The 57,671-nt window shown below is 52.6% G+C and carries 49 protein-coding genes, 4 pseudogenes and 1 riboswitch; of the genes and pseudogenes, 28 read left to right on the forward strand and 25 right to left on the reverse strand.

Going from position 1 to position 57,671, the window contains the following annotated elements; all coding sequences use genetic code 11:
• Positions 1 to 503: 503 nt before the first annotated feature.
• Positions 504 to 1,667 carry an EAL domain-containing protein gene (locus IBT54_RS01325; protein ID WP_110332176.1) on the forward strand — a complete coding sequence of 388 codons (1,164 nt, stop codon included), beginning with the start codon at positions 504 to 506 and terminating at the stop codon, positions 1,665 to 1,667.
• Positions 1,668 to 1,744: 77 nt separating this feature from the next.
• Here the strand turns inward: IBT54_RS01325 and IBT54_RS01330 are convergent, their stop codons facing one another.
• A complete protein-coding gene (locus IBT54_RS01330) occupies positions 1,745 to 2,425 on the reverse strand; it encodes an SOS response-associated peptidase family protein (RefSeq protein WP_201251377.1) in 681 nt (226 codons plus the stop codon).
• Positions 2,426 to 2,768: 343 nt separating this feature from the next.
• Between IBT54_RS01330 and IBT54_RS01335 the strand changes: the two genes are divergently transcribed.
• Both IBT54_RS01335 and IBT54_RS01340 read left to right on the forward strand, forming a co-directional pair.
• Complete coding sequence (locus IBT54_RS01335; protein ID WP_201251378.1) at positions 2,769 to 3,014, forward strand: hypothetical protein; 246 nt, start codon at positions 2,769 to 2,771, stop codon at positions 3,012 to 3,014.
• A gap of 229 nt (positions 3,015 to 3,243) precedes the next feature.
• The gene (locus IBT54_RS01340; protein ID WP_013196385.1) at positions 3,244 to 3,807 is read left to right on the forward strand and encodes a TetR/AcrR family transcriptional regulator; all 564 of its coding nucleotides are present in this window, start codon (positions 3,244 to 3,246) and stop codon (positions 3,805 to 3,807) included.
• A 1-nt stretch (position 3,808) separates the two neighbouring features.
• On the opposite strand, the gene IBT54_RS01345 is transcribed toward IBT54_RS01340, so the two are convergent.
• From IBT54_RS01345 to IBT54_RS01360, 4 genes are all read right to left on the reverse strand, one after another.
• Positions 3,809 to 4,390, reverse strand: a complete 582-nt coding sequence (locus tag IBT54_RS01345; RefSeq protein ID WP_107320284.1) for a TetR/AcrR family transcriptional regulator — start codon at positions 4,388 to 4,390, stop codon at positions 3,809 to 3,811.
• 195 nt (positions 4,391 to 4,585) lie between these two features.
• A complete protein-coding gene (locus IBT54_RS01350; RefSeq protein ID WP_201251379.1) occupies positions 4,586 to 6,016 on the reverse strand; it encodes an efflux transporter outer membrane subunit in 1,431 nt (476 codons plus the stop codon).
• Positions 6,016 to 9,177 carry an efflux RND transporter permease subunit gene (locus IBT54_RS01355; protein ID WP_201251380.1) on the reverse strand — a complete coding sequence of 1,054 codons (3,162 nt, stop codon included), beginning with the start codon at positions 9,175 to 9,177 and terminating at the stop codon, positions 6,016 to 6,018. Before IBT54_RS01355 ends, IBT54_RS01350 begins: the two co-directional genes overlap by 1 nt.
• A 1-nt stretch (position 9,178) precedes the next feature.
• Complete coding sequence (locus IBT54_RS01360; RefSeq protein WP_201251381.1) at positions 9,179 to 10,327, reverse strand: efflux RND transporter periplasmic adaptor subunit; 1,149 nt, start codon at positions 10,325 to 10,327, stop codon at positions 9,179 to 9,181.
• A 465-nt stretch (positions 10,328 to 10,792) separates the two neighbouring features.
• On the opposite strand from IBT54_RS01360, the gene IBT54_RS01365 reads away from it, so the two are divergent.
• Together IBT54_RS01365 and map are read left to right on the forward strand one after the other, a co-directional pair.
• A complete protein-coding gene (locus tag IBT54_RS01365) occupies positions 10,793 to 11,038 on the forward strand; it encodes a ParD-like family protein (protein WP_013196391.1) in 246 nt (81 codons plus the stop codon).
• A complete protein-coding gene (gene map, locus IBT54_RS01370) occupies positions 11,035 to 11,820 on the forward strand; it encodes a type I methionyl aminopeptidase (RefSeq protein ID WP_013196392.1) in 786 nt (261 codons plus the stop codon). The genes IBT54_RS01365 and map overlap by 4 nt, the downstream gene beginning before the upstream one ends.
• A 36-nt stretch (positions 11,821 to 11,856) precedes the next feature.
• Here the strand turns inward: map and IBT54_RS01375 are convergent.
• Positions 11,857 to 12,951 (reverse strand): annotated as a pseudogene (locus IBT54_RS01375) (diguanylate cyclase).
• A gap of 177 nt (positions 12,952 to 13,128) precedes the next feature.
• Positions 13,129 to 13,437 (reverse strand): hypothetical protein, encoded by a 309-nt coding sequence (locus IBT54_RS01380; protein ID WP_201251382.1) that lies wholly within the window; start codon positions 13,435 to 13,437, stop codon positions 13,129 to 13,131.
• Between the two features lie 231 nt (positions 13,438 to 13,668).
• Between IBT54_RS01380 and IBT54_RS01385 the strand changes: the two genes are divergently transcribed.
• The 3 genes from IBT54_RS01385 (at position 13,669) to IBT54_RS01395 (ending at position 14,917) form a co-directional block, all read left to right on the forward strand.
• Positions 13,669 to 13,893: a hypothetical protein gene (locus IBT54_RS01385; protein WP_013196395.1), complete on the forward strand. Its 225-nt coding sequence runs from the start codon at positions 13,669 to 13,671 to the stop codon at positions 13,891 to 13,893.
• A 2-nt stretch (positions 13,894 to 13,895) separates the two neighbouring features.
• Positions 13,896 to 14,138: a hypothetical protein gene (locus tag IBT54_RS01390; RefSeq protein ID WP_201251383.1), complete on the forward strand. Its 243-nt coding sequence runs from the start codon at positions 13,896 to 13,898 to the stop codon at positions 14,136 to 14,138.
• Positions 14,139 to 14,230: 92 nt separating this feature from the next.
• Positions 14,231 to 14,917: a hypothetical protein gene (locus IBT54_RS01395; protein WP_201251384.1), complete on the forward strand. Its 687-nt coding sequence runs from the start codon at positions 14,231 to 14,233 to the stop codon at positions 14,915 to 14,917.
• 219 nt (positions 14,918 to 15,136) lie between these two features.
• Here IBT54_RS01395 and IBT54_RS01400 read toward each other — a convergent pair whose 3' ends face one another.
• The gene (locus IBT54_RS01400) at positions 15,137 to 16,186 is read right to left on the reverse strand and encodes an NAD(P)-dependent alcohol dehydrogenase (protein ID WP_201251385.1); all 1,050 of its coding nucleotides are present in this window, start codon (positions 16,184 to 16,186) and stop codon (positions 15,137 to 15,139) included.
• Positions 16,187 to 16,296: 110 nt separating this feature from the next.
• Between IBT54_RS01400 and IBT54_RS01405 the strand changes: the two genes are divergently transcribed.
• Positions 16,297 to 16,689, forward strand: coding sequence for a helix-turn-helix domain-containing protein (locus IBT54_RS01405; protein WP_201251386.1), 393 nt, complete (start codon positions 16,297 to 16,299; stop codon positions 16,687 to 16,689).
• A 30-nt stretch (positions 16,690 to 16,719) separates the two neighbouring features.
• Here the strand turns inward: IBT54_RS01405 and IBT54_RS01410 are convergent, their stop codons facing one another.
• Entirely contained in the window at positions 16,720 to 17,541 is an 822-nt protein-coding gene (locus IBT54_RS01410; RefSeq protein WP_135910691.1) for a Cof-type HAD-IIB family hydrolase, read from the reverse strand.
• Between the two features lie 254 nt (positions 17,542 to 17,795).
• Between IBT54_RS01410 and IBT54_RS01415 the strand changes: the two genes are divergently transcribed.
• Together IBT54_RS01415 and IBT54_RS01420 are read left to right on the forward strand one after the other, a co-directional pair.
• On the forward strand, positions 17,796 to 19,058 hold the full coding sequence (locus IBT54_RS01415; RefSeq protein WP_201251387.1) for a DUF1479 domain-containing protein: 1,263 nt from the start codon (positions 17,796 to 17,798) through the stop codon (positions 19,056 to 19,058).
• 76 nt (positions 19,059 to 19,134) lie between these two features.
• Positions 19,135 to 19,884 (forward strand): DNA-binding transcriptional regulator YciT, encoded by a 750-nt coding sequence (locus IBT54_RS01420; RefSeq protein WP_201251388.1) that lies wholly within the window; start codon positions 19,135 to 19,137, stop codon positions 19,882 to 19,884.
• On the opposite strand, the gene IBT54_RS01425 is transcribed toward IBT54_RS01420, so the two are convergent.
• Positions 19,881 to 20,897 carry a LacI family DNA-binding transcriptional regulator gene (locus IBT54_RS01425; protein ID WP_201251389.1) on the reverse strand — a complete coding sequence of 339 codons (1,017 nt, stop codon included), beginning with the start codon at positions 20,895 to 20,897 and terminating at the stop codon, positions 19,881 to 19,883. The two genes, IBT54_RS01420 and IBT54_RS01425, sit on opposite strands and share 4 nt — an antisense overlap.
• A 257-nt stretch (positions 20,898 to 21,154) precedes the next feature.
• Here IBT54_RS01425 and ascF point away from each other — a divergent pair, with 257 nt between their 5' ends.
• The 6 genes from ascF (at position 21,155) to IBT54_RS01455 (ending at position 27,514) form a co-directional block, all read left to right on the forward strand.
• Entirely contained in the window at positions 21,155 to 22,621 is a 1,467-nt protein-coding gene (gene ascF, locus IBT54_RS01430) for a PTS cellobiose/arbutin/salicin transporter subunit IIBC (RefSeq protein WP_201251390.1), read from the forward strand.
• A 36-nt stretch (positions 22,622 to 22,657) separates the two neighbouring features.
• On the forward strand, positions 22,658 to 24,088 hold the full coding sequence (locus IBT54_RS01435; RefSeq protein ID WP_201251391.1) for a 6-phospho-beta-glucosidase: 1,431 nt from the start codon (positions 22,658 to 22,660) through the stop codon (positions 24,086 to 24,088).
• A gap of 105 nt (positions 24,089 to 24,193) precedes the next feature.
• Positions 24,194 to 24,296: riboswitch (TPP riboswitch) on the forward strand.
• 68 nt (positions 24,297 to 24,364) lie between these two features.
• Positions 24,365 to 25,066 carry a thiaminase II gene (gene tenA, locus IBT54_RS01440; protein ID WP_095707878.1) on the forward strand — a complete coding sequence of 234 codons (702 nt, stop codon included), beginning with the start codon at positions 24,365 to 24,367 and terminating at the stop codon, positions 25,064 to 25,066.
• Positions 25,063 to 25,803, forward strand: a complete 741-nt coding sequence (locus IBT54_RS01445; protein ID WP_095707879.1) for an ABC transporter ATP-binding protein — start codon at positions 25,063 to 25,065, stop codon at positions 25,801 to 25,803. The genes tenA and IBT54_RS01445 overlap by 4 nt, the downstream gene beginning before the upstream one ends.
• The gene (locus IBT54_RS01450; RefSeq protein WP_147788784.1) at positions 25,800 to 26,555 is read left to right on the forward strand and encodes an ABC transporter permease; all 756 of its coding nucleotides are present in this window, start codon (positions 25,800 to 25,802) and stop codon (positions 26,553 to 26,555) included. The genes IBT54_RS01445 and IBT54_RS01450 overlap by 4 nt, the downstream gene beginning before the upstream one ends.
• Positions 26,556 to 26,578: 23 nt before the next feature.
• Positions 26,579 to 27,514 (forward strand): ABC transporter substrate-binding protein, encoded by a 936-nt coding sequence (locus IBT54_RS01455; protein WP_201251392.1) that lies wholly within the window; start codon positions 26,579 to 26,581, stop codon positions 27,512 to 27,514.
• Positions 27,515 to 27,550: 36 nt separating this feature from the next.
• Here the strand turns inward: IBT54_RS01455 and IBT54_RS01460 are convergent, their stop codons facing one another.
• Positions 27,551 to 29,323, reverse strand: coding sequence for a bifunctional diguanylate cyclase/phosphodiesterase (locus tag IBT54_RS01460; protein WP_095707882.1), 1,773 nt, complete (start codon positions 29,321 to 29,323; stop codon positions 27,551 to 27,553).
• 152 nt (positions 29,324 to 29,475) lie between these two features.
• Entirely contained in the window at positions 29,476 to 30,702 is a 1,227-nt protein-coding gene (locus IBT54_RS01465) for an FAD-dependent oxidoreductase (RefSeq protein ID WP_147788781.1), read from the reverse strand.
• Positions 30,703 to 30,866: 164 nt separating this feature from the next.
• Between IBT54_RS01465 and IBT54_RS01470 the strand changes: the two genes are divergently transcribed.
• Positions 30,867 to 31,175, forward strand: coding sequence for a YicS family protein (locus IBT54_RS01470; protein WP_147788780.1), 309 nt, complete (start codon positions 30,867 to 30,869; stop codon positions 31,173 to 31,175).
• 94 nt (positions 31,176 to 31,269) lie between these two features.
• Positions 31,270 to 32,658, forward strand: a complete 1,389-nt coding sequence (gene clcA, locus IBT54_RS01475) for a H(+)/Cl(-) exchange transporter ClcA (protein ID WP_147788779.1) — start codon at positions 31,270 to 31,272, stop codon at positions 32,656 to 32,658.
• Positions 32,659 to 32,677: 19 nt separating this feature from the next.
• On the opposite strand, the gene IBT54_RS01480 is transcribed toward clcA, so the two are convergent.
• The 3 genes from IBT54_RS01480 to IBT54_RS01490 form a co-directional block, all read right to left on the reverse strand.
• Complete coding sequence (locus IBT54_RS01480; RefSeq protein WP_013196415.1) at positions 32,678 to 33,202, reverse strand: phenolic acid decarboxylase; 525 nt, start codon at positions 33,200 to 33,202, stop codon at positions 32,678 to 32,680.
• A 144-nt stretch (positions 33,203 to 33,346) separates the two neighbouring features.
• Positions 33,347 to 33,835, reverse strand: coding sequence for a VasL domain-containing protein (locus tag IBT54_RS01485; protein WP_370585052.1), 489 nt, complete (start codon positions 33,833 to 33,835; stop codon positions 33,347 to 33,349).
• A gap of 981 nt (positions 33,836 to 34,816) precedes the next feature.
• Entirely contained in the window at positions 34,817 to 35,497 is a 681-nt protein-coding gene (locus IBT54_RS01490; protein WP_201251394.1) for a type 1 glutamine amidotransferase domain-containing protein, read from the reverse strand.
• Between the two features lie 161 nt (positions 35,498 to 35,658).
• Here IBT54_RS01490 and IBT54_RS01495 point away from each other — a divergent pair, with 161 nt between their 5' ends.
• Positions 35,659 to 36,576 (forward strand): LysR substrate-binding domain-containing protein, encoded by a 918-nt coding sequence (locus IBT54_RS01495; RefSeq protein WP_201251395.1) that lies wholly within the window; start codon positions 35,659 to 35,661, stop codon positions 36,574 to 36,576.
• Between the two features lie 110 nt (positions 36,577 to 36,686).
• Here the strand turns inward: IBT54_RS01495 and IBT54_RS01500 are convergent.
• The 5 genes and pseudogenes from IBT54_RS01500 to IBT54_RS01520 form a co-directional block, all read right to left on the reverse strand.
• Positions 36,687 to 37,235: pseudogene (locus IBT54_RS01500) on the reverse strand (DNA polymerase V subunit UmuC); the annotation flags it as partial.
• Complete coding sequence (locus tag IBT54_RS01505) at positions 37,235 to 37,474, reverse strand: DNA polymerase V (RefSeq protein ID WP_201251396.1); 240 nt, start codon at positions 37,472 to 37,474, stop codon at positions 37,235 to 37,237. The pseudogene IBT54_RS01500 and the gene IBT54_RS01505, both read right to left, overlap by 1 nt.
• Positions 37,475 to 38,405: 931 nt before the next feature.
• Positions 38,406 to 38,897 carry a flavin reductase gene (locus IBT54_RS01510; RefSeq protein ID WP_201251397.1) on the reverse strand — a complete coding sequence of 164 codons (492 nt, stop codon included), beginning with the start codon at positions 38,895 to 38,897 and terminating at the stop codon, positions 38,406 to 38,408.
• A 103-nt stretch (positions 38,898 to 39,000) separates the two neighbouring features.
• Positions 39,001 to 40,188, reverse strand: coding sequence for an acyl-CoA dehydrogenase family protein (locus tag IBT54_RS01515; protein ID WP_236262772.1), 1,188 nt, complete (start codon positions 40,186 to 40,188; stop codon positions 39,001 to 39,003).
• 533 nt (positions 40,189 to 40,721) lie between these two features.
• Positions 40,722 to 41,627: a LysR family transcriptional regulator gene (locus IBT54_RS01520; protein WP_147788775.1), complete on the reverse strand. Its 906-nt coding sequence runs from the start codon at positions 41,625 to 41,627 to the stop codon at positions 40,722 to 40,724.
• Positions 41,628 to 41,753: 126 nt separating this feature from the next.
• Between IBT54_RS01520 and IBT54_RS01525 the strand changes: the two genes are divergently transcribed.
• The 5 genes from IBT54_RS01525 (at position 41,754) to IBT54_RS01545 (ending at position 48,089) form a co-directional block, all read left to right on the forward strand.
• Entirely contained in the window at positions 41,754 to 43,133 is a 1,380-nt protein-coding gene (locus IBT54_RS01525) for an MFS transporter (protein ID WP_147788774.1), read from the forward strand.
• Positions 43,130 to 43,528 carry a DUF4440 domain-containing protein gene (locus IBT54_RS01530; protein ID WP_147788773.1) on the forward strand — a complete coding sequence of 133 codons (399 nt, stop codon included), beginning with the start codon at positions 43,130 to 43,132 and terminating at the stop codon, positions 43,526 to 43,528. The genes IBT54_RS01525 and IBT54_RS01530 overlap by 4 nt, the downstream gene beginning before the upstream one ends.
• Positions 43,529 to 43,778: 250 nt before the next feature.
• Positions 43,779 to 45,473, forward strand: coding sequence for an NAD(P)/FAD-dependent oxidoreductase (locus tag IBT54_RS01535; protein ID WP_201251398.1), 1,695 nt, complete (start codon positions 43,779 to 43,781; stop codon positions 45,471 to 45,473).
• A gap of 12 nt (positions 45,474 to 45,485) precedes the next feature.
• A complete protein-coding gene (locus IBT54_RS01540) occupies positions 45,486 to 46,823 on the forward strand; it encodes an amidase family protein (RefSeq protein ID WP_201251399.1) in 1,338 nt (445 codons plus the stop codon).
• A gap of 21 nt (positions 46,824 to 46,844) precedes the next feature.
• Positions 46,845 to 48,089, forward strand: a complete 1,245-nt coding sequence (locus tag IBT54_RS01545) for an aromatic amino acid transporter (protein ID WP_201251400.1) — start codon at positions 46,845 to 46,847, stop codon at positions 48,087 to 48,089.
• 652 nt (positions 48,090 to 48,741) lie between these two features.
• Here the strand turns inward: IBT54_RS01545 and IBT54_RS25065 are convergent.
• Positions 48,742 to 48,891: pseudogene (locus IBT54_RS25065) on the reverse strand (Arm DNA-binding domain-containing protein); the annotation flags it as partial.
• A 264-nt stretch (positions 48,892 to 49,155) separates the two neighbouring features.
• Here IBT54_RS25065 and IBT54_RS01555 point away from each other — a divergent pair.
• A pseudogene (locus tag IBT54_RS01555) lies at positions 49,156 to 49,371 on the forward strand (YdgH/BhsA/McbA-like domain containing protein).
• A gap of 63 nt (positions 49,372 to 49,434) precedes the next feature.
• On the opposite strand, the gene IBT54_RS01560 reads toward IBT54_RS01555, so the two are convergent.
• The 4 genes from IBT54_RS01560 to IBT54_RS01575 form a co-directional block, all read right to left on the reverse strand.
• Positions 49,435 to 50,637, reverse strand: coding sequence for an MFS transporter (locus tag IBT54_RS01560; RefSeq protein WP_147788768.1), 1,203 nt, complete (start codon positions 50,635 to 50,637; stop codon positions 49,435 to 49,437).
• A gap of 165 nt (positions 50,638 to 50,802) precedes the next feature.
• Positions 50,803 to 51,543: a nitroreductase family protein gene (locus IBT54_RS01565; RefSeq protein ID WP_013196422.1), complete on the reverse strand. Its 741-nt coding sequence runs from the start codon at positions 51,541 to 51,543 to the stop codon at positions 50,803 to 50,805.
• Positions 51,544 to 51,624: 81 nt separating this feature from the next.
• Positions 51,625 to 53,001 carry a glycoside hydrolase family 10 protein gene (locus IBT54_RS01570; protein WP_201251401.1) on the reverse strand — a complete coding sequence of 459 codons (1,377 nt, stop codon included), beginning with the start codon at positions 52,999 to 53,001 and terminating at the stop codon, positions 51,625 to 51,627.
• A 90-nt stretch (positions 53,002 to 53,091) separates the two neighbouring features.
• Positions 53,092 to 54,582 (reverse strand): PLP-dependent aminotransferase family protein, encoded by a 1,491-nt coding sequence (locus tag IBT54_RS01575; protein ID WP_201251402.1) that lies wholly within the window; start codon positions 54,580 to 54,582, stop codon positions 53,092 to 53,094.
• A 110-nt stretch (positions 54,583 to 54,692) separates the two neighbouring features.
• On the opposite strand from IBT54_RS01575, the gene gabT reads away from it, so the two are divergent.
• Positions 54,693 to 55,979, forward strand: coding sequence for a 4-aminobutyrate--2-oxoglutarate transaminase (gene gabT / locus IBT54_RS01580; RefSeq protein ID WP_013196425.1), 1,287 nt, complete (start codon positions 54,693 to 54,695; stop codon positions 55,977 to 55,979).
• An 82-nt stretch (positions 55,980 to 56,061) separates the two neighbouring features.
• Positions 56,062 to 57,474, forward strand: coding sequence for a GABA permease (gabP, locus tag IBT54_RS01585; protein WP_193372119.1), 1,413 nt, complete (start codon positions 56,062 to 56,064; stop codon positions 57,472 to 57,474).
• Positions 57,475 to 57,671 lie beyond the last annotated feature (197 nt).

The following is a 57,671-nucleotide window of genomic DNA, read 5'->3' on the forward strand; positions in this document are numbered from 1 at the left end:
CACACATTGAAACTTCAATGATTAAAACCTTTATCTTTTTTACGATTTTGGAACTCATTACCTTTTCTAATATTCACTGTCAGCCTGCATCGTTATTTACCCTGTTTATGATCAAAACGATTACAGGTAACTTTTTCCCACTAAATCTTATTCATCTGCTATAAGCTAAGCGACCATTTTGAATGTGGGTCAATACCCGCGTCGGTGTCATGCTATTACGATGTAATGAAAAGTAATTCAAGGCCGATAACGATAGTGAGTAAGTAGTCTTACTCGCCAGCATAAGATATGAACACACAGCGAATGTAATAAAATATTGCCGAATTAAACAGTAAGCCAGCATTGAGATAAGCCGTCATATGAAACTGGTTATCATAATGATTATGCTGAAAAAAAGATTAAACCAGTATGCGACTGTCGACAGAATTCGCTGAGTTTATAAAGCCTGATTTGCAGAGACATTATCGTTAACAGGCTGAAAATCATGTATTTACGGGAATGAAATGAAACCTGGTGTCAAGAATGATGAAACGCGCGAACTTCTGCAGCAGCGTATTAAGCTGGGCGAGTTTCACCCGTTTTTTCAACCTATAGTTTCTCTGGAAGATTTGCGCGTGATGGGGTTTGAGATGCTCGCGCGGCACATATCCCCGGAGGGTATTGTTACGCCTCCAGCAGACTTCATTCCGGCCATGGAGCGAAGTGGTCTGCTCGACGAGCTGATGCTCAGCCTTATGGCACAGGGTTTCAAAGTTGCTGCCACATGGCCAGAACAGCAGTTTTTATCAATGAACGTTTCTCCTTCACAGCTTGATGGCAGGTATCTTACTGAAATTATAAGGAATACAGCCCGTGAATTTCAGTTCGATCTCGCAAGGCTGAAGATTGAGATTACTGAAACAGCCCTGTTAAATGACATCAATACCGCCCGGACGGAGATTGAAGCGTTGTCGGGTATGGGCTGTACGATAGCAATGGATGATTTTGGAACAGGCTATTCCAGCCTCGCCTGGCTGATTCAGTTACCGGTTAACACGCTTAAAATTGACAGCAGTTTTATTCGCTCCATGCTACACAAAAAAGACAGCCGCAAAATCATTTCCAGCGTCGCCGGTCTGGGCCGGAGCCTTGATATGGATGTGATCGCGGAGGGCGTGGAAACCGAAGAACAGGCTGAAATGCTAAGGGGGATAGGTTGCCTCTATGCGCAGGGCTATTTGTTCGGGAAGCCGGTCTCAGGAGCGGAAAGCTGCCGAATGCTTAATGCAGTACCGGATAAAGGATCTCTCCGGCGGGTTGCGCGTCTTTCCCTCGATCAGCGAGCACATCAGATTTCATCCATGTATGCGATTCCCGGCACGTCCATTTGCTTTCTTAATCCGGAATTAGTGATTGTTGATGCCAGCGACACGTTTGCCGAACGGGTCGGCTGGGCTCCGCAGGATCTTATCCATAAATATATTTATGAAGTTATTCCGTCACAGGCGGAAAAACTACTCTGGCTGCAGGAATTCCGATTGAAAGGACTCCCTTATCCGCCTTATGAGGTTGTGCTGCCCGACGGCTCGTCCGATCTGGTCATGGTGACCCGGGTGGAAGATGAAGCCAAGGATTTACTGGGCTTTTGTGTATTTGGTGTGAAGATGAGCGATCGCAAACGTCATTAAGCTGAACGTTTTTCTGGGTGATGACAATCATTAACGCTCAATATCGCAGATTGCGTTGTGTATCTCTCACCTGCGCTTCATGTGCCTTCAGGATTTATCTCTTCAATAAGCGTCTCGCCCTGATTATGGATGTTCCCGACTTTGGCTGAAACAGGGTGCCAGGTGAAATCCTTCTCGGGTAATGCGGCTTCATGGGCAATGTCCTGCGCCCGCTGTGATGAGGTTTCAACACTGAGCCACTCCCGAACCGCGTCCGCCCGTAAAACCAGTGGCCGGCGGTCATGAATATCGACCATGCCTTTGTTGCTCGCCGCAGTGACGATAACAAATCCCTCCTGTCCATGGTCCTTACCGTAAGGCGCCCGGCCAATAGCGGCAAAAAACAGCGGTTCCTTTTCTTTGTGATGAATAAAGTATGGCTGTTTCCTGTCACCCTCACGCTTCCACTCATACCAGCCATCGGCAGGAACAATGGCGCGTCCCTGCTCCCACAGCGGCTTAAACATGCGGCCGGTTGGGGCTGTTTCACTTCGGGCGTTGATTAGCGGCTGCTTATTCCACCACTCAGGACCGTAGCCCCAGTAAACCGGGTCCAGGTGAAATTCATCGTCCCGCTCATTGAGCAGCAGCACGTTGGTACCTGGCGCAACGTTGAAACGCCCTATCGGCTCCGGATCATAAATGATTTCATTGGGCTTCAGTCCCAAAGAGTCGAAGTAATCGTCCCGGCTACTGTACTGCGCAAACCGTCCACACATAGGCACCTCCTGGCATAAGGATAGTCCGGTGTTGATTAAGTCATGATCAAAATATTCACTTTCTGGCTGAAGATATCGCGCCAGCTGTCGAGAATGTAGTAAAGGAAATGAAGAGAACCGAATAACCCGGGCTGCGAGGTGTTCAGCTTTGCTGATGGCCAGCCAGATTACCCAAATTTGCCTCTCTGCCCTGGAAGTAATTATTGCTTGCTGAGCCTGTCGACCGAAGAACGACGTTGGATCGGTGTTACTGAGCAACTGCAATGTACAGCCCGTCATTAAGGAGCTATGTGATTTCGGTTATTAGTAACAGCGTGATATTTAACCATCAGGAAAATAAATAATGAGCCTCGTTTATATACCTGCCCTCATTCCACTCTTGCTGAACAAAGAGAATGAGAAAGGAAGCCCGCTTACAGAGGCGGAAGTCAGCAGCATCAAAGATAGTGCCACCTGTATTGAAGTAGCGCGTGATGTTGCTTTTACAATGGCGGAATGCCGCGGATACTTTGATATCAATCCTGAAAAATGCTGGGAAGAATGGAGAGCGTACCGGAGTGAGCGACTGCACCAGAGTGGTCACCGCTAAATCACATTCATCTCCGGCATTCGCTTTTGCGGGATAAATACCTGAAACAGACCTGACTCAATCCGTGTTGATCGCATCGCCACAATGGCCGATTCCTGCTGATTATCAGGCTCTGCGCGTAACGTGCACATACGGATAGCGGCAGGCCATGCGGGAGCCGGGAACGTCGACGTATAGCCATGCTAAGTGAAAGGAGGTAGAGTAATATTTTTATAATGTGAGTGTTATTATGAATCGTAGCGAGGAAATTCTTGAGGCAGCAGAATACTGCATGCGACAGAAAGGCTTTTATCAGACATCGGTTCAGAATATAGCCCGACAGGCAAATGTCAGCGTCGGTCTGATTTATAAATATTATAAAAATAAAGAAGCGATTATCGAAGCACTGATTAAAAACGTGGTGCAACGGATGATTGATTCACTCAAAGAGGCTCTCGACAATCTTGCTCATGCAGGTAACGTCGCCCATTCTGCGCACGGCGTTGTGTCAGTCGACGTTGAAAAAAGCATTGTACTGCTCATTGATATATCTGCAGAAGCCACACGTAATGAGCGGATCCGTCAGATTATTTACGATGCCTGGCAGACTCTGAAAGAGAACTTTATTACTCAGGAGCAGGTGCTTAATCCGTCGCTGGATGCTGAGATTATCCAGACACGCCTGTATATTATGTCACTGATCATAGACGGTATGATTATTCGCCGCTATATGAAACAGCGTGAAATCGATGGCCGCGTGATGTCATTCCTGGATGTCATCAGTCATGACATTAATCAGAACGGTGTCGCCTGACTCACGAGAAAAGATGGCCGGCGAGAAGGGTGTTAATCCGCGCTAACTCCTGCTGATTAAGGTGTTTGTCGCCAAACGTACGACAGGCCACACCATCCACCAGCATCAGCAAAAACTGAATACGGTCACTACGCTCTTCAGGGGTCGCTGCTGGCATCTGCCGCTTAAAAACCTCTTCCAGCTCTGTAAAAAGCAATTGTTCTTCATGTGCAAGCAACGCGCGAACTGATTTATTACGTGATGCCTCTGAATACATTTCCAGCAGTAAACAACGATCCCTGAAAGACCAGTCCCGCCAGAAGTCGGATTCCGTATTGATAATATTTGAGACGCTGGTTTGTAGCTGAAGATTTTTAAGTAAAAACATTCGCCAGTTTTCTGCGATACTTTTTATCGTCTCACTGACAATTGATTCTTTGCTACTGTAATAGCGATAAATCTGCCCGGCACCCAGACCTGACTCAAGGCTTATGTCAGCCATGCTGGCACCATGAAAGCCAGAGCGACTGAAACAGTTTTTCGCTGCCGAAATGATCTGCTGCTGTCGCTGCTGCAGGAAATCCTTACTGTCTGACCTGCTCAAATAACCTCCTGTTAACTGACGTCACACTAGCCCTGATATTAATTCTCCAATGATAACCGAGGCAGGGGTGCGAGAACATATCAGCCGGAAATTCAGACATCAGATATGATGATTTCACCTTCTCATCTCCTGAAATTTACGCTGAGATTACGCTTTAACCTGGGTGCGCATTCCCTCCTGAATGCGCACCCTTTTTTACATTTTCAGTTGCGACTCCTGCAACGCCGTGCCGCCGCCCATCACCTTGTAAAACGTGTTCAGATTTTGATAGTACGCCTGCTCAGCGCTGACCAGACTGGTTCTGGCGGTATAGAGCGTACGCTGAGCGGTTAACGCATTCAGATACGTGTCCACCCCATTCTGATAACGCAGATCGGCCAGATGATAATATGTCTGTGAAGCAGCAACATTGTTGCGCTGGCTGTTCAGCTGATCTGTGATGGTGCCCTTACGAGCCAGAGCATCTGCGACTTCCTGAAAAGCGGTTTGCACCGCCTTTTCATACACTGCCACATAATACTCTTTTTGCGCTTTGGTGTAGTTCAGGTAAGAAACGTTGTAGCCACCTTTAAAGATCGGCAGCGAGATGGTGGGCGCAAAAGACCAGATGCCTGCCCCGTTTTTAAACAGTGAAGAGAGATCGGAACTGCCGACGCCACCGCTCGCCGTCAGTGAGATGCTCGGGAAGAAATTTGCACGCGCCGCACCGATATTGGCATTTGCTGCCTTCAGGTTATGCTCAGCCTGTAAGACATCAGGACGATTAATCAGGGCTTCAGATGAAACACCCGCCGGCACGTCACGCAATGCCTGACCAACAGATTCGATGTTTTGCGGCAGCAGATTATCAGGCACGCGTTTACCCACAACCAGGTCCAGGGCATTCTTATCCTGCGCCACGCTGGTGGTATAGCTGGCTACATCTGACAGTGCAGACTGCCAGGTGGTTTCTGCTGAAGCGACATCCACCATTGAAGCCACGCCATTTTGCAGACGTTTGCGTGTCACCTCCAGTGACTGGCGCGTACTCTCTGCTGTCTCTTTCGCAATCTCAAGATTGCTGCGGTCGGCCGCCAGCTGTAACCAGTAATCCACCGTGTTATAGAGTAAGGTCAGGCGCGTACTTCGCGCCCCTTCCAGCGTGCCGAGATAGGTTTCATACTGCTGGCGTGACAGGCTTTGATTTTTGCCAAACAGATCCAGTTCAAATGAACTTACGCTCCCTTCTGCCGAGTAACTGTTGCCCAATGCAGTCTGATTACCCTCTCCTGTCAGCGCGCGAGAGCGGGTTCCACTCACATCGGCGCTGAGCGTGGGGAAGAGATTAGCCCGCTGCTCACCATATTGTGCATGTGCAGACTTCACACTTGCCACGGCTTCCCGCAGGTCGCGGCTATTGTCCAGAGCCATTGCGACAACCTGACGAAGCCGGGGATCCTGCACATAATCCTGCCAGCCCACATCGCGATAATTAATCGCGTTCTGTTGCAGATTGCGGTAAGCCTCACCGCCCGGGGTTGCGGCAACTACGGCATTATCTGGGCGTGCATAATGCGGATCGAGCGAAACACATCCCGCAAGGAAGCAGGGCAAAAACACCGCTAAACATTTTGCAGATATTGTCATTATTCTCTTACCCTTACTGCGGATTCTGAAGACTGTGTTTCCTCATGCAGTCTGGCCGGAAACAGACGGCGGACCAGCACAAAGAACAGCGGAACAAAGAAGATGGCCAGCAGTGTCGCGGTTAAGGTCCCGCCAATAATGCCGGTACCAATGGCGATACGACTGTTCGCGCCCGCGCCTGTCGAGATAGCCAGCGGCAGCACCCCTGCGGTAAAGGCCAGCGATGTCATGATGATTGGACGCAAACGCATCGTTGCTGCATGCGTCGCGGCCCTGACCAGACTCTCTCCTTTGCGATATTGCTCTTCAGCAAATTCCACGATCAGAATGGCGTTCTTCGCCGAGAGTCCGATGATAGTGAGCAACGCGACCTGGAAATAAACGTCGTTTTCAAGTCCGCGCAGCGTCGTCGCCAGAAGGGCACCGATCACGCCTAATGGCACCACCATCATGACCGAAAAGGGTATTGACCAGCTCTCATACAAAGCAGCAAGGCACAGGAACACCACAATCAGTGATATGCCATAGAGCGACATTGCCTGATTGCCAGAGAGTTTTTCCTGATACGAGAGGCCACTCCATGCAAAGGTGTTTCCTGCGGGTAACTTCGCCACCAGCTTTTCCATCGCGGTGATAGCATCCCCCGAACTTTTGCCGGAGGCCGGCGAACCCTGAATTTCGTAAGACGCCAGGCCGTTATAACGTGACAGGACATCCGGACCATACGCCCATTTCATCGAGGCAAAGGATGAGAACGGCACCATCGTAGTGTTACTGCTGCTGTCCGTTCCGCGCACATACCACTGATCAATATCTTCCGGCTTGCTGCGGAACTGCTGTTCCCCCTGTATGTAGACTTTTTTCACACGACCACGGTCGGTGAAGTCATTGACGTAGCTCCCTCCAATCGCCGCACTTAAGGTGCTGTTAATATCGCTGATCGTCAGACCCAGCGACTGGGCTTTAGCGTCATCAATATCGACGTCCAGCTGTGGCAGGCTCGGCAGTGAGTTGGCGCGAACGGCACTGAGGTCGGGATCCTTATTGGCCTCGGCAATCAGCTGATCGCGCAACTTAAGCAGTTCGTCGCGACTGGTCGCCCCGCGCGCCTGCAGTTCAAAGGTGAAGCCATTCGACTGACCCAGCCCGGAAACCGGCGGGGGCGTGAGTACAAAAATTTGCGCATCGCGGATGCCCGACAGCGCCTTCATCGCGCGGCCTGCAATGGCATCAGCACTGTTTTCGCTGCCTTCCCGTTCACTCCAGTTCTTCAGCGCGATGAAGCCAATACCGGCGTTCTGACCATTACCCGCAAAACTGAAGCCGTTGACCAGCATGCTGACGTTGACGTTATCCTTCTCCTGGGTGGCAAAGTAGTGCTGAACCTGACGACGCACGTCACTTGTCCGGTTTTCCGTGGCGCCGGGAGCAAGCTGATACTGCACCATGATATAACCCTGGTCTTCAGTAGGCAGGAAGCCCGTGGGCAGGCGCATATAAAGCACTGCACAGCCGATCAACAGCACGCCATACAGAAGCAGATAACGAACTGAACTGTTCACAACATGACCAACACCATTCTGATAGCGTGCCTGGACTCTTTCATAGCTGCGATTAAACCAGCCGAAGAAGCCCGTGCTGCCGCTTTCGTGATTATGCGGTTTAAGCAGGGTGGCACAGAGTGCGGGCGTCAGCGTCAGCGCCACAATTACCGACAGCACCATCGATGAAACAATGGTGATTGAAAACTGACGATAGATCACACCCGTTGAGCCGCTGAAAAAGGTCATAGGCAGGAACACGGCTGAGAGCACCATCGCGATACCAATCAACGCACCGGTAATCTCCTTCATCGATTTTTCCGTCGCCTGACGCGGGGGTAAGACCTCCTCACGCATCACACGTTCGACGTTTTCAACTACGACGATCGCGTCATCAACCAGTAAGCCGATGGCAAGCACCATCCCGAACATAGTGAGGGTATTAATCGAGTAGCCAAAGAGGGACAGCACGCCAAAGGTGCCCAGCAGCACGACCGGAACAGCAATCGCCGGGATGAGCGTAGTACGGATGTTTTGCAGGAAAACAAACATCACGATGACCACTAAAATCACCGCTTCGATGAGCGTTTTCACCACTTCTTCAATGGAGATTTTAACGAAATCGGTGCTGTCGAGCGGATAAGCGATCTCATAGCCCGCAGGCATAGTGCTGCGAAACTCATTAATTTTCGCTTTAACCTGCTCGGCGGTTGAGAGCGCATTGGCACCTGACGACAGCTGCACAGCAATACCGGATGCAGGATGACCGTTGGCCAGAACGTTAGAACTGTAATCTTCATTACCCATCTCAACGCGTGCGACATCACTCAGTCGTACTACTGACCCATCCGCCTGGCTTTTCAGCACGATATTGCGGAACTGCTCGGGGGTTTGCAGTCGGGATCGTGAACGGACCGTCGCCACCAGCTGTTGTTCTTTGCTGGCGGGTTGTGCCCCTAACTGCCCCGAGGAGACCTGAGTGTTCTGACTCTCAAGTGCCGTTGTGACGTCGGAAGGCATCAGAGAAAAGGAAGTCAGCCTGGCGGGATCGAGCCAGATACGCATCGCATATTCAGCACCGAATACCTGAACGCTGCCTACTCCCGGCACACGCGCCAGGCTGTCTTCCATGTTACTCACCATATAGTCGGCGACATCTGATGAGCTGCTTTTATTGGTTTTATCGTACAGCGCCAGGATCAGCAAAAAGTCACTCTGCGCTTTCTGCACGGTCACACCCTGTGACGTGACTGCGGTCGGCAGGCGGCTCTCGGCCTGCTGAACCTTGTTCTGCACCTGAACCTGCGCAATATCCGGGTCGGTTCCCTGCTGGAAAGTGACGTTGATTTTTACCTGGCCGGTGGAGGCAGTGCTGGTGGCATCGAAATAGAGCAACCCATCCAGCCCGGTAAGCTGCTGCTCAATGACCTGAGTCACGCTGCTCTCCAGCGTTTCAGCAGAAGCACCGGTATAGGTTGCCTGAATACTGATTTGCGGCGGTGCCACATCCGGATATTGCGCCACCGGCAGGCTGTTAATGCTCAGGATGCCGAACATCATGATGCACAGGGCGATTACCCAGGCGAAAACCGGACGACGAATAAAGAACTGAGCCAGCATATCATTTGCCCTCGCCGGTTGCGGCTTTCGCGTCTGGCGTCACTTCGACAGCCTTGACGCGCATGCCCGGCTGAACTTTAGCGGTGCCTTCCACAATCAGCTTGTCACCGCGGTTCAGTCCTGAGGTAATCAGCCATTTGTTGCCAATCACGCGATCGGCTACGACGTCCCGGCTTTCAACTTTGCTCTGGTTATCCACCACTAGCGCAGTGGCGTTGCCCTTCGCATCCCGGGTAATTCCCTGCTGCGGCGCCAGAATCGCATCGCTCTGTACGCCATTGGTGACGCTGGCGCGAACGTACATGCCAGGCAGAAGTTCATGTTGCGGATTCGGGAAGATCGCGCGCAGCGTTACTGTACCCGTGGCTTCATCCACTGAGACTTCGGTCAGCTCCAGCTTTCCGGGATGCTTATAGGCAGTACCATCTTCCAGATTCACCGTCACGGGAACGGCATCGGCACTTTGCTGCAGCGACGCCTGCTGGCGCTTCAGTTTCAGCAGTTGCACACTGGATTGGGTGAGATCGACGTAGATGGGATCGAGCGCGCGTATCGTTGCCAGTGCAGAAGTCTGGCTGGCGGTGACCAGTGCACCTGGTGTCACCGATGAGATCCCAATACGACCACTGATCGGTGCTTTGATTTGGGTGTAGTTCAGACTGATACGGGCACTTTCCACGGCAGCGCGATACTGGTCGACAGAAGCGACGTTCTGCTGATACGTTGCCTGGGCATCATCAGCATCCTGCCGTGACACACCATTCTCTTTAACCAGCGCAGCATAGCGTTCGGCTTTTAATTTACTGCTTTTCACCAGCGCCTGAGCATTCTTCAGCTGTGCCAGGGCCTGATCGTAACTGGCCTGATAGCTGGCGGGATCGATCTGGTAAAGAATCTGCCCGGCTTTAACTTCCTCACCCTCTGTAAACAGGCGTTTCTGGATGATGCCATCCACCTGGGGCCTGACATCTGACGTCATACTGCCCGTTACGCGTCCGGCCAGCTGACTATCCAGCGTCACAGATTCGGTTTGCAATGTTTTCACACCGACTTCTGAGGTCATGTTTCCATCTGGCTGCTGACTGTTTTGATCGCAGGCCGCCACAATCATCACAAGTCCGGCGATGATACTGCGCTGAAAGTTTCTCATAAAAATCCTGTAATGAACGTTCATTCTCAGCATGCAGTTTAATTAATCAGCAATAAAATGTATGTCAGCAAAACGAAAAGAAGGATGTCAGGAAGTATGTGAAAGCTGGCTTGTAATTATTGTCAGGCGTCAGGCCAGCGCACGGATGAACAGAAGTTGAGCGGTGTCCTCCACCGACTTAGAGTGTGACACTGGTTTCGAAGGGTCAGGCTGAACAATCAATGTTAAAAAAGGCGGATGCAGGAACTGATGAGGCCAGTTATGGGCAGTTTTACAGGACTTATATCCGCTAAATAGTCTCTTTAGTGAGGAATAACTTGCTCAGTTTTCAGTTAAGGCGTCCCTGCTGGCGGAGGCATTTATTGGATCCAGAGCCGATCCAGGCAGGTAAACATTTCATCGCTTTGCAAATCGGCCCGCGCGCGTTACTCTATACGAAACATATACGTTTCATATAGGGCTCATATGGGTATCGTAAAAATCTCCGACCTGATGCATGAAAATCTGCGCATCGCCAGTCAGGCGATGAGTCGCTCGATTAATGCACAGGCTGAACACTGGCTGAAACTCGGCATGCTGGCAGAACTCTATCCGCAGCAGACCCAACACCAACTGGCGCAGATGCTGATCCGGCTTGAACTGGACGGCAGCGCTGATATCCGAAATATGCTCCATAAAGAGAGCCTTACCACACAAGGAGACGTGTCATGAACACCGTTAAAATTCATACCGCCGCGGAGATTGAGATGGCTCGCGCAGCCGGACAGGCTGCGGCGCAGGTACTGGCGATGATTACACCGCACGTTCGCCCCGGCATTACCACCGAAGAGCTGGATGATATCTGTCACGACTTCATTGTGAATGAACTCAGAGTGACGCCCGCGAATATCGGCTATCACGGCTATACCCGCACGACCTGCACGTCGGTCAATCACGTGGTGTGCCACGGTATACCAGCCAGCAAAAAGCTCAAGGATGGCGATATCGTTAATATCGATGTAGCGGTCATCAAAGATGGCTGGTACGGCGATACCAGCAGGATGTATTTTGTCGGCACGCCGTCAGTCCGTGCAAAACGTCTGGTCGATATCACCTATCAATCGATGGTTGCGGGGATCAAAACTGTCCGTCCCGGCGCGACGCTGGGCGATGTGGGCGCGGCAATTCAGCGTGTTGCAGAAGCTGCCGGTTTTTCTGTCGTACGGGAATATTGCGGGCACGGCGTGGGTGAGATTTATCACACCGATCCGCAGGTGCTGCATTACGGCACCCCAGGTGAAGGAATGCCCCTGAAGGCCGGTATGATCTTCACTATCGAACCGATGATTAATGCCGGTAAAGCCGGAACCAGCGTGCTGTCAGATGGCTGGACGGTCGTGACTAAAGATCGCTCGCTCTCGGCGCAATGGGAACATACCGTCGCCGTCACTGGAGAGGGTTTCGATCTGCTGACACCGTGGCCTGAAGGCACTGGCGACTACCCGGCGATTTGATTACTCAGCCTGAGACGCGATCTCAGGCTGCCTTCTTCATTTGCTCCTGACTGCACTGAGTGTGTTCAGCGAATCGGAATGCCATATCTGCACATTGTTGCGACCCGCGCGCTTCACCTGATAAAGCGCCTCATCAGCACATCTCAGCCACTCATGAATCGATGCCGCATCACGTGCTGCCGCAATCCCAATACTCACCGAACACTGAAAGGTGGATGACGCTGGCAGCCGCAACAGGGCAATGCCCTGCCTGATTTGCTCTGCCAGCAGCAGGATGCTGGCTTCATCCGCATCCCGTACGATCACACACAATTCATCGCCGCCAAAGCGGGCGGGCACATCTTTCAGGCCGACGCTGTCACGCAGCAGTGCCGAAATCTCTGTCAGCAGAAAGTCACCCGCTTCATGTCCATAAGTATCGTTAACCTGTTTAAAGTGGTCGACATCCAGCAGCATTAACTAGGCCTTGCCCTCGCCTCGCTGCGTTCGCAAAAACTCACTTTCCAGCCGCCGTTCAAACAGACGGCGATTAGGGATTTTCAGGCCGGGGTCCATCAGCGCGATGCGTTCGAGTTCGCGGTTCTTCTGGCGCAGAGTCAGGGTCAGGTTGTGCGAGACTACGCTGAGTGCCAGCAGATACAGGCTGGCCAGCGGCAGTGTCAGCCAGACGGTTCGGGTACTGAACGTCAGCACCAGGGGTGCCTTTTCCGCTGACCAGACCAGCACAAAGGCAAACAGAAAGGCCTGCAGCGCGGACTTCAGCTGAACCCAGCCGCCTGCCGAGTAGCGATCGGAGATCAGCACCGCCATGATAATAATTGAAGGCAGCGGACTCAGTGCCATCGCAGCAACCCAGACGCCGCCAAACGCGGCATCCAGCGTGAGATTCTTACGCTCAAAACCGGTCGGATCGCGCGACCGCAATGCCATTCGATAGGCGGCGTAAGGCCAGATAAACGCATTGGTAAACAGAAGAGCACAAAGTTCCGCGCTTTTTCCCATCTCCATCAGAACCGACAGAATGGGCAGAAAACAGAGAAAGGTGCCGAGCTGGCGCATCATAAACATTCGTCGCACAAATCGCGTCGAGCGGCGCTTCAGTTGAACATCGTCGGGAGTGTAATAATTCATAGGCGGACTGAAGCAGCGACAGGTTACGGCAGTTTATCGGCATTAAGTGAATCAGGGTAATTTATTTACAGAATATTCTTATTGCCTGTCATTTTAATGAACAGGTTCTGATCATATTTATTCGCAGAGCAGTTCTGGCGGATAATTGCCGCGCGCCTTATTGCGCGCGGTAGCAGATTATCTGCGGCCTTTAATGACTGAGGCCGACCAGTTGAAATCGCTGACTTCACTGGCAGTAAGTGATTCAGGTTTCTTTTTACGCAGCGGTTTTTTCTTCTCCTTTTCGGCCTTTGCTTTCTCCTTCTCCAGCTTACTGGCCATCACCATCTGCCGTGCTTCACTGTTGAATTCTTTCTCTTTTTTACTATCCGGCTCTTTACCGGTTCGCTGACGGTACTTTTCAGCCAGCCCTTTATAGGTTTGTTCGACGGCCAGACGTTCATCAACACTGAACTGATCAATGGAAATCATCTTCTTATCGCTCATAGCGGCGTGTCCTGAGGCAAGTTGTCCGGTCAAGTGTACCGCATTCAGGGCCCATTAACGCAGCGAATGGCAGCCGTTCTGCAGACTCATGTTCCCCCACGTTCCTGCTATCAGGTAATTTCTCTGAAAGGTGCGCCTTAGCCCTGTTAAAAATAAGGTTATCTCTTAATATAAAACTAATGTTCATCAGGTTTACTGGTAGTGACCACGTACTGCCGAGGAGCTGAGGGAATGATTAAAGAGACCGATCGCCTGTCACAGGCGTTATTACGGCGGCATGGGATTGGCGTTAAGCAGAAACGTATACACTTTCGTGGCCGCGATTTATTGTTTCAGCTGCATAATGCCCGTTATGAAGTTTTCAACGGCGATCGCTGTATCGCGACCGTTGAAACAAATAATATCAATGAAGCGATTAAGCAGTTTAAAGCGCTGGACAACCCTGCGGAGAAATAAGCATGCCAGATTATCGCCTGTTTCAGAAGGACCAGACAGTCAGGGCCGTGAATCATGTAAGCCAGGATCAGCAGGACCTGTTAGCAGCTGAAGGCTACAAAGTGGTGTGGGACGTAGTCAATGCCGATAACACTGATGCGGCGCTTTTGCGCTATCAGCAGTTGCGTCACGATGAGGGTAACGCTGCGCAGAACTTTGCAACGGATTCATTTTTCGGCTCTCTTCTGGGTCTGATAACCCGCTAAGTCAGCATGGGCTGCGGGTTTATGGGCGAAGTTACTGTTAATTCATGCTGTGCTGATTAAAATAGAGAAAATTTCCCGCACACAGGTTTCTGATGAAAATCACTATTAACAAAGAAGATGAGCTGTTTATGCACAACTTCTTTGCTGCACCCTGCGACACCTTCGATACAGACTCACTTCAGGCACAACATATTCAGCAATCGCTTCAGCTGGCCATTCAGCAGAAAAGTGCAGAGGCAGACAGCGACTGGAAGCGCAGCCTGACTTTTCTGCTGCTGTTTCTCTTTTTATATGCTGCGCTGGGAGCCTCGCTGACGCTGGATCTCAGCACCACAGGCGCGGCACATAAGAGTATCGAGTATGCGCTGGAAGCAATTCCGGTGCTCATCGCCTTCTCTGGTTTCTTCGTCTCCATTCTTTATCTCTTCCTGACCCGTGCCAGTGCGCGTAAGCAGCATAACTGGGAAAAAAGTATTCTGGTGCTGGAGAAGTACGCCATCGGTAACCTGTTTAAAGCCACCCATACCCAGGGCGGTGGCACCAGCAATTACTCTGTGCCCAATCTTTCTATTTCGCTCGCGCTGTTTATCTGTGTGACCTGGCTGGTGATTTATAACTATCTGACGTTTACCACCAGCGGCGTGTTTGGCAGTGTCATCTCGCTTTTCATCAGCACCATGGTTTATGTCATTCTGGATATCCAGCTGCTTAAGCCCTTTATTCATGCTGTTGAAAAAGACGAACCCGAAAAGAGTAACGCGGATAAAGAGCAGGATTAACGACCTTCCCTGACGTTAAAGCAGATACCCGGCCAGTGAGTCGGGTATTTTTTTGGCTGCTAAAAGACGCTTTCGCTAAATAGCTTTTGCCGCGCAGAGACGAATGGAACGGCGAATTGACAGCAAATTGCATGTTGTAACTATATATAACCTCCACCTTTTACATTGCAACTTACTGAACGCTGCCTGAAGGCCCGCTTTCACCGCGGGCCAGGCGTGTTACCAGCGCGTTTTCTGCATATCGATGACGAAACGATATTTCACATCGCTGGTGAGCATGCGTTCAAAGGCAGTCTCCACCTCTTCACCGGTAATCATCTCTACGTCAGCCGTGATGTTGTGCTCACCACAGAAGTCGAGCATCTGCTGCGTCTCCTGAATGCTGCCGATTGAGGTGCCCGTGATACTCAGGCGGCGGAACACCATTGGCGTGACATTCGGTGACGGATGCGGTTGATCGGGGATCCCCACCAGCACCAGCTGACCGTTGGTTTTCAGCGTGCTGAGATAAGGATCGAGGTCGTGAGGTGCCGCAACACAGTCCAGGATAATATCGAGCGACGCCTGACACCCGGCCATTTGTGCCGCGTCTCGCGAGACCACCACATGTTTAGCCCCCAGCCGACGCGCATCCGCCCCTTTCGCCGGAGAGGTCGTAAACAGAGTTACCTCCGCACCCAGCGCGCTGGCCAGCTTAACCGCCATATGGCCCAGGCCGCCAAGACCGACCACACCCACACGATCGCCTGCTTTGACGTTGAAGTGCTGCAAGGGTGACCAGACGGTCACGCCTGCGCACAGCAGTGGAGCCACCGCGTTCAGCGCCAGATTATCCGGCACCGTGACCACAAAATGCTGGTCGGCGATAACGTGCTGCGCATAGCCGCCAAACGTCGTATTGCCGGTATATTTATCGGTGCCGTTATAGGTCGGCGTGAAACCCGCCTCACAGTACTGCTCTTCTTGCTGCTGGCAGAAGTGACACTCCCGGCAGGAATCGACCATGACGCCAACGCCAACCGTCTCTCCAACAGAGAATTTAGTGACATTGTCACCTGTTGCAACCACACGACCAACAATCTCGTGACCGGGCACCAGCGGATAATGGCTGACGCCCCATTCATTGCGCGCCATATGCAGATCAGAGTGGCAGACGCCGCAGTAGAGGATCTCAATTTTTACATCATCAGCCTGCAGATCGCGTAACTCAACCTCGCCTGCCTTGAGCGGTTGACCTGCCTGAGTTGCTACCAGCGCGTTAATTTTCATCGGTTGCCTCTTCTTACCTGATGGTCGTAAAGAAAGCGGCACACTATAGACACACGAAGCTCCTTTTGGTAGTAGTTACCTTTTGGTTACCATAAAATGGGAAGGTCATTATGCCGGTCTGGGTTGAGGGAAAACTGTGTTTTTATGCGGACTCACCGCCGCGCCGTCTGCTGGAACTGTTTTCGGTGAAGTGGAGCACTATGGTGCTGCATGCGCTCTATCACTGGCCGGAAAATCGGGCACGCACGGGCGAACTGGAGCGCAGCCTGCAGGGCATCTCGAAGAAGATGCTGATCCAGACGCTGCGTGAGCTGGAACAACGCGGACTGGTGTCACGTCAGGTGTGGCAGGTGGTGCCGCCAAAAGTGGAATACAGCCTCACGGCGCTGGGCCATACCTTCGCACAGCCGATTGAGCAGATGTATCAGTGGGGGCTGGAGAATCAGGCTGCGCTGGATGAAATGGAAAATCATGCGCGCAGCCATCAGGAAAGTGGCGGATAAAACGCCGCCCCATATGCAGGTTACCGCGTCTTAGTCGAACGGGAATTCGCGCGCCAGCACGCGCGCAATCACATTCAGCGCGCCCTCGTCATTGTTGCTCTGCGTCTGGTAGCGCGCCACGGCGGCGACAGCGTCGGCCGCATTGGCCATTGAGAAACTGAAGCAGGCCTGGCGCAGCATTTCGATATCATTCGCGCTGTCGCCAATCGCCAGCACTTCACAATCACTGATGCCCCATTTTTCCTGCAGCAGCGCGATGCCGTGGGCTTTATGGCAGCCGGGAATGATGAGGTCAATAAAACCAAAGCCGCTGGAAACCGGATGCATGATATTTTCCAGCTCGCCCAGACGCGCATGCAGGCGTTGCAGCAATGCTTCCACCCCTTCATGTTCCAGCTTCAGCGAGAACTTGAAGATGGTGTCATCAATGGCATACAGGTCATCGCGCTTTTCCAGACGGTGATAGTGGTTTGCCAGCTGGTCCATCACCTCGTCAGAGGCAGAAGAATGCATATAAGCACCATTTCGTCCGCACACCACTACCGCGATGTCCGGTTCATGCGCCAGAATATCGAGGATCTTATGCACCTTCTCCTGCGCTAACTCGCCGCAGAAAATCTCTTCATTACAGTCAGAGACCCAGGCGCCATTTTCTGCCACGAAAGCGATCTCATCTTTGATGTCGGGAAAATAGCGCTGCAGCTGGTAATACTGATTACCACTGGCCACCACAAAACGGATGCCCTTCTGCTTCAGCAGCGCATACTGACGTGAAAATCGCTGAACGTTGTACTGCTTATTATCGTCCAGAAAGGTGCCGTCCATATCCACCGCAATCATCTTAACCGCCATCTCGCCTGCCCCTATACGTTCGCCGTTCTGTCCTGCCGGCTGATTGATTTGATTCATAAAGCTTACTCGCTGTGTGGATTAATGAGAATGCAAATAGTGACTTTGCTAACGGCTTTCAGAGCGTTCCGGTTCAGAAGTTGTGTTACAACGCACGTTTTTTATCGTTAAAAGGATGTTAACCTCAACCGCAATTTACGAATGAAGATTATTTTAATTGTATTCGTAACTCAATCCCGAACTTTGAGGAGTGTGAAATGCGTGATGAATCCCGAGCGACACCTTTGCCTGATGACGTTAAAAGTGCTATCCGCGAAATGAAACAGCAGCTACGCCAGCAAATTGGCGACGTAGATACCCTGTTTCGGCAGGTGTGCGACAACATTACTGCCGCGATTGCTGAGGCAAAAGCGGACGAAGCGCGAACCGGCAGTGCCTGGCCGGTCGTGCCGATACAGGACATAACAGAAGGGAAGGTTTCGGATGAAACCCGATCGCTGATTAAACGTCGCGGCTGTGTCGTGATTAAGCAGCACTTCGCGCGTGATCAGGCAATGGCATGGGATAAATCGATGCTCGACTACCTGGATCACAACCGTTTTGATGAGCAGTACCGCGGTCCCGGTGATGACTTCTTTGGCTCACTTGCGGCCTCACGCCCCGAAATATACCCGATTTACTGGTCGCAGGCGCAGATGGAAGCGCGGCAGAGTACGGCGATGGCTGATGCGCAGTCTTTTCTGAACCGGTTATGGACGTTTAACTCTCAGGGCAGACAGTGGTTTGATCCCGATGTCAGCGTGATCTATCCCGATCGCATTCGTCGCCGTTTGCCCGGCACCACGTCGAAAGGATTAGGTGCCCATACCGACTCCGGTGCGCTGGAACGCTGGTTACTGCCCGCTTATCAGCAGGTTTTCAGCAAGCTGTTTCAAGGTGATCTTGCCGCTTACGATCCCTGGGATGCGGCACACCGTACCGAGGTTGATGAGTATGATCTGCCTGGCACGACCAAGTGTTCAGTGTTCCGCACATTTCAGGGCTGGACCGCACTCTCCGATATGATCCCTGGCCAGGGGCTGCTGCATGTGGTGCCGGTGCCGCAGGCGATGGCGTATATCCTGCTGCGTCCACTACTATCCGATGTGCCTGAAGATGAACTCTGTGGCGTCGCGCCGGGTCGGGTGTTACCTGTCAATGAGCAGTGGCATCCGCACCTGATCGCCGGACTCTGTTCAATCCCGGCTCTGGAGGCGGGCGATTCAGTGTGGTGGCACTGTGATGTGATCCATTCCGTTGCACCGGTGGACGATCAGCAGGGCTGGGGCAACGTCATGTATATCCCCGCAGCGCCGATGTGTGATAAAAACCGCGTCTACGCCCGCCAGGTTGCGCAGGCGCTGGAGCAGGGACGTTCACCAGGCGATTTTCCGCCGGAAGATTATGAAGCCGGGTGGGAGCAACGTTTTAAGCCGGAAGATCTTAATATTAACGGACGTCGTTCACTGGATTTAGCCTGACTCTGACCCCGCGTTGTGCACCAGCGCGGGGGATTCCCTGATACACTGCACGTTTTATTCCTGACGAAACCCAATTATGAATCCGCGACATCATCAGATTATTCAACTGGTTAATAGCCGGGGCAGCGTAACGGTCAGTGAACTGGCGCAGCTGACCGGTGTTTCTGAAGTGACGGTGCGTCAGGATCTCACGCTGCTGGAACGCGACCGGCTGCTGCGTCGGGTGCATGGCTCCGCGCTGGCACTGGACAGTGACAATGTCGGCACCCGCATGAACACCCGCTATTCCACCAAGCAGGCGCTGGCGCAGCACGCCGCCAGCCTGGTGCAGACGGGTGAATCGGTATTCATCGAAGGGGGCAGTACCAACGCGCTGCTGGCGCGTGCGCTGGCTGACCGTGTCGATCTGACGCTGATCACCGTCAGCCACTATATTGCCCAGCTTCTGCGGGACGCCACCTGTGAAGTGATTGTGCTGGGTGGATTGCTGCAGAAAAGCAGTGAGTCGGTAGTCGGCCCGCTGACGCGTTACTCCATTCAGCAGGTGCATTTTCACAGAGCGTTTGTCGGTGTGGATGGCTGGCACCCGGAGACCGGCTTCACCGGCCGCAATATGCTGCGCTGTGACGTGGTGGATGCGGTGCTGGCGAAAGGCGCTGAAAGCTATGCCCTGACCGATGCCTCTAAATTCGGGCAGATTCACCCTTATCCACTCTCATCCGGTTACCAGGTCGGCCATGTGATTACCGATGAAACGCTGGATGCGGGGACCGTCACGCAGCTCAGGGAACAGGCCATTAAGGTGATACAGATTGCGGCGAATTAAGCCGACCACGGGCCCTGAGTAACGGAATCGCGCAGCATCAGGCTGGCCGTAAAAGGCGTCTGACTGTGCCAGTCACCGCCATCCAGCATGGTCAGCAGGCGGTTAATCGTCTCATCGATCATCTCCGTCACCGGCAGCTTCATACTGGATAACGACGGCGTGATATAAGGTGCCAGTGGGATATCATCGAAGCCTATTACCGATACCCGACCGGGCACCGCGATGCCGCATTCAGTCAGCCGTTTGATGGCACCAATCGCCATCTCATCATTACTCGCCACCAGCGCCGTGAATGAGGCGTTGCGTTCCAGCAACTGGTCCACAGCGGCCATACCGCTCTGCGCCGTCCATTTACCCGCCACGACGCGGCGGTCGTCCGCTTCCAGCCCCTTAGCGGCCAGCGCAGCGTGATAACCTGACAGACGTTCGACGCCGGTCGGGGAATCCAGAGAACCGGTGATAAAGGCGATGTCGCGATGCCCCTGATTCAGCAGATGGGTTACCGCTGTGGCGCTGCTGGCGTGCTGATCGCTGTAAATGCAGTAGCTCTGGTTGACGCGCAGCCGTCGGTTGATGACCAGTATCGGCTGTTTATGGCGGGAGATAATCGCATCCAGCGCGTCGATACTCAGAAAGCGCGGGTAGATAATGATGCCGTCACAGCGCAGGTCGAGCAAAAACTGAATCGCCGCTTCTTCCTGCTCAGCGGTGTGTTTGCCGTCCGCCAGAATCAGCTGGCGGCCCTGCTGCTCCATCATGCGCGCGGAGTGCGCCATCAACTCAGTGAAGTAGCTGCCGCTGTAGAGCGTATTGGTGATCACCAGTCCGATAGTCTGCGACGTTTTAGTCGCCAGGTTGCGCGCCAGCAGATTGGGCCGGTAGCCGGTTTCCGCGATCGCCTTTAACACCCTTTCACGCTTCTCCTGCCCGACATAGCCATTGCCAGACAATACACGTGACACCGTCGCTTTTGAGACGCCCGCCCTGTCTGCCACTTCCTGAATCGTTGCCATGGTGAAGCTCCTTTACTGCGTCGCTCTGCAGTCTACCTAAGCCTCTCAATGTTGGAAATATTTACCCTGCCCGCTGGCGCAGATACCCGGCCCGCCGGAGGTGATGAAGTTCACAAAAAACAAATCTGACTGATTTACCCTCTTGTCGGCCCACTGAAAGCACTTCATGATTTTGTGAAACCGGTTTCCTATTTGCCTGTCAGCAGCCGATAAAAACATAAAAATGTAACCGATTTACCCTACAGAGAAGAGCGACCATGCCTATGAACTATGCCGAGGTGTCACGCGCCATTGTCGATGCGCTAGGCGGCCTCACCAATATCGAAGCCGTAACCCACTGCATGACCCGCCTGCGGTTTGTGGTGAAAGACGAATCCCAGGTCGACTATCCCCGCCTCAAAGCGATCAGGGGCATTATGGGGGTGGTGCACAACGACACGCAGTGCCAGGTGATCATAGGGAATAACGTTTCGCAGGCTTATCAGGCGGTACTGGCACTGGGATCGCCCGGCGCGGTAACGACTGAACCGGTGAAACGCAAAATTACCCTGCGAGGCATCGGCGCGGGCATTCTGGATGCGCTGGTGGGCACCATGTCGCCGCTGATCCCGGCAATTATTGGCGGGTCGATGGTTAAGCTGCTGGCGATGATTCTGGATATGGCGGGGGTGTTTGAAAAAGGCTCGTCAACGCTGGTGATCCTCAACGTGATTGGCGACGGCGCATTCTTCTTCCTGCCGATTATGGTGGCCGCCTCTGCGGCGCTGAAATTCAAAACCAATATGTCGCTGGCAATCGCCATCGCCGGTGTCCTGGTGCATCCCAATTTTGTTGAGCTGATGGCAAAAGCGGCGCAGGGTCAGCCGGTCGAGTTCGCTTTCATCCCGGTCACCGCGGTGAAATATACTTACACGGTGATCCCGGCACTGGTGATGACCTGGATCCTGTCCCACATTGAGCGCGGCGTGGATCGCATTACTCCGGCCGTTACCAAAAACTTCCTGAAACCGATGCTGATTGTGCTGATTGCTGCCCCTATTGCGATTGTGCTGATTGGTCCGATCGGCATCTGGATCGGCAGCGGTATTTCGGCGCTGGTCTACACCATCCATGGCTATCTTGGCTGGCTGTCGGTTGCGATTATGGGTGCCATCTGGCCGCTGCTGGTGATGACCGGGATGCATCGTGTGTTCACGCCGACCATCATCCAGACCATTGCCGAAACCGGCAAAGAGGGCATGGTGATGCCGTCAGAAATTGGTGCCAACCTGTCGCTGGGCGGATCGTCGCTGGCGGTGGCGTTTCGCACCAAAAATCGTGAACTGCGCCAGACGGCACTGGCAGCAGCAGCGTCTGCCATCATTGCCGGCATTTCTGAACCGGCGCTGTATGGCGTGGCGGTTCGTCTGAAACGGCCGCTGATCGCCTGTCTGATCAGCGGTTTTATCTGCGGCGCGGTCGCGGGCATTGGCGGGCTGGCCAGCCACTCAATGGCCTCGCCTGGCCTCTTCACCAGCGTACAGTTCTTCGACCCGGCTAATCCCATGAGTATCGTCTGGGTCGGCGCGGTCATGGTGTTGTCGGTGGTGCTGTCGTTTGTGCTGACGCTGCTGCTAGGGTTTGAAGATATTCCTGAAGCGCAAACTGAAACCAAATCCGAATCCAGTCCCGCCGCGCAATCTGCGCCTGTTACCGAACGCACCAACGCGATTAATAGCCACTAAAGGAAAGGGTCACGCTGACCCGGAAAAGAGGATTGCATGTCTGATTCAAGGTTCCCGCAAGGGTTTTTATGGGGCGGCGCGTTAGCCGCCAACCAGAGTGAAGGCGGCTATCGTGAGGGCGGAAAAGGCTTAACCACCGTCGATATGATCCCGCATGGCCCACACCGACTGGCGGTCAAACTGGGTCTGGAAAAGCGCTTTACGCTGCGGGATGATGAATTTTATCCCAGCCATGATGCCATCGATTTCTATCACCGCTATCCGGAAGATATTGCGCTGATGGCGGAAATGGGGTTCAGCGTGTTTCGCACATCAATTGCCTGGAGCCGCCTCTATCCCAATGGCGATGAACTGACGCCCAATCCGGAGGGCATCGCTTTTTACCGCGCGGTGTTTGAGGAGTGCCGGAAATATAATATCGAACCGCTGGTTACGCTCTGTCATTTCGATGTGCCGATGCATCTGGTGACCGAATATGGCTCATGGCGCAATCGTAAAATGGTCGACTTCTTTGCCCGCTATGCCCGTAGCTGTTTCGAGGCGTTTGATGGCCTGGTGAAATACTGGCTGACCTTCAACGAGATCAACATCCTGCTGCACAGCCCGTTTTCCGGTGCGGGTCTGGTGTTCGAACCGGATGAAAACAGGGAGCAGGTGAAGTATCAGGCGGCACATCACGAACTGGTCGCCAGCGCGCTGGTCACGCGAATCGCGCATGAAGTCAATCCGACGAATCAGGTCGGCTGCATGCTGGCAGGCGGCAACTTCTATCCGTGGTCCAGCAAACCGCAAGATGTCTGGGCAGCGCTGGAAAAAGATCGTGAAAACCTGTTCTTTATTGATGTCCAGGCACGCGGTGCTTATCCGGCTTATGCTGCGCGCGTGTTCCGTGAAAAAGGTGTCACGCTTGAGATCGCTGACGGCGATGCCGATATCCTGAAAAACAGCGTCGATTTTGTCTCGTTCAGTTATTACGCCTCTCGCTGCGCCTCGGCGGAGATGAACGAACAGAACAGCAGCGCGGCCAATGTGGTGAAATCCCTGACCAACCCTCATGTGCCACGTAGCGAGTGGGGCTGGGGCATCGATCCACTGGGCTTACGCATTACCATGAATATGATGTACGACCGCTATCAGAAGCCGCTTTTCCTGGTGGAAAATGGTCTGGGCGCGCGCGATGAAATCGATGCGAATGGCGAGATCAATGACGACTACCGCATCAGCTATCTGCGCGAGCATATCCGCGCCATGGCCGATGCCATAGAGGATGGAGTCCCGGTGATCGGCTACACCAGTTGGGGCTGTATCGATCTGGTGGCCGCTTCGACCGGTGAAATGAGCAAGCGCTACGGTTTTGTCTATGTTGATCGGGACGATCTTGGGAACGGTACGCTGGCGCGCACGCGAAAGAAATCGTTCTGGTGGTATAAGAAAGTGATTGCCAGTAACGGGGCAGATCTTGAGTGACACCGTCACTTAAAAGTAATATCTGAGCGCCCTGCTCCGCATCAGCCGGGCCAGAGCAGAACGCTCACGCATGCGTTGTGCTCCGGCAATAATTATCGTATAACGAATGTCTCCGAGGGGTGTCCTGTAACGGGCTGAGATGGCGCAAGCCGAACCCTTTGAACCTGATCTGGGTCATGCCAGCGAAGGGACGGGTCGGCAGATTTTCTGCCCTATCTCCTGCACTATCCCCTGTTCCAGACCGTATGCCCGGATCTCCCTGCTACTGGAGATCCTATGACACATCCGCTTTTCGAAACCGGCTTTTATGGTCGTCTGCGCCAGCAGGCGGGCACGCAATGGCACGATTATGTCAGGCACAATTTTGTGCAGCAGCTCGGACACGGCACGCTGCCACCCGCCGCTTTTCGTCACTATCTCACCCAGGATTATCTGTTTCTGCTGCACTTCGCCCGTGCATGGGGTCTGTTGATCAGCAAACTCTCAGAACCGGCTACATTACGCAGCGCGACGGCATCGCTGAACGCCATTATCAGCGAACTGCCGCTGCATCTGGCTTACTGCCAGCAGTGGGGCATCAGCGAAGAGGCGATGGCGAGCGAAACGGAGGCAATGGAAACGATCAACTACACCCGTTACGTGCTTGACGTGGGTCACACCGGAGATGCGCTGGAGCTGATGACGGCGCTGATGCCATGCGTCGCCGGTTATGCGGAAATCGGCCTGAGGCTGCTGGAGGATCCCGCGACCCGCTTCGGGGGGAATCCTTACGCGGCATGGATTGAGAATTACGGTGATGAGTCCTACCTGGCGGGCGTCGGTTCTTCACTGATGCTGTTTGAAACTCTGGCTCAGCAGCGCGCCGGTGAACAGCGTATTAACTCACTGTCGGAGATTTTCACCACCGCAACCCGGCTGGAAGCGGCATTCTGGCAGATGGGGCTTAATTATGCTGACTGTCTGCAGGTCAGCTCATGACGCGGCTGAACGCTGCCGTGCCGCCGGGTATTTCCGTTCGCCAGCTCTGCCTGACGCTGGATCAGCAGCAACTGTTCAGCGAGCTTAATCTGGAAATCGCGGGCGGCGCATTTACCGCTTTGCTGGGGGCCAGCGGCGTGGGTAAAAGCAGCCTGATGCGGGTGATTGCCGGTCTGATGCCACCTACTTCGGGACAGATTAACGGAAGCGATGGTCTGCCGCTGGCCGGGCGCATCGCCTGGATGGGTCAGCAGGATTTGCTCTATCCGTGGCTGACGGTGGAACAGAACGTCTGCCTCGCCAGTCGTCTGAAAGGTGAGAAAGCCGATCGCGACCTGGCGCAGCATCTGCTGGCGCGGGTGGGCCTGAGCCACTGCGCCCGTGCGCGACCTGCGACACTTTCGGGCGGTATGCGTCAGCGTGTGGCGCTGGCGCGAACACTCTACACCCGACAGCCGATTGTGCTGATGGATGAGCCTTTCTCGGCGCTGGATGCACTGACCCGCACGCAGATCCAGACCCTGGCGGCAGAAGTGCTGGCCGGACATACCGTGCTGCTGATCACTCATGATGCCGCGGAAGCCTGTCGCCTCGGTCATCACCTGCTGGTAATGGGTTCCGCAGGCATCGAAACCTGCCCGCCACTGCAGGGCCAGCCACCGCGGGCGGCAGATGACATCAGCGTGATTCAGAGTCAGGCCACCTTGCTGAAACAGCTAAGCAGGCTGGCCGGATGAGATTACGTTTCGCCGCGCTTCGCCGTGGAGTCATGCTCTCTGCCGGATTAATTGCGCTGTGGTGGCTCGCCACGCTCACTTCCGTTCCGGCCTTTCTGCTGCCCTCGCCCGCTGCGGTTGCTACCGCACTGTGGGACAACACTGGCTATCTCGGCCATCACAGCCTGATCACCCTGACTGAAATCCTCAGCGGTATGGCGCTCGGCGTGCTGCTGGGCGCGGTGCTGGCACTGGGCATGACCTTTTCACCGTGGTTACAGCGCTGGATGATGCCGCTGGTGATCACCAGTCAGGCGATTCCGGTATTTGCCCTGGCACCGCTATTGGTGCTCTGGTTTGGCTTTGGCATGAGCGCCAAAGTCGCAATGGCGGTACTGGTGATCTTCTTCCCTGTTACCTCCGCCTTTTTTGATGGCCTGCGTCGCGTCACGCCCGGCTATCTCGATCTGGCTCGCACGATGGGCGCTTCACGTGCAGCGCAACTGCGCCATGTCCGGCTGTTAGCCGCACTGCCCGCCCTGGGTTCGGGCTTGCGGATGGCAGCCGCCGTCGCGCCCATTGGCGCCATCATAGGTGAATGGGTCGGTTCGGCTGAAGGGCTGGGCTACGTGATGCTGAATGCCAACGCCCGGATGCAGAGCGATCTCTGTTTCGCCGCCCTGTTTATTCTGGTGCTGATGACACTGACCCTCTGGTTGATCATCGATCTTCTGCTTCGCCGCCTGATTACCTGGACTCCCGAGCCACACTGACGACCCTACTGATGAGAAAACCTATGACTAAAACGCCCCTGATTGTCCTGCTGTTCAGCGCCACCTTAACCTCGCAGGCTCAGGCAATGGAAAAACTGACGCTGGTGCTGGACTGGTATATCAATCCCGACCATGCACCCATTATGGTGGCGCAGCAAACCGGAGCATTTGCGGCAGAGGGTCTGGAGGTTAACATTGTGCCACCTTCCGACCCCGCGCTGCCGCCGCGGCTGGTGGCTGCTAAGCAGGCGGACTTAGCGATAACGTATCAGCCGCAGCTGCATTTTTTCGCCGACCAGGGACTGCCGCTGATGCGGGTGGGCACGCTGATTAATTCGCCGCTGAATACGCTGATGACGCTGGACAAAACGGTAAGAAAACCAGCGGACTTAAAAGGAAAACGCATCGGCTATTCCGTCAGCGGCATTGAAGAAGCGACGCTGGCGACGATGCTGAGCCATGACGGTATCAGGGCCGATCAGGTAAAGCTGGTTAACGTCAATTTTCAGCTTACCAGCGCCCTGATGACCGGACAGGTTGATGCGGTCATTGGCGGCTATCGCAATATCGAAGCCCTGGAGATGACGCTTGCTGGCAAAGATCCGGTAGTGCTTAACGTCGAGGATTATGGCGTGCCGGCCTATGACGAGCTGATCATCGTTGCTAACCGCGATGAGGCGCATTCGGAGAAAATTAAAAAGTTTCTGCGGGCACTGAAGAAGGGAAATGCCCAGTTGCAGGCACATCCTGAAGAAAGCTGGCTAACGTTTGCACAGGCGCATCCGGAGCTGAATACACCGCTAAACCATCAGGCATGGCAGGCTACGCTGCCGCTGTTCGCCGCCGATCCGGCCAGACTGGATCGCGCACGCTATGAGTCTTATGAGCAATTTTTGTTTGATAACAAGCTGATTAAGCACATCACTCCGGTTGAGCGTTACGCCATCGGCAGTGAGTGATCAGCGCGCCCGCAGCCGGTGCTGCGGGCGGGTTGACTAACGTGACTTTGGATAAAGCCAGTGTTCAATGTCGCTGGCTGGCAGCGGTTTTGAAAAGAAGTAGCCCTGAATCTGATCGCAGCCGTAGGTTTTCAACAGTCCCAGCGTGGCTTCTGCTTCCACACCTTCGGCCAGCACGGTGTAATTCAGCTCTTTCAGCATCCCGATAATGCATCTGACGATGATTTTGGATGCGTCGTCCTCGCCCATACGCGAGATCAGCGATCGGTCGATCTTAATCACATCCAGCGGGATATCCTGCAGGTAGCTGATATTGCTGTAGCCAACGCCGAAATCATCCAGCGAGATCACAAAGCCATGCGATTTCAGCGCTTCCAGCCCTTTAATCGCCACATCGCTTTTGGTGATCAGTTCATTCTCCAGACACTCAATACCCATAATCGAGTTAGGTAACTGTGCCGCCGCTAATTTCGCCACCAGTTGGTCGGCAAAATCAGGCCTGGCGAAGTCGCGTTCACTGACGTTGATCGAGACCGGAATCAGGTTGTAATCGCGATTCCAGCGCGCCAGTTGCTCAAGCGCATGATCAATAACCCAGTTGGTCAGATCGGAGATCAGGTTGGTTTTACCCGCTAGCGGAATGAACTCTGATGGGAAAAGCTCACCCCGCTCAGGATGATTCCAGCGAATCAGCGCCTCCAGCCCGACCGTTTTACCGGTTTTGAGACACACTTTGGGCTGCCAGGCGAGATACAGCTCTTCATCTTTCTTCAGCGCCTGAGCCAGATCGTTCATGATCATAAAATCATCGGTGCGCCGCGAGTCGTAACTCTCGTCAAACGACATCGCACTGATGTTCTCATCAATCGCTTCATGTAGCGCGCTGACGGCCTGACGCACCGTTTCGTTGGCATCCATCTGTCCCGGTACAAACTCTGTTTCGCCGGTAAAAACATCCAGGTCGAGCGTGATATTTTCCGCCAGATCGGCCCGCATGCCTTTGAACAGATCGATCATGTTATGCGCTGAATAACGACCTGAGTAAGGCTGAACAATGGCGAAACGGCCAGGAGCAAATGTGTAAAGCGTCTCGTTCTCCGGCAGGTTAAGCCGCTGTGCGGTATCCTGCGCCATCTGCCTGAGCAATTTCTCCATCGGCGCAATGCCCACTGCGCGGGAAAGCTCATACGCGCGAATAATGTCGAGACAGTCGATAAGAATCAGGCGAAAACGGCTGTGGGGCGCGGTAACGGTCAGTTGCTGCAGATCACGAATCAGGCGTGGCCGGTTTGGCAGATGCGTTATAACGTCGGCAAAACCCGCATTGTTCCAGGCATCCAGAAAAGAGGTCACCAGCGTGGCCAGTGAGCGCAGCGTAGCGAGTTTTTCATCCGCAAAGGGATGAGGTTGTGTATCGGTTACGCAGAGTGTTCCCAGCATCGCGCCGTCAAGGTTTTGCAGCGCCACACCGGCATAGAAACGAATATGCGGGTCACCTTCCACAAAAGGATGCGTAACAAAGCGTTCATCCAGTAAGGTGTCAACCACCACCAGATGTCCCTCACCATCAATGACGTGGCGGCAGAGTGACTCATCACGGGTCGATTGTTTTAGATCGAAGTTCCGTGACGCTCTTATGTATTGATTATGATCGTCAATAATCGAAATGAAGCTGCCTGAAATACCCAGCACCTGACTGGCGAGATTCACGAATCTCTCCAGCACTCTGTCACGGGCTTCATCCGGCGACAAAAGTGCCTTGATCGCACTCAGACGTTTTACGTCGCTGCCATTTTGCTCGTTATGCACTGAAACCTCTCCTTTGCAGGCGCAAAAATCGAAAATAATTTAGCTTAAGAATGCTCAATTAGCGCCCAATTATCAGATAAATAGCGGCTCAATCTGACAGTACTTTCACAATGAAACAGTGTCGCACGATATCTGATCGCTGTCGAAATCATTTAACGGGCTGACTTCATATGCGCAACCTGTGGCGACTCTGTTCTGAAGCCCAGACCGATCAGGCGACCCAGCACAAAACGCAGAAACGGCAGGCGACGGATAATTGCCGGAACCTTGCTGCTGCCCGCAGGTTTTCTTCTGGCTTTGTTGCGGCTCATTTTAATCTGCAGAAACTGCGTGGCGACAGTGGGGAACTGACGACGCTTCTGCACTTTTTCCAGATCGCGCAGCTGCAGTTCACCGCGTTTCAGTGGGGCGGTAAGGAGATTCGCCGTCGCCACCGCATCCTGAATCGCCAGATTAACGCCAACTCCGCCTATTGGCGACATGGCATGCGCAGCATCACCAATACAGAGCACGCCAGGTTTCGCCCACTTCTCCAGCCGGTCGATACGTATCGACAGCAGCTTAAACGCCTCCCAGCTTTCGATTTCCGACATGCGCGTCGCCTCAAAAGGCGACACTGCCGCCACGTCTGCTTTAAACGCGTCGAGACCGGCGGCCTGTTTCGCCTCAAACTCCCCTTTCGGAATGGTCAGACCGCACTGCCAGTAGTCGCCACGATCGATAACGATGAAGTTCTGCTTCGGCCCTTTATGCCCCATGCCCAGCTCGGGATCCTGCGGCTGCTTACTTAAGCGGAACCAGATGACATCGCGCGCGGCGCCAAATTCCTGTCCGATCAGCCCGGCCGCGTCGCGCACGCGCGAATGGCGACCATCCGCACCGACCACCAGTTTGCAGCGAATATGCAACTGCTGATTGCCGCGTGAGGCCGTCACGCCGCTGACCGTGCCATTTTCTTCGATCAGCGACTCGAAGGCAGTCGACTGCAGCAGGCTGAAGCCCGGATAGCGGGCACTCTGCTCTGCCATATAGTTCAGGAAATCCCACTGCGGCATGAAGGCGATAAAACGACACTGAACCGGCAGACGTGAGAAGTCGGCCATCGTAATGCTTTGTCCTGCAATTTCTGCCTCCAGCTTTTCGGCTCGCTGATGCGGCAGCTTCAGGAAAGATTCCAGCAGTCCGAGCTGATGCATTATTTCCAGCGTCGAAGGGTGGATGGTATCTCCGCGAAAGTCGTGAAGAAAGTCAGCGTGCTTTTCGATGACGACTACGCGCAGGCCTGCGCGGGCAAACAGATAACCCAGCATTAAGCCGGCCGGGCCACCGCCGACGATACAGCAGTCAGCGGTAAGAATTTCAGTGGAATGTGGCTGCATGTCAGCTCCCTGTCGCGCCAGTATTGCTATGATTATTGCGTCAACCGTGGCGACATTGCTGCACACGGTCGATGGTGCTGTGCTCAGGCTAATCACTCAATGCGATTAAACTCAACTGAAACTGCCGAAGAGCCTTTCCTGTCCTCAGCAGTCAGGAGATCATCATGAACGTGATCCGCAATACGCTGTTTATGCTGCTGTCAGTATGCCCCATGCATGTGGCCGCCGGGCCGTATGAAACGCTGCAGTTTACACTGCGTCAGCAGCAGATAATCGACGATCTGCGCCAGAAGTGTCAGTTACCGCCAGCCTTCTCCGATGAAAAACTGCGCCAGACGTTTCTCAATGACAAGCAGAACCTGCAACAGAATCAGCTCACGCTGACCGCCGCGGCTCAGGCGCTGAAAAATCAGGACAACCCAGCCTACCGCGAACGCATGGCGCAAGTGGTTTGTCCACCGCAGACCGATTAACTCTTTTCCTGGCTGAAATTGATCCTGACGTTTGTTTTCACCTTATCACTCAGTAAACTGGCACGCTGGTCTGGTTGAACAAGAATGCCTCTCAATGAATGAAGAATCACCGCAGCCGGTTTATGTTCCCCGTTCCCTCGCGGCGCGCAGCCGGATGTTTCGCGCCCTGCTCTATCGTGACAAAACACCGCTGGCGATGCTGTTATGCGCCGCGCTGGTCGGTTCGCTGGTCGGTCTGGCGGGCGTAGCGTTTGCCCGGGCCGTTGAAGCAATACAGCAGTGGCGCGCCGATACGCTTATCCCCGCGCAGTTTCAGGGCTGGATGCTTTACACCGCCGCTTTTGCCATTTCGGCGTTGCTGGCGATGGTCGGCTATTTTCTTGTCAGACGCTTTGCGCCCGAAGCGGGTGGTTCCGGCATTCCCGAAATTGAAGGGGCGCTGGAAGAGCTGAGACCTGTGCGCTGGTGGCGGGTGATTCCGGTGAAATTTTTTGGCGGCATGGGCACGCTGGGTGCAGGAATGGTGCTGGGCCGTGAAGGCCCGACGGTGCAGCTGGGCGGCAACATTGGCCGCATGGTGATTGATGTTCTGGGGATGCGCAGCAACGAAGCGCGTCATACGCTGCTGGCAACGGGCGCGGCTGCGGGCCTGGCCGCCGCGTTTAACGCGCCGCTGGCGGGCATACTGTTCATCATCGAGGAGATGCGTCCGCAGTTTCGCTATAACCTGATTTCTATTAAAGCGGTGTTTACCGGTGTGATTATGGCGAGCATCGTATTTCGCTGTTTCAACGGCGAACAGGCGGTGATCTCCGTTGGCAAACTGGCTGATGCGCCAGTGCAGACGCTGTGGATGTATCTGGTGCTGGGTATGATCATTGGCATGGTCGGCGTACTGTTCAACCGCCTGATATTCATAACGCAGGATTTCTTTGCCCGCTTTTATGCCGGCAAAACGGCTCGCGTGGTGCTGGCGGGTGCATTGCTCGGCGGCGGCTGCGGTATTCTGGCGCTGCTGTTCGCACCTGGCGCAGGCGGCGGCTCAGAACTGATTCCGCAGGCGGTTCATGGTGTGTTCCCGTTCACCCTGCTGCTGCTCATCTTCATGGTCAGACTGGTCACTACCCTGCTCTGTTTTGGCTCAGGTGCGCCGGGCGGTATTTTTGCGCCGATGCTGGCACTGGGAACGCTGCTCGGGACAGCTTTTGGAGTAGCGATGACGGATCTGTTCCCGTTGTATCATCTGGACGCGGGAACCTTTGCGATTGCGGGAATGGGCGCACTGTTTGCCGCTTCGGTAAGGGCACCGCTCACCGGGATCGTGCTGGTGCTGGAGATGACCGATAACTATCAGCTGATATTGCCGATGATTATTACCTGTCTTGGGGCTACGCTGCTGGCGCAGTTTCTGGGGGGAAAACCACTCTACTCATCCATACTGGCCCGCACGCTGGCACGCCAGGCAGAAGCGACCCGCCCATAGCGGCGGGTCGTACTATCAGTTACTTACCATCAAAATAGTCAGCAGGCATCTGCCCCGGTGCCTGATTAATGACTTCATCGTTATCCGGCCCTTCGTTTTTCATGTAAGTCACTTTCGCAAACTCAGGAATGATCACATAAGGATAGGCCGGGCCTTCGTCGCGGAAGCGGTGCATATCTTCAATGAAATCATTCTGGTAGCAGATGGTTTTTTCCGGATGCTGACCTTCTCCGGCAATCCACTGCGGGAAGAAAATTGTCCCGTGAAGCAGGGTGCGATTCAGATCAAACAGCAGGCTGACGCAGGTGCCGGTGGGTTCATGCCAGTCAACTTTGTAAATGCCGGGCGCAAACTGCACTGCGTGCATTTTCTGGTTGGTCACCCAACGACCGCCCACCAGCCCCTGATGAATACGGTAGTCACAGGTCGTTTCATTGCGGGCGTACCACTCATATTTCCAGCCATTATCATAGGTATAGACAAAATGTGTGCCAACGAACTGGGACAGGTCGCTGGAGATATCTTCCGGAGATTCTGTAGACATTTTAACCTCTGTTAAATAGCGCGTAACCTATGCGCCGATGGATTTAATAAAAGCTAAAGCGCAATTAATCGATGAATATTGACTATGGCGCAGATTATCGATTTTGCCATAAGCGACCCGGCAGACATTTGATCTTCCCAGTGCTTATCGCTGTACGCCATCACTCTGACTGATTTTTATCAGCGCACAGCGGTTCAGCAGCTGAGTAAACTGCATATCAACCTGCGCCAGCTGTGCTGCTCTACCTGATGCGGCACTTTCTGACTGCCCCAGCTGATAAAGCTGCTCTTCAAGGGGAACTGAGCGGCTGAAGTTCTGCGTTATCGTGAACACCATCGACTTCAGCTCCGAGCCGGTGAGATACCTGCCTTTGCGCTCATCAAGCATATTCAGGCGGTGAGTCAGTGCCTGCAATCCCTCCATCCCCTGATGCCAGCCGGATAATGATTCTGTGGGTAGCGCATTTCCCATAAGGTACTGCTGCCACTGCGCTTTTAACGTCTCTGTTTCGCCAGGTTCAGCTCTGGCGGCGAGCACAAAGCCATATTCCTGTCGCCACAATGGCGGCAGCTGCGCCAGCGTTGTCAGTGCTAAGTTCTCAAGGCCATGCGCAGGGTAAATGCCAGCAGTCACTCCTGATGACAACGCTAAAGCCACACCTTGTGAATACTCTTAGCAGAGCATGGAACCTTAATGCGAAGCGATGAAGAGGATGTGCAAACTGAAGAGAATTAAAGCATCCATGAATGCGGCAAAGAGTGACTAATGAGAAAGAATTTGAAATGACAATCAGTAATGACACCCCCGCAAAATCTGAGAGACACGCTGAAATGATAAAAGCCCTGACTGAAATAGTCAGGGCTTTTAAGGTACTACAGATTTAACATTAAACATTAACTAACTTAATTGATAGGTACTACTTCGATACTACTATTTATGAACAGATCCTGCGGATAATAATGATCACAATAATCAAATGTCATTATTATTAGCGGTTTCAACCACCTGATAGTCTTTCAGGAGACAAAAACAGGTCAGGCCCGTATAAATCTGTACACCCCCATCGCGATATATATTCTTTGATGCGTTGCCTTAGTTTCATTACGACGTTTAAACCGCAATCGTATCCTGTCGTAAAGTAACGTTCAGAACTACGAGGCCTTACATCATCGCGACGCGATACTACTTACTTCTCGAAGATTTACTCAGACTCCATCTAACAGCGTCGTCATTAACTTATCTGCGATTAATAACAACTTCGTTTAACAGAACCATCGGCAACCTATATTTACAAATTGTCGACACCATTAACGCTAACACCAGGGATTTTTTGGTGTATCAGGGCAACTTGACGCCGCTGATGTGTCTTACTTTACGGATCTGATAAACGATGTCAACACTGTTTTTAAAGACATGTTTATATTTTCAGTAGACTTACTCTTCTGAGCGTTAATAAGAGATACCAGCGCTGTAATTATTGGCATCTATTTAAATTTAGTCCTAATCTATTTGATCTGAATAATTCATCAGGTAACTATCTGCACTGTGCCTTGAGTTCAGCAATAAAAAAAGGCGCCCTGGGGCACCTTTCGAAACGTCTTAGCTACAGACGCTTTAACTCGCCAGACTTGAGAGTAAGACTTTCGCAGTCTCAGCCGACGAACCTGGGTTCTGTCCGGTAATCAGTAAGCCGTCCTGCACAGTGTAGGATTGCCAGTCATCACCGCGAGAGTAAAGACCGCCATTCTGTTTCAGCACATCTTCCACCAGGAAAGGCACGACGTCAGTCAGGCCAACGCCCTCTTCTTCGCTATTAGTAAACCCGGTTACTTTCTTACCTTTCACCAATGGTGTGCCATCAGCGTTTTTCACATCACGCAGAACACCAGGTGCATGACAAACCAGCGCCACCGGCTTGCCAGCCTGCAGGGTTTGCTCAATCAGCGAAATGGAGTGTTTGTCGTTAGCCAGATCCCATAACGGCCCATGGCCCCCAGGATAGAACACGGCATCAAACGTTTCCTGATTAACCGTATCAAGCCTTACGGTCGAGGCCAGCGCGGCCTGAGCAGCAGAGTCAGCATGAAAGCGGCGGGTCTCATCTGTCTGAGAATCAGGTTCATCACTTTTTGGATCGAGTGGCGGCTGTCCACCCTTCGGTGAAGCCAGAGTAATCTCAGCGCCCGCATCCAGGAATGCATAGTAAGGTGCGGCAAGCTCTTCAAGCCAGAAACCCGTCTTCTTGCCGGTGCTGCCCAACTCATCATGCGAGGTCAAAACCATTAAAATTTTCATTTCCGCTCCCTATAAGAGTCAGTCAGTTTCAGGTGTAAGGATAGTCAGAACCCGCGATTTAGCCGCCCTGTTCTGCGTTGACCCACTAATCATGGCGCGCATATAAATATTTATGAAATTTATTTCTTAAATTTAAGCTATTCACACAGCATTATAGCTACATGAAATACGACCTGAATTTACTGCCGGTTTTGCTGGTTATGATGGAAGAGCGCAATGTCACCCGCGCAGCGGAACGGCTTGGTATTACCCAGCCGGCTCTTTCAAATGCCTTAAACCGGCTGCGCGAAACGCTCAACGATCCGCTGTTTATCCGCGAGCGCTACGGTATGCGCCCGACACCGAAAGCAGAACAGCTGGCCCAGGTAGTCGGTGCTGCCCTGTCATCCATTGATAACGTGATCCTTGGTCAGCAGGACTTTGATCCGCTGCACGCCACCCGGTTGTTTACCCTCGCCCCTAACAGCTATGTTGAATTCATCATGATGCCTGCCATTGTAGCGCGTCTTCGTGACTGCGCGCCCGGTATCAGGCTTCGCCTCACGCCGTTTGGCAACGACGTAACGGAAACGGGTGTGATTTCAGGAAACACCGATATGGTGCTGGGGCGTATCGTTGAGCCTCCTGAGAATCTGGTTGTGCAGCACCTGATGAATGAAGGTCTGGCGTGTGTGATACGCGCAGATCATCCGCTGGTGGGCGAAAACCTCAGCACAGAACATTATGAGCAGCTCAAACACGTTAATGTCCTGCCGCCTGGCCGTATGCGCGCGGGTTTATATCAGGCACTTGAAAAGCGCGGCCTGCGCCGTCAGGTTGCCGTGTCGGTGACACATTTTCTGGCCGTCCCGGAGATGATTGCGGTCACGGACTACTGCGCGACCCTGCCTCGCCTGATCTGCCAGCATCTTTCCAGAGATCAGCGGCTCAGAATTGTTCCCGCGCCGGTTGATCTCGGCACTTTTCCGGTTGAAATGGGCTGGCATGCGCGCTATCGCGACGATCCTGCACATCGCTGGTTCAGGAGTTTAGTAGCAGAAACAGCCCACGCGCTGGCCGACCCTCAAATAAACAGTTAGCACAACCATCAATGCCGAGCTAATAGTTAGTATTGATATGGTAACCTGAGTTAGCATTATTCCCATCGGAGTCCAGTATCCTCCTCATTTATGCGACGGCCGACACCTCAGACATCCTCAACCGGCGCCAGCGCAATTAGTTTCTCTTGACGCTCAATGTTAGACAGGTCAAGTACGCCGCCCGTCTTAGACCACTTTTTTGCAGCGTGGCTGGCAAGTTTGGCCAGCGTTTCAGTTGGCGCGATGCCAACACCTGCGGTGAGATGCGTATTGCGTCTAATCGTCTCCCTCCCCTCCCGTCCAAAGTTTTCCAATACCATGCAGTTGCGTACACCGGTCAGTTCCAGGAAAGCTTCATCAATCGAATAGACCTCCACGCTGGGTGCCATCTGTTCTAACGTCGTCATTACCCGGTTACTCATGTCCGCATACAGCGCATAATTGCTGCTGAATACATCGATCCTGTGCCGCCTGATGCCGTCCCTGAGTTTAAAATAGGGAGCCCACATAGGAATGGCCAGCGCTTTGGCTTCTGCACTCCGGGCAATGTCACAGCCATCGTTGTTACTCAGCACCAGCACCGGTTTACCACGCAGATCGGGACGAAATACTGTCTCGCTGCTGGCATAGAATGAGTTAACATCCACCAGCGCAAACATCACAGGCCGCCATTCGGGTTAAAGACCTGAAAGATGCGATCCTCACCTTCGGATGCTGAGATATCCCGGAAATCTGACTTGCGCACTTCTATCCACCTGTTCGCTTCCCTGGCGGTAAACTGCCAGTTCAGCTGCTGGAGTTGGTGAACAAAGTCGAGTGTGCTGACGATGTAACGTCCGCGTGCTTCCCGCTTAATGGCCAGCCGGAAAGCGGCTTTGATTTCGTTCTCGCGTGGCATGATAGACTCACCCTGATATGCTGTATATATAAACAGCAGTTGCAATCAGTGGATTTGATGAAGATGGCAGGGGCTGAAAATTTTATAAAACCATCGCGGAACACATCGACTCGGTTATCATGGATTTTTATCGTGAGGTAAAACATATAATCAACTTATTATGCTATCGAAATATAATCATCAATCACATATTCCATAGAGGTACTTTCGAATAAGACCTTTTAACTGTCTTTCAGCCGCGAGATTGAGAATCTGTATTTATGGATTGATGGCTTACTCGCGAAGAAGCATGCGTACCTGCTTACCACGGTAAATAACATACTGCTGACACTGGAACCCAAAATGCTCAGCCAGGTCATTTGACCGTTTACTATCCTCATAAATGATAAAGATGCTCATCAGCAGTGAAGCGCATGTGGGTTGTGCCGATACAGACAGTCATACTTTCGGGCTCCTTTTATTGAGTAAAACCATATGAGTGAGGGGGGTGAATCTGCATCAATTTCTGCTGCATTTTTGCATAATGCCTGAGCTCATCATCATAAGATCAGGGTGTATGTAGCACAAAGACCCGATATGATAGTTTAAATAACTGACTCTGATTACAATTCATTCAGAGGTCGCCTACGAACAACTGCGTTTATATTCTCCATTATTCACATAAGCGGGGAGCTTCAAAATTTAAATTAATCAATTAGTTTAATTAAGGAGTCTACTTTTTTAGCAAGCGATTTCTATATATCTGAAAGCTGTATTACACGTCAGTTAAACCCATTAACAACCTCAATTGAATGTCAGAATTGCATGAAGAGTGTCAATAGCCACAAACGATTTTACTCATATAGTCGTTGTTAATGTGCTTATTAACACTCCCTGCCATGCCCTGCCTACCCCTGAATCAGATTTCATCTATTTATTCAGAAAAAAAAGATCACAACGTGTTTTCAGGTATGCCGTGATAGTTTCTGTTGAAATAAATTAAACCTGATGAAGGTTGGCCCATACGAATTTCCCTGATTTTTGCGAACATAACGCTATGAGAACCATTCTCGATGACTTCATTGATTTCACAATCAAAATTCACCAGGGCATCATCTAATGCGGGTGCCCCGGTATGAAGTTTTGACCACCTATGGGAATTAAACCGGTCAGCCATTGATAGTAATTTATTGGCAAAGGAAGATGATAAATCCTCATGTGAGGAAGAGAGTATGTTCACACAAAGTACGCCGCTGGAGATAAAAAAATCATGTGACCATGCTTTACGGTTAATACATACCAGTAACGTTGGCGGGGTGTCGGTCACACTACACACTGCGGAAACAGTCATTCCATAGTTATTATTTTCATGGGCGGTGGTGACAATAGAAACGGCGCTACCAAGCATTGACATGCCATTGCGAAAATCATTAGTGTCTATCATTTTTGTTACCAACTCGATCGAAGTGAAATTTATTCGACAGGTTCAATAATGCGTATTTGCCATTATACATATGAACCAGATAATTCATTTATTTGTAAAATAATTATAGATAACCTGGCGTGGGCAACTGCCCACACAGCATCGTGCCTGCATTTAAATATGTCATTTCACCCATAAAAGCATGTTGGGTTATTACCATAGTGTCATTAACACATCTGGCTACAGGATGATTTTTCGAAACGCCAGTCATGCCTGATAATAATTGCATGTTGCGGCAAATTTTTGATGCTTCGTGAACTGCGTTGGTGCTGGAAAGACGCAACATGTTTATCTGATCATCGTATAATTCTTCTCCCTTTGAAATGCCAGCCCATACTTTTTCCAGTGATTGATAAAAGAAAGAGCGCATTGAATGAAAACGCGCTTCAGCTTTTGCGATTTCAATTTTAGCCGTAGGTTTTTGTATCGTTGCAGGTGCGCCCGTGACCGACAGATTTAAACCTGATGCATTTCGAACTTCATTGATTGCCCGCCGCGCAATGCCAATCGCAACCACAGATAGCACCTGTGCTGCCAGTGAAAGGGTAGGATATTTGAACAGATTTTCCTCAAGATTTGCTTCGTCTCCCCGGATAAAAGTCCACTCTTCAGGCACGAAAATATCTTTTACCACCAGATCATGGCTGCCAGTGCCCATTAAACCCACCATATTCCATGTCTGATCAATCATGACGTCTGAGACGGGCAGCACAGCCACCCGGGGAAGTCCTTTGCCCCCCGCTGATTCCGTCTGAATCCCCACCCCAACAACATCTGCCCCCATACAGCCACTTGAATACCGCCAGCGGCCCGTGACTCTTACCCCTCCCTCAACCGGAGATGCCGTTTGCGTAGGGAAAATTCCTCCGGCAAAAATGATATCGGCTCCTTTATCGGTATTGTAAAGCGCTTCAAGTGTCTTTAAAGGTAGCGCTGAAAGGTAAAATGGACTCATCCCAAAACTCGCAACCCATCCAGCTGAGCCGTCAGCCTCCGCCAGGCATTCAATGAGCTGACAAAAATCAAAAGGGTTAGACTCTTTCCCGCCAAATCGTAGAGGCACCAGTGCCCTATAAACCCCGGCCGTCCTGAAACACTCAATGATGTCCTGAGAGATATGTTTACGATCATCAAATTCACCTGTGAGTGCCCGTTCTCTGATATCACTCAACAGTGCCTCAAATTCCGGGGGTGCCAAATCCAGGATGCCCGACTGCATGACTGACGACGATAAACCGATCATTTTTAACATTCTCCCTGAGTGATCCGGATACTTAGAAGGCCAAAACACAAGCAATACTCATGTTTTTTTGCTGAAGTTAATTTACAAATCGGCGATAAGAGACAATATATTCCCTTTCACTGTCAACTAATTTCTGAAATAACCCCCTTCTTTTTCCTTGTAAACTTTTCTATCCAAAAATCCTCTCTGGGCCTGCTTAGTGTTTAATTTACAGGCAGGTAAGTTAAATTTCCCATCGCATCAGCACGCTCAGAAAAAATCGGTAAGACAATGATTTAATTAGTAATTATATATTAATCTCACATGAAATATTTCAGGTCTTATTTTATGCAGCTCAGGAAAAGTATTTAAGCGGTTAAGTTGCATAAAATTTAACCAATAAAAATGGCAAAAATTTAAGCGGCGAAACCCTGTAATCCTCGTGTATTACGGGTCTTTAATCGCAATGAATATAAAAATTTGAGAGGATCTAACCTTAGCCGGATAAAACTTTATATCAACGCATATAATCAGTTTTTTGAATGTAATTCGTTGCTTCAGGCTCAGGTTGTTGCAACTAAGCGATCGCGCAGGAAATCAATGAATGTCCGCACTTTTTCCGGCACATGGCGCGTATTGGGATAAAGCGCGTAGATACCCTGTGGGGGAAAAAGATGATCGGGCAGAAGATGTATTAACCTTCCCTTCACTATCTCATCCTGTACCAGCCAGGCCGGCAGAATGGCAACGCCAGCTCCGGCTAAAGCAAACGCCAGCAAAGAAGACGCGCTGTCAGCCATGACCATTGCTGGAGAGCTGGCGTTCAACAATACAGTCACCCCGCCCGGGTTGATCACCTGCCAGCTAAGTGGCGTTGATAAACGGCTATGCGCAATCCATTTTGCAGAGGCAAGCTGTTCAAGGTTCTGGACAGACCGGGTGTGGAGGGTGTTCAGATAAAGCGGCGCAGCGACCGCCAGAATATCAAACTGATCAATGAGACGGGCATGATGGCTGGAATCGGCCAGATGACCAAGCCGAATAGCCACATCAAAGCGACCGGCAATGAGATCGTCATTTTTGGATGAAGAAACGTGCTGGATACGTAACTGCGGGTGTTTCGCAGTAAAATCCGTGAGTGCTGGCACAATCACCCTGGCCCCATACTCCGGGGTTGTGGTGATCCTCAGTAACCCGCTTAATCCGGCATGATCGCTGCGGACATCCTCCAGGGCGCTTTCGGCATCCTCAAGAAGCTTGAGACAGCGATGATAAAATCGTTCTCCGGCATCCGTCGTCGAAACGCGTCGGGTACTTCTTGTCAGGAGTGAAACACCAAGCTCTTCTTCAAGATGTTTGATATTAAAACTGACTACTGCTTTGGTAAGTCCCAGCGTCTGAGCGGCACCGGTAAAACTGCCCGCCTCTGCTACCGCAACAAACATAGCCAGACGTTGCATATTGATCATCACATCTCCTCTTCCGCACTCAAATTGTCAAAATAATTTTGACAGTGTAGCAAGAGAAAAGCAATTTATCCGGCCTGTCGTCGGTCTTATACTGCGCGCCCTAAGCTGTCCAGTCTGAGAAAACAAATGTCTTATCGTGTGCGTGTTGCCAGTGTGTATCTGCTGGGTTTTTTTATCGATCTGGTAAATATGTTTATCGCCAACGTGGCTTATCCGGATATCGGCCGGCACTTTGACGCACCCGTTAGCAAGCTGGCGTGGATAAGTAATGGATACATTTTGGGGCTGACACTGGTCATCCCTCTGAGTAGCTGGCTGGCAAGGCGGATGGGGGCGAAACGTCTTTTCATGCTGTCATTAATGATTTTTATTTTGGGTACCTGCGGAGTGGGTGCGTCAGCATCGGTTACACAACTCATTACATGGCGCTGGATTCAGGGCATTGGCGGCGGATTGCTGATCCCCATAGGACAGACAATGACTTACGCCCTGTATCAAAGTAATGAGCGCGCAAAATTATCCTCCGTTGTCATGCTGGTCGCTCTGCTCGCACCCGCACTCTCGCCAGCCATTGGCGGAATGCTGGTCGAGCATCTCAGCTGGCGCTGGGTATTTCTGTTCAGTCTTCCCCTGGCCGTGGTGACGCTAATCATGGCAGGTTTATGGCTCAATCCGGCTCGTCCGGAAAAGACCGCCGAACCGTTAGATCTGGTGGGATTAGTCAGTGGCTGTGTTGGGCTCACGCTGATTCTGCTGGGGCTGACCTATGTGGGTGAAGCCGGAGAGTTCAATAAAGGCGTACTGATGCTGCTGGCAGGTGTTGTTACGCTGGCTGGCTATGTCAGCAACGCGATTAAGAAACGTCACCCGCTCATCAACCTGCATCTGGTCAAAGACCCGCTTTTACATACCGCAATGCTGATTTATCAGTTTATCCCCGGTGTGTTTACTGGCGTCAGTATGATCACCATGCTCTATCTGCAAAATCAGTTGGGGATGCATGCCAGCTTCGTGGGTTTGCTAATGCTTCCGTGGTCAATAGCCTCTTTTGCCGCTATCAGCCTGACCGGCAAAAGATTTAACCGCTGGGGCCCCCGTCCGCTCTTTATCACAGGCTGCCTGGTTCAGGCATTAGGTATCGGGATGCTGGCGCTAACAGGGCATAGCACAGACACTATTATTTGCATACTCGCTTTCGCTTTTATGGGATTTGGCGGCAGCTTGTGCAGCAGCACGGCGCAGAGTTCTGCTTTTATTCAAATGGCTGATCATGAACTGGCCGATGCAAGCGCCCTGTGGAATATCAATCGTCAGCTTAGTTTTTGTCTTGGCGTAACGCTGGTCAGCCTGCTGTTCAATCTGATAGCGAACACGGGGATGCCTGTAAAGCAGTCCTATCGTCTTTGCTTTGTCATAGCGGCATGCAGCGCTGTCATCCCTGTCCTGTGCTCCCTCCGCATTGCTAATCACAAAGTCGTACTTACGCTTAATAAGGAACAAAAATGAACCTTTTCCTGAAGGAAGTCCTGGATGCCCATGAATTGATCAAAGAGTGGCTGGGCAATGAAACTGCAAAAGATGAGGTTTGTGAAGATCTCCTGGCACGTTTCAGTCCTGCATACTCTATGGTAACGACCGGTGGCGGGTTGCTGGACTTCACAACATTAAACTCCTTTTTTCGGACTCAGCGCGGCGCACGCCCCGGTTTAGCGATCGAAATCAGCGACATGCGAGTGATTGCTGAGAGCGACACTGGTGCAACGGTTGTCTATAAAGAATTACAGCAACTTCCTGATCAAAGCCCCACTCTGCGTTTTTCGACTGTCGTATTCGAATCAAAGCCGAATGGCAAAATCATCTGGCATCATCTGCAGGAGACAGCGTTGCCTCAGCCTTCATAGCATTGATGACCTGCCCCGCCGATGTGCGGGGTTTCTTTACCTGCACAAAAAATAAAGATGCCAGAACCTGCGTTTATCATGGAAATAACTCTTCAGATTGACTGACTGTTTTTATGCAATTGCATTGAGAATTTTAATTCCTGAACAGTCCACAATGTGGATGTTTAAAAACAGGCCCCTTCTTCTCTAAAGAGTTTAACTAATAGCGCATCCTCATCTTTGAATTAACATGCATTCTGCTGGATAGATAATGAAGACTAAAGCAAGTCGTGTCGGTGAGGGTAATACCTTTCCCTTTATTGATACACTCTTTGATTACGGAACTTTTCTTGCCCACGCCAAATCAGCGGGCGGCATTGGCCATGTTGATAACGATTGTCCAGCAAGCGTGGCAATTATCGGGGCAGGCCTGAGCGGAATGATTGCGGCGCGGGAGCTTCTGAATGCGGGTGTCACGCATGTCACGCTCTTCGAAGCAAACGCTGCAAGATCCGGTGGGCGACTGTTGAGCCAGCAATTTGATGACGGTATGCCGGAATATATCGCTGAAATGGGAGCAATGCGCTTCCCGCCTTCAGAAACAGGCTTGTTCCATTATCTGGCTGAATTCAATATTGATACAGCCTCTGAGTTTCCGGACCCTGGCATTGTTGATACCGAAATTCATTTTCAGGGTGTGCCGCACAAATGGACTGCAGGAACCCCACCCCCGGAACTGTTCTCGCGGGTTGATCGCGGCTGGCGATGCTTTTTACAGGAAGGCGTCCTTATTGAAGGAAAGCAGCTTCAGGCGCCTGCTTCAATCACACTGGCGTTAAAAGAAGGCCGGCTTGCGGATGCCAAAGAAGCGTGGCAGCAGTACCTGGAGATTTTCGGTGATAACTGTTTCTACTCTGCGCTTGTCAGGATCTTCACTGGCACTAATCCGCCGGGAGGTGAGCAGTGGCACAAACCCGATGATTTTGCTTTGTTTGGCTCGCTGGGTATTGGTTCTGGCGGCTTTCAGCCAGTATATCGAGCGGCGTTTATTGAAATCATGCGGCTGGTGGTAAACGGTCTGGAAGACGATCAGCGTATGGTCCCAGCAGGCATTGAAACGCTAACGGCAAAAATGGGCAGTGAAATCCTGCAGGGCCGCACGTTAAGCGATCGTATCCTTTACCAGAAAGTCGAAGAAGTCGCCCGACTTGAAAGTGGGCAGTTTGTGGTTTCAACATGCACAGGCAACCGTCAGGTTTTTGACAGAGTGATTGTCACCACCTCTACCCGCGCAATGCAGGTATGCCTGGATCTGTCGAGACACAATACGCTTTTTCCGGCTGATGTCTGCCGGGCAGTGAATGAAACCCACCTTATCGGTTCGTCAAAGCTCTTCCTGTTGACCCGGGAAAAGTTCTGGCTGAAAGAGGGATTGCCCCATACCATTCTTACGGACACGCTTGCACGAGGTATTTACTGCCTCGATTATCAGCCGGATGATCCGGAAGGACATGGTGTCGTGCTAATCAGTTACACATGGGAAGATGATTCTCATAAATTAGTTACCCTGAAAGATAAACGTGAAAGGCTAGAGCGACTGGTTAAAGAACTGGCGATATCTGCCCCTGCGTTCGCTAAACACCTTCGCCCTATGAATAACGATCCCAAATATATTCTTGAATATGACTGGCTGACCGATCCTCTGGCAATGGGTGCCTTTAAACTCAACTATCCTGGTGACGATCGCTATTCTGAAACGCTGTTTTATCAGTTTCAGTCAGCTAAAGATAATAATCCCGACCAGGGAATCTATCTGGCCGGATGCAGTTGCTCATTTACTGGTGGCTGGGCGGAGGGTGCGGTACAGACGGGCATTAATGCAGCCTGCGCTGTGATTTACAGCATCGGGGGTCAGCTCCGTGAAAATAATCCGCTTCAAAATATGCACCGTCATTATCATTACTGAGCCTTATTAAACATGGAAAAAAGAACACCACTTTTGCTGAAGGATGAGCAGGGCCTGAACAAGCGTCCAGCGGAACTCAAAGCCAGCAACCATGTCCGGCTGCACAATTATCACGCCAGCAAAGATTTGAATGCATTTATTGCATTCGATGAAGAGTTATTCTCTTCAGACAAGATAAATACGTCAGAGACCGGATTGCCCTTATCAGGGTTACCCTTTTCATGCAAAGACAATATAAATGTAAAAGGGTTTGCGACAACTGCCGGTACGCCGGGATTAATCGACTTTTATCCGATGGACGATGCGCCAGTAATTAGCCGGCTTAAGGCACTCGGTGCTGTCATGTGTGGCAAAACCAATATGCATGAGCTTTCTTTTGGTGTGACCTCTCTGTCTGGTCAGTGGGGTAGCGTTGGCAATCCAGCGCACCCTGGCCATATCGCCGGAGGCAGTAGCGGCGGAAGTGCCGCAGCGGTAGCGGCCGGTATCAGCGCATTTTCAGTCGGTACCGATACCGGAGGGTCAGTACGTATACCTGCTGCACTGTGTGGAGTTGCAGGTTTTCGACCCAGCACGGGACGTTACCCAACCAGAGGCATTGTTCCTGTTTCCCGCACCAAAGATACCCCTGGATTTATTGCCCCGACAGTCAGCGACCTGGCGCTGCTCGACGCAGTAATGATGGATGAACCCGCTATTACCCCTCGTCTGCCTTCACGAATAGGGCTGCCGGCTGAGTTTATGTGGAGCAACCTGGATACTACCGTACGGGAAACCTGCATGAAGGTGGTCAGGCAGATGGCGCGGGCAGGCGTTGAGATCGTGACGTTCGATGACAGCGTATTCGGTAAGCTGAATAAAGAAATCCAGTTCCCTGTACCGTTTTTTGAATTTTTTATCGACTTCCCCGCTTTCTTACTGGAGCAGCACTTCGTCGCTGATTTTGACACAATCATCAGTCAAATTTCCGACCCAGCCGTCGCGTCTATTTTGCAGAGGCAGAATGCGCAGGAACAGGTCAGCTGGAAGGAGTATATGCATGGCCTTAAATCAATCGGTCAACTTCGCGCTTACTGGGACCAGATTTACAGCAAATTAAAGCTGGATGCCATCCTATATCCCACACTGTGTTGTGAAGTGCCACGGATTGAGAATGCCGCTCAACCTGATATTTTCAATAAACTCATTCGTAACACCGACATTGCCAGCAGCGTGGGTGCGCCCAGCGTGACAATGCCGGTTGCTGACCGGGGAAATTTGTCTGTTGGATTATCGTTAGATGGGTTGCCGAAAGAAGATCGTCAATTAATTAGTCATGCCCTTGCTATAGAGGCTATTCTCCAGCGTTAAATTTTTTCTTCAGGAAACCTTATGTCTGATATGGCAATTCCAACGCGTTCTCCTTCGATGTTTTGGGGAGCAACCATCATTTGCGGCACCGTGGTGGGTGCAGGGATGTTCGTCCTGCCGGTCGTGATGGCCGGAGCATGGTTTGGCTGGGCATTACTGATACTGACTTTTAGCTGGATCTGTATGTTAATCAGTGGCCTGATGTTTCACCGTGTGAGCCAGCATTACCCTCTGGAAACCGGCTATGACAAAATTGTCCGAGATGTTTTAGGTCGTAACTGGGCTGAAATAAATGGCCTGAGCCTGGTTTTCGTGCTGGGCATTCTGACATACGCCTATATTTCAGCGGTCGGGCCTGTTTATGATCACTCACTGAGCATATTGACCGGCAAAACGGTCTCATCATCCGAAGCCAAAATTATGTTAAGCCTGACCGTAGCTGCCATCGTCTGGTTAGGCACCAGCAGCATTGGCCGGATGATGTCTGTTCTGCTCATCACCAAAATTGTTCTGTTACTTATCCTGTTTGGTGGATTATTTACCACCGTAAATGTCGACTACCTGCTGGACAATCAGAATCCTGCGGCATCGTACTGGCCCTATATGCTCGGCATCGTACCATTCTGCCTTGCCTCATTCGGCTATCATGGAAACATTTCCGGCCTGATTAGCTATTACAATGGCGATCATCGTCGTGTGAAAAGATGCCTGTGCACAGGTACTGCCGTGGCGCTGGTTATCTATCTTTTCTGGATAATCTGCACTATGGGTAACCTTCCCCGCTCAGCCTTTCCGGAAATTGCCGCCCAGGGCGGCGACATTGCCGCGCTGATGCACGCATTTAGTCTGCGCGGTTATTCTGTCGGGATGTCGCTGTTGTTTTCGACGTTCTCACATTTTGCCGTTATCTGTTCGTTCGTGGGAGTGACGGCGGGCCTTGTGGATTATATCAGCGACCGCTTCAATTTCCCCGCGACCAGAACGGGTCGCCTCAAAGCCACTGCGATCACTTTCCTGCCGCCATTGAGTTTATCTCTGCTTTTTCCGGATGGGTTTGTCACGGCAATTGGTTATGCCGGGCTAATCGCGACAATATGGGCAGTGATTGTTCCGGGGTTGCTTCATCTGAAAATGCGCTCCCGGCAAGACTCAGGCTATCGGCGCGGCCAGTGGGACGGGCTTCAGTTGAGCATGATTATAGTATTCGCCGCCCTGAACATCCTTTCATGGGCGCTGAGTGAATTTGATTTATTGCCAGTATATTAACGTCATCAGAAAGCTTTGTCGGCCTCATCATTTTTTCAAACCAGCCTGTAATTACATGAATAAGCCGGTCAGGAAGCGTGCAACTTACATACTTCCTGACCGGTTGGTTAACAACACACAATACGGCCAGGAAAATCGCAAGCAAAATCCCGTACTCAAATATTCACCCCGCCACCAGCTTTTCAATAGCTTATAGAGACGAAATTAGCAGTTCTGATTCATGCCCCTTATCCTTAAATCAGAATGGTTTCTGTAAAATAACCTCCTGCATTAACAGGCAGATATGGCATAACATCACCGGTACGCCGCAGTCGTCTGACGTTTCGCACCTGCGACATCATGCGGTATCACGAAGATTGCGCCCGCACCGAAACATAATCCTCGCCATAAACCCATGCCGTAACACGCGCCCACCACAACGAATAGGCACGTCGCAGTTCATCGACGTAGCTCTAACGCTCAGACACCTGGCAATTATGCCAGAGCATTATTTCCGCAACGTGCGGTTCAGTGAGAGATCCGAAAAATTGGTGCGGGCCGTCCGGCACAGATCATACAGTGTCCAGTGTTCTATTTCAGTGCTCAAATGACGGCGTACTGATTGCCTGATTCTGGGTGGAATATCGATCAGGGATGAGCGGGCCTGGGGAGCGTCACGTGCTTCTTTTAAACTGGTAGCCGGGTATGTACCGATATCAACGCGTTCGCCCTTCACGTTCCAGCGGTAACGGTGCTGAAACGTGATCTTACCCAGGCAGGATACGCGGGCAGAAAGCCCGTCACGATCGGTCTTAACCTGCACTTTTTCGTATTCTTAGCCCAGCATCGCACGGAGGGCAGCATCTGATAGCGCCATAAATCTTCTGAAGTGGAAAATTATGTACACCAGTATGTCCACAAAAAAGTGGGTAATAAAGGGAAAACTCGTGGATGCAGAGGAACATTATAAACAGCCAATGACCGATTTTTTCCAATTATTCCCGGCAGATACATGGATTCAGGTAAACAGTCAGTAATGAGCAGACACTGTCAGGAATAGTTGCTGGCATATCTCAGGAATATGACCATGAAAAATGTAAAAGCACTCTCAATTGCCGCCCTCGCCGCTCTTTCACTGATCTCATTTGGCAGCTTTGCCGAAAGCATTTCTGTCACCTCCTCTACACTGGATGGCGCAGAATAGAAAATCGCCGCTCAGGCGCAGGAACAGGGCACGCAGTACAAAATTACGGAAGCGAACACCAATAACCGTGTTCACATGACCGCAGAACTGTATAAATAACGGATGGTCGAAAACGGATTTGCCAGACGAGGCTGCCCAATGGGCAGCCTTTTTTGTGCCTGATCAGGCAAGACGGGTGGCAGGCGAGCTACCGGTACGCCACCATAAAATCAGCGCCGCCAGGGCTATCGCCCCGAGAACCGCAAAGGCAGTGCTGTAAGAATAACGTGCGGCGATTGCTCCGGTCATGGCCGGACTCAGCGCAGCACCTGCGCCCTGCATCAGCATAATGACGCTCTGTCCGGCATTAACATGGCCGGTACCCCGCATCAGAGACACAATGTAACCCGGCACCGCCACGCCCAGGATCCCTGCCGCAATACCATCCAGAACCTGAACCGGAATAACAAAGAGCGGCTCCGCAAAGCCTGCCGCAATAACCGCGCGCAGCGGTAAAATCATCAGGGCGACCATAATAAACAGACGATAGCCGTGCGTTTCCACCCGTTTAGAGACCCACAGCGCGACCGGGATCATCACCAGCTGGGAAATCACCACCGTTGCCGCAGCGTACAGACCCGGACTGACCGCCGCCTGTCCGCCTGCTGAGGCGACGCGCATGCTCAGCATCGGTAACAGCGCGGCATTGGCAAGATGAAACAGCAACAGCGTTACGCCTGCAATCATCAGCGCTGGCTTACGCATCAGCATCGCCAGGCTCAGCGCTGGCTGCCGCTCTTCATTCTGTTCATAGCCTCGCGCCACCTCGTTATCTATCTCATCACCGCGAATCGCCAGGGTGGCGAAGGCTGCAAAAATCGCCATTACCGTCATCAGAATAAAGACGGCACCCATGCCCCAGTACCAGGCAGAAAAACCCGCCAGCAACGCCGCAATAGTGTTACCGCCATGATTGAAGGCCTCATTGCGTCCCATCTGATGGTTGAAGCCGCGCTGTCCGGTCAGCCCCAGAGTGATACCCGCCACGGTCGGGCCGATAAACGCCGCAGCAATTCCCGCTACGATTTGCGAGACCATCGCGGTCCAGGTCTGATTGCTGTACCACAGCAACAGCGTAGCAACGGTGATCACCAGACAACCCAGCAGCACAATCATTTTTTTATGGCGGGTCGCATCAGCAGCTATGCCTGCAGGCAGCGTGGCAAGGAGTCCGGCTATGCCGCCGCAGGTCATCACCAGACCGATTTCGTCAGGACGCCAGTGCCGTTCCGTCAGAAATATGCCCAGAAAAGGCCCCAGACCGTCGCGGACATCGGCCAGAAAAAAGCTCATTAAACAGAGCGCATAGAGTGAACGCTGAGACATGTTATTTCCCTGGAAGGTAAGTGTTAAAGGCAGTAGCGCTTCGGTTAACAGGGAAATTATGTGTTACAAAGAAGAAAGTCACATTTCGTTATAGTAACAAAATGAAAAAGGCCACCCGTCACGCTGTACGGATGGCCTGTTACTTTTCACTTCGCGCAGGATAGGTTATTTATCCGTGCCGAAACCCTGTTTCAGCAGGGCGGGCAGTACAGCCGGGAAGTAGATGTTTTTATAGTAACCGCTGACGCTTTCGCTCCAGCTCTCACCGTCGTGACGACCGATGTTTTTCCAGTGCTGAACCATTTCATCGTTGTAGGCCGCAATCTGCTGCTCCAGCCCCTGCGTCTGATAGGTCTCATCATGGCGGAAGGTAGCCAGTGGCAGACGCGGTTTCTGATGAGCGGGTTCATCAACGTGACCGATGACCACACCCGCAACAGGGAAGGTCATTGGCGGCAGTTCAAGGAGTGAAATCATCGCCTGTGGATCGCGACGGATTCCGCCAATCGGCACAATGCCCAGACCTTCTGCCCGCGCAGCAGCCATGACCGAGCCAAGCGCAATACCGATATCGGTAGAACCCGACACGATGCTCTCAATGCTCTGATGCGCGATCTGCTGCTGATCGACAGCGGCCATTCCCACCGCTGATTTATGCATGTCCAGCACGAAGGTGATGAAGACCGGTGCTTTGGCAATCCACGGCTGACCGCCTGCAATGGCGGCGATCTCTGCCCGACGTCCGGCATCACGCGTGATCACCACAGAAACCTGTTGTGAGTTTACTGATGTCGGTGCGCGGTAAGCGGTACTGATAATACGATCCAGTACCGCTTCATCGACAGGTTGCTCAGTGAAACTGCGTTCACTTTTATGACTTGTAAAAATATTAATCAGTTCGCTCATGGTTCCTCCCATATAAAGCGCAAGAATAGCAGTAAGTCACAGGGAAAAACTTAACCGCACTGGTCATGCTGCCGGGGCATTTCAGCCTCCCCAGCGGCTTTTAAGATAGCTCACCGCCTGCTGAGTCTGCGGCTGATTCAGATAGTTCTCTCTGAACAGAATGGTGCCATCAATATTGGGGTTAGATTCATTCAGGTCGAGCTGCTTTTTCAGTTCAGGCACGCCACCCTGAAGCGTCCAGTCAGGTTCAATTTTTGATGGCTCGCCGACTTTGTAGAGCGCAAGACCGATGTAGAGACGGGTTTTTGTCGGTTTCACCACCTCTGCCCACCAGTTTGCCAGCACGTCATAACGGGCAGCCTGACGGGAAAAAGGCCAGTAAAGCTGGGGCGCGATGTAATCCAGCAGGCCCTGTTGCACCCAGCGACGGGTATCCGCAAAGGCTTCGTCGTACGCCGCCGCGCCGCGGGTATCGGAACCAGCAGGATCGTGCGACAGATTGCGCCAGACGCCCGCCGGACTGACACCAAATTCAACCTCAGGCTTCAGCTGTTTGATAGTCCGTGACACCTGCTCAATCAGCTGCTGAGTATTGTGACGTCGCCAGTCCGCTTTACCGGCAAAACCCTGTCCGTAGCGACTGAAGGTCTGATTATCGTTGAGCAGTGAACCTGCCGATTCTGCATAGAAGTAGTCATCAAACTGCACACCGTCGATGGGATAACGCGCCACCACCTCGGCCACAATGCTGGTGATCCAGTCACGCGCCTCAGGAATGCCCGGATCGAGCACATAGCGATCCCCTGCGGTGCGGATCCAGTCGCGGTGCAGCACAAAAACGCTGGCCGGATGCAGTGACAGCGTGCGGTTCAGTTCGCTGACGGTAGAGGGTTTGGTATTCACCGATACCCGGTAGGGATTAAACCAGGCGTGAACTTTGATACCGCGCTTGTGCGCCTCATCCAGCATAAACTGCAGCGGATCATATCCTGGATCTTCACCGATTTTGCCGGTCAGCATATCGGACCAGGGGAGGATTTTTGAGGGCCAGAACGCCGTGGCATCGGGCTTAACCTGGAAAAACACCGTGTTAATCCCCAGACTTTTCAGCTTATCCAGTTTGTCTGTCAGGGATTGCTGCTGCAGGCGGATACGCTGCGACGGACTGGTGCCATTCACCGACGCGACAGGTGGCCAGTCAAGACGTGACACCGTGGCTAACCAGACGCCCCGCATCGGTTGATTAGCCTGAGGCTGGGCAGGTTTGCCGGGCACAGGTACTGGCTGTTTCGTTACCGGCGGAAAAGGGGTCACCAGCGATTTAGGGGGTTCGGATGCGCAACTGACCAGCAATAACGCCGCAGCCAGCGCAGCGCCTCGCTTAATAGCCGCTCTGGCCTGCGCAGAAAAGGGATTAAGGGCGATGATAAACTCCAGTATTTTCTGGTCGGAACGCAAAGAGCTGTATTCTCGGTGACGCTGATGAAATGTCAATGCGTTAACTCAGCTCCAGCCCTGAAACTGCTGCCTTTTAAAACCCATGAACCGCTAACGCGGCGGACAAAAGACCATCCCTGCAGACATAAGACAGGCTTTGAGTGTGCCAAAGGCGTCCTGACATTGCCGCTCATTGACGCAGGCATATCCCAGCAGCAATCCACGCGCCTCCTGCGGATGCATATAGTATTGCGAAAGCGGCCGCACTTTAACTCCGCGCTTCAGTGCTTCAGCGGCTATCGCCACGTCATCCACACCCGCAGGCAGCGGCATCACCAGATGCAGTCCCGCTTCATGGTTGAATGCCGGCAAAAAGGCCGGCCCCAGATAGCGTTCAATCAGCTTGCAGAGGAACTGTCGCCGCTGACGATAAAGCAGGCGCATCCGGCGGATATGCTCCATGTAATGACCCAGCCGGATGAACTCCGCCAGCGCCCGCTGAATCAGCAGATGTCCACCGCGATAGAGTTCCGCCGCCGCAATGCGCAACGGCTGTGCCAGCGGTTTCGGCACCACCATGTAGCCAATACGCAGGGCGGGATAGAGTGTTTTACTGAATGTTCCCATGTAGATGACCGGTGCATCAGCTTCCAGTCCCTGCAGTGAGGGATGAGGCTGACCGGAAAAGCGAAATTCGCTGTCGTAGTCATCTTCAACAATCCAGCTCTGATGACGGCGAGCCAGGGCGATCAATGCCTGACGACGCGCCAGGCTCAGGTGCACCCCCAGCGGATACTGATGAGAAGGCGTTACAAACACCATTTTAGGGGCCGGACCGCTGTCCGGTACCAGGCCCTGCTCATCCACCGGCATCGCGCGAATCTTCAGACCATTCATGCGCAGCAGATTACGTGTTCCCCAGTAGCCCGGCTCCTCCATCCAGACCCGATCGCCGGGATCACATAACACCCGCGTCACCAGATCAACCGCCTGATGGACCCCTTCGGTAATCAGGATCTGGTCAGCATCGGCTCTGACTGAGCGAGCTACCCGCAGATAGTCCACCAGCGCATGGCGAAGGTCGGGACAGCCGCCGCCGCTGCTGTAGACCAGGCGATGTACGTCAGGTTCACGGTTCAGCCGCGCCTGAATCTGGCTGAACAGCTTGTGAGGAAATTCGGTGACATCGGGCGCGCCGGGCACAAATGCGCCCCACTGCCAGGGCGAGGCGGTGGCATGGCCCAGCAAACTGGCACCCCGCTTCGACAGCGTCGCCGGTCGTTGCGCCTTCACCGCCTGCAGATCGGCAATCGCATCACTTTGCAGAGAATTCTCCGGCAACGTTTCGGCAATCCAGGTGCCGCTGCCGGTGCGTGCGGTAACATACCCCTGTGCCATCAGACTTTCATAGACATGCATTACCGTGTTTCGCGACACGCCGAGTTCGCGCGCCAGATCGCGGGTCGGCGGCAAACGGCTTCCGCGCGGAAACACCTCTTCAGCGATTGCGGCCTGCATACAATTCAGCAGCCGCTGGTGTAATGAGCCGGTTCTTAAAAACTGCAACCGTGCTAATAGATGATCTGCGTACAAGAGTCGCAATTGGCTCCACCTTTCCTCTGACAATTGGCTCTGGCAACTCACCACGCCTCAGGCATAAATAAACGTGTTTGTCGGGAATTGTAAACACGCATATTAACGAGGTGGATGAAATGAGCGAAAATAATAACCTGATGCAGCAGCGCAAAGCACAGGCTCTCCCTAAAGGCATCGGTACGCTGTGCGACTGGTACGTTGCCCGGGCAGAAAACGCCACCTTATGGGATCAGGCCGGTAACAGCTGGATCGATTTCGCTGGCGGCATCGCGGTGCTGAACACCGGCCACCGTCATCCACGTATCGAACAGGCCATTGCCGATCAGTTAACAAAGTTTACCCATACTGCCTTCCAGATCACCCCCTACGAAAGCTACATCGCCCTGGCTGAGCGCATTAATCAGCGGGTGCCCATCGCCGGTCCGGCCAAAACGGCCTTCTTCACGACCGGCGCGGAAGCAGTGGAAAATGCGGTCAAAGTGGCGCGTGCCTATACCCGCCGTCACGGCATCATCACCTTTGGTAACGCGTTCCATGGCCGCACCTTTATGACGATGGCAATGACCGGCAAAGTGGCACCTTACAAGCGGGATTTCGGCCCGATGCCGCCGTCAGTTTTCCATGCACGTTATCCCAGCGCAGTTCAGGGCATCAGCGTTGAAGCCGCTCTGACCAGCCTTGACGAGATTTTCACTCAGGACATTGCACCGCATGATGTTGCCGCAATCGTGCTGGAGCCGGTACAGGGTGAAGGCGGATTCCATGCTGCACCCGCAGAATTTATGGTGCAGCTACGTGAGCTGGCTGACCGCCACGGCATTCTGTTGATTGCGGATGAGGTCCAGAGCGGATTTGCCCGTACTGGCAAGCTGTTCGCCATGGAGCACTATCCGGTGAAGGCCGATATCATCACTATGGCGAAAAGCCTGGCAGGCGGAATGCCGCTCTCTGCGGTCGCCGGCCGCGCTGAGGTGATGGATGCCCCGGCACCGGGTGGTCTGGGCGGAACCTACGCGGGCAACCCGCTGGCTATTGCCTCGGCTCATGCGGTGCTGGATGTGATTGAAGAGGAACAACTCTGCCAGCGCGCGGTTGATCTCGGTGCCCGGCTTGAGGCAGAACTGCAGGAGCATCAGCGCAAGCATCCGGACATTGCCGACGTGCGTGCGCTGGGTTCGATGGTGGCGATGGAGTTCTATCAGGCCAGCACCGCGCAGGCGGTTCAGAAGATGGCGATGGAACAGGGTCTGCTGCTGCTGACCTGCGGCGCCAAAGGCAACGTTATCCGCTTCCTCTACCCGCTCACTATTCCTGATGCCCAGTTCAGCCAGGCGCTGACCATTCTCTCCACGGTGATCGATCACTGTGTCGCATCTGTCGGAAACCCCGTCGTCCCAGCCTGATTTCGCTGGCGCGTTAACCCAAGTTAATCCCCGTTCGTCCGGCCACACAGGCCGGACGCCGCCTGGAGACGTTTACATGACGATGACTCAGAGTGCGAATAATGAAGATTCGCTGGCTCAAAACCTGAAACCGCGCCACGTGCGCATGCTCTCAATTGCGGGTGTGATTGGCGCAGGGCTGTTTGTCGGCTCCGGCCACGCGATTTCTGAAGCCGGTCCTGCGGTGCTGATCTCTTATGCGGCTGCCGGTGCGCTGGTCGTGCTGATTATGCGGATGCTGGCCGAGATGGCCGTCGCTTCACCCGATTCTGGCTCATTCTCAACCTATGCGGATAAAGCGCTGGGCCGCTGGGCCGGTTTTACCATCGGCTGGCTCTACTGGTGGTTCTGGGTGCTGGTGATCCCACTGGAAGCCAATGCAGCAGGCACTATTCTGCACGCCTGGTTCCCTGAGGTCGCCATCTGGCAATATACCTTTGCCATCACGTTACTGCTGACCATTACCAACCTGCTCAGCGTTAAAAATTATGGTGAATTTGAGTTCTGGTTTGCGCTGATCAAGGTCGTGGCCATCATCCTGTTCCTGGGTGTGGCGGGTGCGGCAGTATTGGGTCTGCTGCCTGACAGCAACACCAGTGGCCTGTCGCATCTTTATGACACGCACGGGTTTATGCCGAACGGGATGGGTGCGGTTGTTGCGGCCATCCTGACCACGATGTTCTCTTTTATGGGTACCGAAATCGTCACCATTGCCGCTGCCGAGTCCAAAAACCCTGGCAAGCAGATTACCCAGGCAACTAACTCGGTCATCTGGCGCATTGCACTGTTTTATCTGCTGTCGATTTTCTTTGTGGTGGCGCTGGTGCCGTGGAATACACCAGGCCTGGTCGAACAGGGCTCATGGCAGACGGTGCTGACGGCGATGAACATCCCGCATGCCCGGCTGATTGTCGACCTGGTGGTGCTGATGGCGGTGTGCAGCTGTCTTAACTCTGCACTCTATACCTCATCGCGCATGCTCTACTCCCTGTCACGCCGTAAAGATGCGCCTGCTTCGGCTTCACGCACTAATCGCAGCGGCACACCGTGGGTTGCAGTGCTGCTTTCTACAGCGGCTGCGTTTCTGGCGGTGATCGCCAACTATCTTGCGCCAAGCGTGGTGTTTGAATTTTTACTGGCGACCTCGGGGGCGATTGCGCTGCTGGTCTATCTGGTGATTGCCGTATCGCATCTGGTGCTGCGTAAGAAGCGTGAAAAGGCGGGTGAAGTCCTGAATTACCGGATGTGGTTATTCCCTGGCCTGACGTGGGTGACGATTCTGTTTATTACCACCGTACTGATCATCATGTTGTTTGATGCGAAACATCAGGCTGAATTACTGGCAACCGGCGGTTTAACGCTGCTGATTATTACCACCAGTCTGGTTCTGCGTCGTAAAAAGGAGAAGCGTCAGAGCACGAAGTACTTTACTCAGCGCTCTTCTGACCCTTCGTGATTCTCTGATACATTCCATAAACTCAAAAAGCCCACCCTCAGTAATAAAGGTGGGCTTTCTGTTTATCTGTCCGCTGACCGATACAGGAGTTAACAACCCCCTTTAAGATATGGGTTTTATAATTTACTTTCAGCATAGTCGTTACTAACCAAAGATTGCGCTGGCGTTATCAGGTCAACAGTAGAATCAGCGGTGAG

The organism is Pantoea sp. S62, assembly GCF_016658625.1.
Lineage (GTDB): Bacteria > Pseudomonadota > Gammaproteobacteria > Enterobacterales > Enterobacteriaceae > Pantoea > Pantoea vagans.

Excerpts from the sequence above, each read along its gene's own strand:
- IBT54_RS01390 (WP_201251383.1), top strand. The coding sequence starts at position 13,896 with ATGCCAGATTATCGCCTGTTTCAGAAGGACCAGACAGTCAGGGCCGTG.
- IBT54_RS01405 (WP_201251386.1), top strand. The coding sequence starts at position 16,297 with ATGCCGGTCTGGGTTGAGGGAAAACTGTGTTTTTATGCGGACTCACCG.
- IBT54_RS01510 (WP_201251397.1), bottom strand. The coding sequence starts at position 38,897 with ATGATAGACACTAATGATTTTCGCAATGGCATGTCAATGCTTGGTAGC.
- gabP (WP_193372119.1), top strand. The coding sequence starts at position 56,062 with ATGACTCAGAGTGCGAATAATGAAGATTCGCTGGCTCAAAACCTGAAA.
- IBT54_RS01465 (WP_147788781.1), bottom strand. The coding sequence starts at position 30,702 with ATGCAGCCACATTCCACTGAAATTCTTACCGCTGACTGCTGTATCGTC.
- gabT (WP_013196425.1), top strand. The coding sequence starts at position 54,693 with ATGAGCGAAAATAATAACCTGATGCAGCAGCGCAAAGCACAGGCTCTC.
- IBT54_RS01515 (WP_236262772.1), bottom strand. The coding sequence starts at position 40,188 with ATGTTAAAAATGATCGGTTTATCGTCGTCAGTCATGCAGTCGGGCATC.
- IBT54_RS01330 (WP_201251377.1), bottom strand. The coding sequence starts at position 2,425 with ATGTGTGGACGGTTTGCGCAGTACAGTAGCCGGGACGATTACTTCGAC.
- IBT54_RS01400 (WP_201251385.1), bottom strand. The coding sequence starts at position 16,186 with ATGAAAATTAACGCGCTGGTAGCAACTCAGGCAGGTCAACCGCTCAAG.
- IBT54_RS01560 (WP_147788768.1), bottom strand. The coding sequence starts at position 50,637 with ATGTCTCAGCGTTCACTCTATGCGCTCTGTTTAATGAGCTTTTTTCTG.
- IBT54_RS01385 (WP_013196395.1), top strand. The coding sequence starts at position 13,669 with ATGATTAAAGAGACCGATCGCCTGTCACAGGCGTTATTACGGCGGCAT.
- IBT54_RS01355 (WP_201251380.1), bottom strand. The coding sequence starts at position 9,177 with ATGCTGGCTCAGTTCTTTATTCGTCGTCCGGTTTTCGCCTGGGTAATC.
- IBT54_RS01415 (WP_201251387.1), top strand. The coding sequence starts at position 17,796 with ATGCGTGATGAATCCCGAGCGACACCTTTGCCTGATGACGTTAAAAGT.
- IBT54_RS01425 (WP_201251389.1), bottom strand. The coding sequence starts at position 20,897 with ATGGCAACGATTCAGGAAGTGGCAGACAGGGCGGGCGTCTCAAAAGCG.
- IBT54_RS01420 (WP_201251388.1), top strand. The coding sequence starts at position 19,135 with ATGAATCCGCGACATCATCAGATTATTCAACTGGTTAATAGCCGGGGC.
- IBT54_RS01325 (WP_110332176.1), top strand. The coding sequence starts at position 504 with ATGAAACCTGGTGTCAAGAATGATGAAACGCGCGAACTTCTGCAGCAG.
- clcA (WP_147788779.1), top strand. The coding sequence starts at position 31,270 with ATGAATGAAGAATCACCGCAGCCGGTTTATGTTCCCCGTTCCCTCGCG.
- IBT54_RS01340 (WP_013196385.1), top strand. The coding sequence starts at position 3,244 with ATGAATCGTAGCGAGGAAATTCTTGAGGCAGCAGAATACTGCATGCGA.
- IBT54_RS01540 (WP_201251399.1), top strand. The coding sequence starts at position 45,486 with ATGGAAAAAAGAACACCACTTTTGCTGAAGGATGAGCAGGGCCTGAAC.
- IBT54_RS01350 (WP_201251379.1), bottom strand. The coding sequence starts at position 6,016 with ATGACAATATCTGCAAAATGTTTAGCGGTGTTTTTGCCCTGCTTCCTT.
- IBT54_RS01395 (WP_201251384.1), top strand. The coding sequence starts at position 14,231 with ATGAAAATCACTATTAACAAAGAAGATGAGCTGTTTATGCACAACTTC.
- IBT54_RS01545 (WP_201251400.1), top strand. The coding sequence starts at position 46,845 with ATGTCTGATATGGCAATTCCAACGCGTTCTCCTTCGATGTTTTGGGGA.
- IBT54_RS01490 (WP_201251394.1), bottom strand. The coding sequence starts at position 35,497 with ATGAAAATTTTAATGGTTTTGACCTCGCATGATGAGTTGGGCAGCACC.
- IBT54_RS01505 (WP_201251396.1), bottom strand. The coding sequence starts at position 37,474 with ATGCCACGCGAGAACGAAATCAAAGCCGCTTTCCGGCTGGCCATTAAG.
- IBT54_RS01565 (WP_013196422.1), bottom strand. The coding sequence starts at position 51,543 with ATGAGCGAACTGATTAATATTTTTACAAGTCATAAAAGTGAACGCAGT.
- IBT54_RS01525 (WP_147788774.1), top strand. The coding sequence starts at position 41,754 with ATGTCTTATCGTGTGCGTGTTGCCAGTGTGTATCTGCTGGGTTTTTTT.
- IBT54_RS01530 (WP_147788773.1), top strand. The coding sequence starts at position 43,130 with ATGAACCTTTTCCTGAAGGAAGTCCTGGATGCCCATGAATTGATCAAA.
- IBT54_RS01535 (WP_201251398.1), top strand. The coding sequence starts at position 43,779 with ATGAAGACTAAAGCAAGTCGTGTCGGTGAGGGTAATACCTTTCCCTTT.
- IBT54_RS01450 (WP_147788784.1), top strand. The coding sequence starts at position 25,800 with ATGAGATTACGTTTCGCCGCGCTTCGCCGTGGAGTCATGCTCTCTGCC.
- IBT54_RS01365 (WP_013196391.1), top strand. The coding sequence starts at position 10,793 with ATGGGTATCGTAAAAATCTCCGACCTGATGCATGAAAATCTGCGCATC.
- IBT54_RS01470 (WP_147788780.1), top strand. The coding sequence starts at position 30,867 with ATGAACGTGATCCGCAATACGCTGTTTATGCTGCTGTCAGTATGCCCC.
- map (WP_013196392.1), top strand. The coding sequence starts at position 11,035 with ATGAACACCGTTAAAATTCATACCGCCGCGGAGATTGAGATGGCTCGC.
- IBT54_RS01335 (WP_201251378.1), top strand. The coding sequence starts at position 2,769 with ATGAGCCTCGTTTATATACCTGCCCTCATTCCACTCTTGCTGAACAAA.
- IBT54_RS01410 (WP_135910691.1), bottom strand. The coding sequence starts at position 17,541 with ATGGCGGTTAAGATGATTGCGGTGGATATGGACGGCACCTTTCTGGAC.
- IBT54_RS01495 (WP_201251395.1), top strand. The coding sequence starts at position 35,659 with ATGAAATACGACCTGAATTTACTGCCGGTTTTGCTGGTTATGATGGAA.
- IBT54_RS01520 (WP_147788775.1), bottom strand. The coding sequence starts at position 41,627 with ATGATCAATATGCAACGTCTGGCTATGTTTGTTGCGGTAGCAGAGGCG.
- IBT54_RS01435 (WP_201251391.1), top strand. The coding sequence starts at position 22,658 with ATGTCTGATTCAAGGTTCCCGCAAGGGTTTTTATGGGGCGGCGCGTTA.
- IBT54_RS01455 (WP_201251392.1), top strand. The coding sequence starts at position 26,579 with ATGACTAAAACGCCCCTGATTGTCCTGCTGTTCAGCGCCACCTTAACC.
- ascF (WP_201251390.1), top strand. The coding sequence starts at position 21,155 with ATGCCTATGAACTATGCCGAGGTGTCACGCGCCATTGTCGATGCGCTA.
- IBT54_RS01380 (WP_201251382.1), bottom strand. The coding sequence starts at position 13,437 with ATGAGCGATAAGAAGATGATTTCCATTGATCAGTTCAGTGTTGATGAA.
- IBT54_RS01480 (WP_013196415.1), bottom strand. The coding sequence starts at position 33,202 with ATGTCTACAGAATCTCCGGAAGATATCTCCAGCGACCTGTCCCAGTTC.
- IBT54_RS01360 (WP_201251381.1), bottom strand. The coding sequence starts at position 10,327 with ATGAGAAACTTTCAGCGCAGTATCATCGCCGGACTTGTGATGATTGTG.
- tenA (WP_095707878.1), top strand. The coding sequence starts at position 24,365 with ATGACACATCCGCTTTTCGAAACCGGCTTTTATGGTCGTCTGCGCCAG.
- IBT54_RS01445 (WP_095707879.1), top strand. The coding sequence starts at position 25,063 with ATGACGCGGCTGAACGCTGCCGTGCCGCCGGGTATTTCCGTTCGCCAG.